The following is a 55,736-nucleotide window of genomic DNA, read 5'->3' as shown; positions in this document are numbered from 1 at the left end:
TTTTTGAATTTGTGTTTTAAGAACTAATTAAACAACCACAGCCGGGTGGGGCGGCGCGCGGGGCCCCCCCCCCCCCGGGGGCCCCGCCTTTTCGTCGTCGGGGGCACTGATCCGCTAGGTGCCGGACGACAGGCAGGCATCTCTGTGTCGCAGGCTTTGCTCTGCTTCAGCGGACGCAACACCATGTGTCCGTTATCCGGACACCGAGTGTTGCGTGGGTTGAAGCAGAGCAAAGGTGACGGGAGCACCCCTGCGAACCGGCGGCCGGTTCGCAGGGGTGTCAGGCGTTCAGGTCGGCGGTTGGTGCGGACGGGCCATCGCCGGCGAGCCGGAACGAGTCGGTGCCGACCGGTTCCACCAGCCCGTCCTGTACGAGGCCGGCCAACGCCCGGGCGCGCTGCACGTCGTCGGTCCAGACCTGGTCGAGGCGCTGGTGCGGGACCGGCCCGGTGGTCTCCCGGAGCACCCCGAGCAGCAGTCCGCGTACCTGCCGGTCGGTGCCCGCGTACCGCTGGGGACGGCGGGTCGGGCCGGTTGCCGGCTCCTGCCCGGAGGCCCGCCAGGCGCAGACCGACTCGACCGGGCAGGCCGTGCAGCGTGGTGACCGGGCCGTGCAGAGCACCGCGCCCAGCTCCATGAACGCGGCGCTGGCCAGTGCCGCGGCGGCGGGCTCGGCCGGCAGCAGCTCCTCGGTGGCGACCAGGTCGGCGGGCCGGGTGACCGGTCCGGCGTCCGGTTCACCGGCCACGGCGCGGCAGACCACCCGCCGTACGTTGGTGTCGACCACCGGATGCCGCTGCCCGTACGCGAAGGCGGCCACCGCACGCGCCGTGTAGGTGCCCACGCCGGGCAGCGCCAGCAACTGCTCCAGCCGGTCCGGCACCTGACCGCCGTGCCGGTCCACGATCGCGACCGCGCACTCCCGCAGTCGGACCGCCCGGCGGGGATAGCCGAGACGCCCCCACATCCGAATCGCCTCGGCCGGGGTGTCGGCCGCCAGCGCGGCCGGGTCGGGCCAGCGGGCCAGCCAGGCGTGCCAGGCCGGCACCACCCGGACGACCGGGGTCTGCTGGAGCATGACCTCGCTGACCAGGATGGCCCACGGGCTGACCCCGGGTTCCCGCCACGGCAGGTCACGGGCGTGCTGCTGGAACCACCGGCTGACCAGGGTGGCGAAATCGGGTTGAGTCATGGCGACGTCGATGATGTCACGCGCTCCGGTCCCGCTGGATGGGCGGCTCGGGCGGGGTGTCGCGGTGGCGGTGGGCGGATCGGGCAGAATGCGCGGATGAACGAGCTCGCGATCACCGTCATCGGTCGGGACCGGCCGGGCATCGTGGCCGACGTCGCCGAGGTGCTGGCCCGACTGGGCGCGAACCTCACCGACAGCACGATGACCCGGCTGCGGGGGCATTTCGCGATGACCCTCATCTGCACCGGCCCGGATGCCGCCGGGGTGGAGGCGGCGTTGGCGCCGCTGGCCGCCGAGGGTCAACTGCTGGCGACCGTACGCGCGGTCACGCCCGACGGTGAGGTGGCCCCGGCCGGCGAGCCGTACGTGCTGGCGGTGCACGGGTCGGACCGGATGGGCATCGTCGCGGCGATGACCCGGGTGCTGGTGGACGCCGGCGGAAACGTGACCGACCTGAGCACGCGGTTGGCGGGTTCGCTCTACGTGGTGTTGGCCGAGGTCGAGTTGCCGGCGGGGGTCGCCGAGGCGGTGACCGCACGGCTGCACCGGACGGCCGCCGAGTTGGGGGTCGAGGTCACCCTCCGGCCGGCAGACCCGGATCTGCTGTGAGCGACGGGCGGGGCGGGCCGGACGCCGGCCGGGACGTCGAGGCGTACGCCGGTCTGGGGGACTGGATGCCGGAGTCGCTGGCGGTGGCGGGCGAGGTGCGGGCCGTCGTCTCGGCCCCGCATCCGGTGTTGAGCCGGGCCGGGGACGATGTCGATCCGACGGCCGAGGAGACAGTCCGGCTGGCCGCCGACCTGGTCGCCACGATGCGGGTCTCGCCGGGCTGCGTGGGGTTGGCGGCGCCGCAGGTCGGTGTGGCTGCCCGGGTCTTCGCCGTCGACGTGACCGGGCATCCGAAGGCGGTCACCGTGCACGGCACCTTCGTGCTCTGCAACGCCCGGGTGGTCGAGGCGACCCGCTGGAAGCCGGGCCGGGAGGGGTGCATGTCGGTGCCGGACCTGACCGGGGATGTGAAGCGGGCCAGTCGGCTGGTGGTGGAGGGTGACCTGCCGGGCACCGGCGCGGCGGTCCGGTTGGTGACGGACGGCTTCGAGGCGCGGGCGTTGCAGCACGAGATCGACCACTGCGCGGGGCTGCTCTTCCTGGATCGGGTGGCCGGCGCGCACGCCGTCTACCAGCGCAAGGTCTACCTCTGAGCGGGTGGCGGAAGGTCGGCGCGTCCGTCCTCAGTGGAGTTTCGCCGCGCTGCGCCGGTGGCGCTCCGGCGCGTCGTGACGTGCGGGTGGGCGCCGCGCGGCTACGGTGGGGGGCATCATGCGTCTGACGGTCGGCCCCCTGCCACCCGCCGTGTACTGGCGGCGTCGCGCCGTCGTACTCGGAGCGGGGCTTCTCTTCCTGATTGTCCTGCTCTACTCCTGCACCGCCTCGGGCCGCTCCGGCGCTCGACCGAATGCGGGGGCGAGCCCGACGTCGACTCCGACGTCCACGGCGAGTCCAGGGCCGGGTGGTCCGGTGTTGAGCCCGCAGACCGGGGTGCCGTCGGCGTCCGGGTCCGCCGATCCGAATGCGGACCGGTCGGCCGGTCCGAACGCCACGGACCCGAGCCCCGAGACCACCAGCAACGACCCGTCGCTGGGCTCGGCCGGGTCGGTCGACGACGGCACCTGCACCGACGCGGAGATCAGCGTGACCTCGGTGGCGCGGCCCACCTCGGTACAGCGCGGCGCGGTGGTCGACCTGCAACTGAAGATCAAGAACACCTCGGAGCGGACGTGCAGCCGCAACGTCGGCGCCGACCTGCAGGAGATCTTCATCAAGGCCGGTGCCGAGAAGGTGTGGTCCTCGGACACCTGCGGCAAGGTCCAGGGCTCGGATGTGCAGTCCTTCACGCCCGGGTTCGAGCGCTCCTACCAGGTGGGCTGGAACGGGCGGGACACCACCCGCTGCGATGGCGCCGGGCTGGCCGCCGGCCCCTTCCCGCCGGCCGGGACGTACCAGGTGTTCGCGCGGGTCGGCACCAAGTACAGCGCACCCGTGAAGATCACCATCACCGGCTGAGCCGGGTCAGACGTACCGCTCCAGGATGGACGCCTCGGCGAGCCGGGACAGGCCCTCCCGGACGCCCCGGGCCCGGGCGTCGCCCACGCCCTCGACGGCCTGCAGGTCCTCCACCGTCGCGCCCAGCAGCCGCTGGAGGCTGCCGAAGTGCAGCACCAGGCGGTCGACCACGGCCACCGGCAGGCGCGGCACCTTGGCCAGCAGTCGGAAGCCACGCGGGCTGACGGCGGCGTCCAGCGCGTCCGATGCGGCCGGGTAGCCGATGGCCTTGGCGACCGACACCAGGTCGATCAGCTCGGTGGCGCCGAGCAGGTCCAGCTCGACAAGCGCCTCGTCCAGCGTGCGGGACTTGCGGCCGACCGGGAGGTAGTCCCGGATGACCAGGGTGCGGTCGGCGTCGACGCCGGCCATCAGCTCGTCGAGCTGGAGGGCGAGCAGTCGCCCGTCGGTGCCCAGTTCGACGACGTAACCGGCGATCTCGTCGGCGATCCGGCGGACCATCTCCAGCCGCTGCACCACGGCCACCGCGTCCCGCACGGTGACCAGATCCTCGATCTCGAGCGCGGAGAGCGTGCCGGAAACCTCGTCCAGCCGCAGCTTGTACCGCTCCAGGGTGGCCAGCGCCTGGTTGGCCCGGGACAGGATCGCCGCCGAGTCGTCCAGCACGTGCCGCTGGCCGTTGACGTAGAGGCTGATGATCCGCATGGACTGGCTGACCGAGATCACCGGGTAACCGGTCTGCCGGGCGACCCGCTCGGCGGTGCGGTGCCGGGTGCCCGACTCCTCCGTCGGGATCGACGGGTCGGGCATCAGGTGCACGGCCGCCCGGACGATGCGGGTGCCGTCGCTAGAGAGCACCACGGCCCCGTCCATCTTGCACAGCTCCCGGACCCGGGTCGCGGAGAACTCGACGTCCAGCGGGAAGCCGCCGGTGCAGAGACCCTCGACGACCTTGTCGTAGCCGAGCACGATGAGCGCGCCGGTGCGCCCCCGCAGGATGCGCTCCAACCCGTCCCGCAGCGCGGTGCCGGGTGCCATCAGGGCGAGGTTCGCCCGCAGCGGATCGCCGGCGCTCCCGGCAGCGGTGGTCACGCTCACGCTGATCGGGCGGGCTGGCGAGCCCACGGCGCCGGTGCGGGCCTGGGGCGGCGCGCCGGCAGGCTTGGTGGTATCGCGGTCGATCGGCACGGGCACAGTCTACGGACTGCCGTGCGGTGGGTGCTGTCGTGGTTACTGTGATGTGTCACGATGCCGCCCTTCCAACCGTTTCCACTTGCGCCGATGCTGTCCGGTATCGCCGCCCGCGTCGGCACGCTGGGTCACTCGGCGGACGCGCGGGCCGCATGGTGCAGCGCCGAGCGGACGTCAGTGACCTCGGTCACCCGCATCCCGTCGGGCCCGGCGCCAGTGCTGGCCGGGCCACAGCCCGGCGGGACCAGCGCCACCTTGAACCCCAGGCGGGCCGCCTCGGCCAGCCGGCGCGGCACCGCTCCGACCCGGCGCACCTCGCCGGTCAACCCCACCTCACCGATCGCCACGAGGTGCGGCGCGATCGCCAGGTTGAGCCCGCCGGAGGCGACCGCCAGCGCCACGGCCAGGTCGGCCGCCGGCTCCACCACCCGGATGCCGCCGACGGTGGCCGCGAAGACCTCGCGATCGTGCAGGGTCAACCGCTCGGTGCGCCGTTGCAGGACCGCGAGCACCATCGCCAGGCGCGCGGAGTCGAGGCCGGAGACCGTACGACGGGGTGAGCCGGCAACCGTCGCGCCGATCAGGGCCTGCACCTCGGTGACGAGGGCCCGCCGCCCCTCCATGGCCACGGTCACGCAGGTGCCGGGCACGGGTTCCGAGTAGCGGGTGAGGAACAGCCCGGACGGATCGGCCAGGCTGCTGATGCCGCCCTCGTGCATCTCGAAGCAGCCGACCTCGTCGGCCGCGCCGAACCGGTTCTTGACGCCGCGCACCAGCCGCAGCGAGGAGTGCTTGTCGCCCTCGAAGTGCAGCACCACGTCGACCAGGTGCTCCAGCACCCGGGGCCCGGCCACCTGGCCGTCCTTGGTGACGTGGCCGACCAGCACGGTGGCGATGCCCCGCTCCTTGGCGACCGAGACCAGCGCGGCGGTGACCGCGCGTACCTGCGTCACGCCACCGGGCACGCCCTCGGTGCCGGTGGTCGAGATGGTCTGCACCGAGTCGAGCACCAGCAGGCCGGGCTTGACCGCGTCGAGGTGCCCGAGCACCGAGGCCAGGTCGCTCTCGGCCGCCAGGTAGAGCTGGTCGTGCAGGGTGCCCATCCGCTCGGCACGCAGCCGGACCTGGCTGACCGACTCTTCCCCGCTGACCACCAGGGAAGGGCTGCCGGCGCCCACCGCCCACTGCTGCGCCACATCGAGCAGCAGGGTCGACTTGCCCACGCCGGGCTCGCCGGCGAGCAGCACCACCGCCCCGGGCACCAGCCCACCGCCGAGCACCCGGTCGAGCTCACTCACGCCGGTGGGCCGGGCGCGGGCCGGAGCGGCGCTGATGGTGGCGATCGGCCGGGCCGGCTCGGCCGGCAGCCGTGAGCTCACCACCCGACCGGAGACGGTCGGGCCGGTCACCGTGGACTCGACCACCGAGCCCCACTCGCCGCACTCCGGGCAGCGACCCACCCACTTGGGCGGCTGGTGCCCGCAGGCGTCGCACTCGTACGCCGGACGCGGCTCGCGGGTGGCGGACCGGCCGCGGGCGGCACCGGCCGTGCCGGCACGGCCAGAGGTCGATCGGGAGGTGGTCACATCAGGACGCTAGCCCTCTCGTACGACGAAAACACCCCGGCGTGGTGGTTCCCACGCCGGGGTGTTCGTCGATGTCGGGGTCGGGTCAGCCGTGGGTGGCGCCGCCCTCGTCGCCCTCGTAGCCGCCCTCACGCTCGATGATCGGCGAGGGGGGCGCGGCCGGGGTGAGCGGGACGGCGATCGGTGCCTGGCCGGTGACGGTGTTGCCGTTGCCGAAGTCGAAGGTAACGACGACGTTCTGGCCGGAGCGCAGCGCCTCGGTCAGGCCGATCAGCCGCAGCTGCGTGGTGGCCTCCGAGTTGAGCTGGAGGTAGCTCAGCGGAGCCAGCTCGATCCGGGCGGGCTGGCCCGGCGCGGCCGCGCTCGCCGAACCCGACGCGCGCGCCGACTCCGGGGCGGACGGCGTCGCCGACGACGAACCGGTCTCGGACGGGGTCGCCGACGGGCTGCCCGAACCCGACGGGGTGGCGGACTCCGACTCGGAGGCCGACGGCGTCGGGCTCGCCGAGCCACCCGAGATCAACACCTCGCGCGCGCTCTGGGTGGTGACGGTGACCGTCACGGTGCTCTTCGAGTCGTTGTAGATCACGGCGTTGAGCGGGGCGTCCTGGCCGGCCCGGTAACCCTCGGTGCCCGGGTAGGTGACCAGCAGACCACGCACCGAGTAGGCGCCGTTGGGGGTCGTGAGGTTGACGCCCTGGACCGACGGCTCCTTCAAAGCCGTCTCGGCGACCTGACCGGCGCCGCATCCGGACGCGAGCAGGCTGGTAGCCGCCGCCATCCCGGACAGCAGCAGGGCCGCCCGCCGGGATCCCCTGATCGAGCGCGTCACGTCGGTCCTCCTCGTTACGATCCCCACCCGGCCGCACGCCGGGCACGGTGGCCATACCCGCGCAGACCGCGCTCCAGGGTAGTTGGAGCTGATCGAGGCCCGCACGGGGACCCGGCAATGCCACCGTCCCGGGTGCCCCTCACACCACCCGACCGCTCGCCACCAGCAGAACGACGTCGATGAGGGCCACCAGCATGACCGCCCGGAAGGCGGACACCGGCCGCCGGCCGGCCCGGGCCGCCGAGCGCCCGGCGTACCAGCTCAGTGGCGGCACGACGGCGGCCGTGCCGACCGCCGCCAGCCCGAGGGCCGACGGCGGCCCGGGCGGCCCCAGGACCAGGATGGCGGTCGCGGCGAGGAGCAGCCCCGCCGCGGCCGCCCGGCTGCCCGCCGCGCCGAGGCGGTGCGGCAGGCCGCGTACCCCCGTCCGGGCGTCGTCGGCCAGGTCGGGCAGCACGTTGGCGAAGTGCGCGCCGGCCCCCAGGCAGGCCGCCGCCGCCAGCAGCCAGGCCGGCGGGGTCGGCTCGCCGGGCAGCGCCAGCACCACGAAGGCGGGCAGCGCGCCGAAGGACGCCGCGTACGGCAGCACCGAGAAGACGGTGGCCTTGAGCGGCCAGTCGTAGAGCAGCGCGGAGACCAGGGCGACCGTGAGCCAGAACGCCGCCGGAGGGTTCGTGGTCAGCGCCAGCAGCGGGCAGGCCAACGCGGCCGCCGCCGCGGCCCAGGCCGTGACGCGCCGGCCCACCGCGCCGGCGGCGACCGGCTTGTCGGTACGCCCCACAGTGGCGTCCCGCTCGGCGTCCAACGCATCGTTGGTCCAGCCGACGGCGAGCTGGCTGGCGAGTACGGCGAGCACCACCGAGACGATTCCCCACGGCCGGTGCCCCACCCCCCAGGCCAGCAGACCGGACACCGTGGTCACTGCGGCGGCCGGTTCCGGATGGCTCGCTCTGACCAGCCCTAACACCCTGGACGACATAAGGGAAGTCTGGTCGTTACCGAGCAGTCGTGCCACGCTCGGTGCCATGCGAGACGTGGCTGCGGCCGCGGCGTCCACCGGTCCCCGGGTGCTGCCGCGCAACGACCCGCGCCAGTACGACGACCTGGCCGGCGAGTGGTGGCGGCCCGATGGCGCGTTCGCGATGCTGCACTGGCTGGCCGAGGCCCGCGCGGCGCTCGTGCCGCCGGCGACCCGCCCGGATGCGGTCCTGGTCGATCTGGGCTGCGGCGCCGGACTGCTCGCGCCGCACCTCGCCGGTAAGGGATACCGGCACGTCGGTGTCGACCTGACCCGCTCGGCGCTGGTCCAGGCCGCCGGGCACGGGGTGCGCGTGGTCCAGGGTGACGTCACCGCGGTGCCGCTGCCGGACGGGTGTGCCGACGTCGTCTCGGCCGGTGAGCTGCTGGAACATGTGCCGGATTGGCCGCGCGCGGTGGCGGAGGCGTGCCGGCTGCTGCGTCCGGGCGGCCTGCTGGTGCTGGACACCCTCAACGACACCGCGCTGGCCCGGCTGGTCGCGGTACGGATCGCCGAGCGGCTGCCGACGGTGCCGCGTGGCATCCACGATCCACGGTTGTTCGTGGACGCTCGCGCACTGGTGGCCGAGTGTGCCCGGCACGGTGTCGAGCTGCGCCTGCGCGGCATCCGTCCGCAGGTCGGCGGTCTGGTCGCCTGGCTGGTGCGCCGGGCGCGCGCGACGCGGACGCCGGGCGCGACGTCGACGGGCCGTGCCCCGCGCATCGTGCCGACCCGGTCCACCGCCGTGCTGTACCAGGGCCAGGGGGTCCGCAGAGGATAGTCGGCTCGTGGCGGGGTATGGGACGCCGAGAAGGGAGCGATATGACGGTGCATGCGCTTGAGGCGGCCCGCCGGTTGGCGCCGCGGTTCGCCGCGCGGGCGGCGGAGCACGACCGGGACGGCTCCTTTCCGGTCGACGACTTCCGTGACCTGCGGGAGGCCGGCCTGTTCGGGCTGATGGTGCCCCGCGCGCTGGGTGGCCTGGGCGCCAGCTTCGCCGAGTACGCCGCGGTGGCCACCGAACTTGCTCGGGGCAACGGCGCGACCGCGCTGGTGTTCAACATGCACGCCTCGGTGACCGGCGCGCTGGGCGCGGTCACCGAGGAGTTGGCCGAGGCCCTGGGTGTGCCGGACGAGGCACTGGCCGCCCGGGACCGCCTGCTCACCGCCGCCGCGCAGGGCTCCTGGTACGCCGTCGCGATGAGCGAGCGCGGCGCCGGTGCCCGACTCTCCCAGTTGAGCACGGTCTACGAGCCGACCGACGAGGGGTGGCACCTCAAGGGCAGCAAGACCTTCTGCTCCGGGGCGGGGCACGCCGACGGCTACCTGGTGGCCGCGCGCAGCTCCGCCGACCAGTCGGTGGTGTCGCAGTTCCTGGTGCCGGCCGGTGACGGTCTGAGCGTCGAGCCGACCTGGGACGCCCTCGGCATGCGCGCCACCTCGTCGCACGACCTGCACCTGGACGCCACCGTCCCGGCCGACCGGCTGCTCGGCGGGGTGGAGGGGCTGGCGCTGGTGGTCGCCCAGCTGATGCCGCACTGGCTGGTGGCCAGTTACGCGGCCGTCTACGTGGGGGTGGCCCGGGCGGCGATCGACGCGGCGGCCGAGCATCTCAACGCCCGCAACCTGGCCGGCCTGCCGGCGGTGCGGGCGCGGCTGGGCCGGGCGGACGCGGCGACCGCGGCGGCCGAGCTGGTGGTGGCCGAGGCGGCCCGGCGGGTCGACGACGCCCCGGGGGACGCGGAGACCAACCGCTGGGTGTGGCGGGCGAAGCTGCTGGCCGGCACCACGGCCGCCGAGGTGGCGGCGTCGATGCTGGAGGCGGCGGGGACGTCGGCGACCCGGCGTGGTCATCCGTTGGAGCGGCTCTACCGGGACGCCCGCTGCGGCTCACTGCACCCGGCCACCTCGGACGTCTGCGCCGACTGGCTGGGGATCGCCGCTCTGGGCGGGGACCCGGACCGCGACGGATCGGCACCGCGTTGGTGAGCCCGCGCGGCGGCACACGTACGGGGGAGGGGCCGGCCGAGGTGGCTGGTGGGACGGCCAGGGGGAGGACAGCGTCTGACGAGAGGTGGGGATCGTGTCCGTACCAGTGATCGCGGGGCTCGGGACAGCGCAGCCGCCGTCCGCTTCGCAGGACGAGTTGTGGGAGGGCTTCTTCTCAAAGCACTTCTCCGGCACCACCCGGTCGTTGGCCCAGCGGATCTTCGCGAACTCGGGGGTGACCCGCCGCCAGGCCGCGGTCAACCCGCTGCTCGAGGACGTCTCGGACTGGCCGACCGAGCGCCGGATGCGTCGCTACCAGGTGGAGGCGCTGCCGCTCGGCAAGGAGGCGGTGGGGCGTGCGCTGACGGCGGCCGGTCTGGACGCCAGCGACATCGGGCTGTTCATCGTCTGCTCCTGCACCGGGTACGCCACCCCGGGGCTGGACATCCTGCTCGCCCGCGACCTGGGCATGGCACCGGACACGCAGCGGATGTTCGTCGGCCACATGGGCTGCTACGCGGCGCTTCCGGGGTTGGGGGCGGCGAGTGACTTCGTGACCGCCCGGGGCCGGCCGGCGCTGCTGCTCTGCGCGGAGCTGACCAGCCTGCACATCCAGCCGTCCACCGCCCGGGTGGACACCCAGCAGATCGTGTCGCACGCGCTCTTCTCGGACGCCGCGGTCGCCGCCGTGGTGGTGCCCGACGGCCGGGGGTACGCGTTGCGCGAGGTCACGTCGGTCACCGACACCTCGACCGCCGACCACATGACCTGGGACGTCACCGACGCGGGGTTCCGGATGGGGCTGTCGCCGAAGGTGCCGCAGGTCCTCTCCCGGCACGTTCGCGGGTTGGTGGACGACCTGTTGGCCCGGCACGGCGGCGTCAGCTCCGACGTGGACGGCTGGGCGGTGCATCCGGGTGGGCCGCGCATTCTCAACGTGGTCGAGCGGGAGTTGGCCCTGCCGCCGGAGGCGTTGGCCGCGTCCCGGGCGACGCTCGACGAGCACGGCAACTGCTCGTCGCCGACCGTCCTGTTGATCCTGGACCGGTTGAGTCGTTCGACGCCGGCGCCCCGACGGGTCGTCATGCTGGCGTTCGGTCCGGGCCTCACCCTGTACGCCGCCCTGCTCGATCGACAGGACTGAGCGCCTCTCGACCCGACCGGTACGCTCACCACATGGATGCGGCGGACGACCGGCTGCGGTCGGCGGTGCTGGCCGGGGTGACCCTGGCCGCGCTGGCGGTCGGCGGTTGGTGGTGGCGTGCCGCCGCGCCAACCCCGGCGGCCGGGCCGGTGGGCGTACCGAGCGCCGAGCCGAGCGTCAGCACCGAGCTGGAGCGTGTCCTGGCCCGTGGCGTGCCCGAGGGACGGGTGACGCTGCGGGTGGATCCCGAAACGGGCGAGGCCGTCCGGGTGGAGGGCCGCCCCCCGCTGGTCGACCCGGAGACGGGCACGGTCATCGACCTCGGCGACGATCAGGGCGTGCTCTCTCCTGGGAGTGACCTGCCCTCGTTCCGGGCCACGATCTGGCGGGAGCAGCGGGAGTTGACCCCCGGCCAGGGGCTGACGCGTCAGTCGTCCGGCGACGGCTCCCGCTATCTGCTGCAGTACCGGTGCACCCGGCCGGGCACGCTGGCGGTGACGAGCACCGGGGCCGAGCTCGCCGGCCCGCCGCGCATCGATTGCGACGGCACGCTCGCCTCCGCTGAGGTGGTGCCCACCGACGGGCCGTTCCGGGTGTCCCTGTCGGCCGTCGGTGACAAGCCCGTTGACGTCCAGGCGCAGCTCGTCGCGCTGCCCCCGTCGTAGGACGACCGCTCAGCCGGCCAGGGCGCTCAGGTCGTCCTGGTACGCCTCGACCGGTCCCGGGTCCGGCAGCACCCGGGTCACCACGCCGGTGCGGTCGACAAGCAGCGCGTTCGCGGCGCCGGGCCCGAGAAACGAGCGCAGCCCGCCAGCGGGATCGGCCAGCGCCCGGACGCCGTTGACCGGCGGTGAGGTGGCGACAGCCCGTTGTTCGGTCACCGTGACGACGGTGACGCCGGCGGGCGCCGCCGCCACGGCCTCCGTGACGACGTCCGGGCAGCCGCAGTCGTCCACCATGATGATCATGGCGGGCAGCAGGCCGCGCAGCGGCACCGGCGCCTGTCCGGCATCGACCAGGTCCAGCGCGGGCAGCGCCTGACCGGCGAGCGCCACGGGTGGCGTGGAGGGCGCCGGGGTGGGTCGGTCGGTGCCCCGGCCGGCGCGGGGCCAGGTCACGGCGACCAGGCCGGTCAGGGTGGTGAGCACCGCCACCAACAGGACCAGCAGCGGCAGGGTGAGGGCGCGGTGCCCGGTGTGGTGGCCGGCCGCCCGGCGCAGCTCGCGGCGCACCTCGGCGGCCTCACTCGCCAGGTCAGAGGCGTCGTCGGGGACGACGATGCGGCCCCACTCGGGTGGCAGGTCGGGCAGGCCGTCGGGCGGCCCGTGGCCCTCTGCGTCCGGCTTGCCCATCGGACCCCCAGGAAGCGTCTCGAGAGCGGCGTGTGACTCGGACTCCAGCGTCCCGCACTGGGGGCAGCTCCCGCTACACCTGGGCGCGTTTCCGCTGGGCGGGATACCATGGGGGAGCGCATAGCCCTTGATCTCGACGTTCTGTTCACCCGCATCGGGAAGTAATCCGTGCGTTACGGAGCGTGTTCAAACCATCGGTTTGACCGCCTGTCAAGCTGAAGAAAGACCTCTCACAGGGCCCCTGAGCTGCGCCAACGGTCAGGACATCGGTGAGACATCGTTGCCTGAGCGTGTTACCCTAGACACAGCGAAAGGGGTTTCGAACCTATGGTTTTCAGTGTCGGCGAGACCGTTGTTTACCCCCACCACGGGGCCGCACTCATCGAGGCAATCGAGACTCGGATCATCAAGGGCGAGCCTAAGAAATACCTCGTCCTGAGGGTTGCGCAGGGTGACCTGACGGTCCGGGTGCCGGCCGAGAACGCCGAGATCGTGGGCGTCCGTGAGGTGGTCGGCGAAGAGGGCCTCGGTAAGGTCTTCGACGTTCTCCGGGCTCCGCACACCGAGGAGCCGACCAACTGGTCGCGGCGTTACAAGGCCAACCTGGAAAAGCTGGCCTCCGGCAACCCGCTGAAGGTCGCCGAGGTCGTGCGTGACCTGTGGCGCCGGGAGCGGGAGCGGGGCCTCTCCGCAGGCGAGAAGCGGATGCTGGCCAAGGCCCGCGACATTCTCGTCGGCGAGGTCGCGCTGGCTGAGAAGAGCACCAAGGACGAGGCGGAGACGCTGCTCGACAAGGTCCTCACCGAGGCCTAGTCCGCACAGCATCGTCGTACCCACTTCGTAGCGAAGAAACCACCGAGGACCGCGACGTGACCGCGCAGCTCAACCCGCGCGGTGACGTCGCGGTCCTTGTGCCTGCGGCGGGTGCCGGCGTACGGCTCGGTCCCGGCCGACCCAAGGCGCTGCGCCTGCTCGCGGGCGAGCCGCTGCTGGTGCACGCCGTACGCCGGCTCGCCGCCGCCGCGTCGGTGCACACGATCGTGGTGGCCGCGCCCGCGGCCGAGGTGGCGGGTGTCCGTGAGCTGCTGGCTCCGGTGGCGCCGGTGATCGTGGTGCCCGGTGGCGCCGAGCGGCAGGCTTCGGTCGCCGCCGCGCTGGCAGCGGTGCCGGCCGGCCCGACGATCATCCTGGTGCACGATGCCGCCCGTGCGTTGACCCCGCCCGAGTTGGTCGAATCGGTCGCCGCCGCGGTCCGGGGTGGCCGGGCCGCGGTGATTCCCGTCCTGCCGGTCGTCGACACGATCAAGGAGGTCGGCGCCGACGAGGTGGTGCTGGGCACCGTCGACCGAGCTGCCCTCCGGGCGGTGCAGACCCCGCAGGGCTTCCGCCGGTCCGTCCTGACCGCCGCGCATGCCGCGGCCGGCGACCCGCTCACCGACGACGCCGGCCTGGTCGAGAAGCAGGGCATCGCCGTGAGCTGCGTGCCCGGCTCGGAGTACGCCCTGAAGATCACCCGTCCGTTCGACCTGGCGTTGGCGGAGCACCTGCTCGCCGCCGGCGGCTGACGCGTAACCTCTGTTCATGATCGTTCCTCGGGTCGCCATCGGCACCGATGTGCACGCGTTCGAGCCGGGTCGGCCCTGCTGGGTCGCCGGGCTGCTCTGGCCCGACCAGGACGGTCTGGCCGGGCACTCGGACGCCGACGTCGCCGCCCACGCCGCCTGCAACGCGCTGCTCTCCGCCGCCGGCCTCGGTGATCTCGGCGCCGCCTTCGGGGTGGACCAGCCGGAGTGGTCCGGGGCGTCCGGCGTGGCGCTGCTGACCGAGACGGCCCGCCGGGTGCGGGCGGCCGGCCTGGAGATCGGCAACGTCTCCGTGCAGATCGTCGGCAACCGTCCCAAGATCGGCCGCCGTCGGGACGAGGCCCAGCAGGTGCTCTCCGACGCCGCCGGCGCCCCGGTCACCGTCTCCGCCGCGACCACCGACGGGCTCGGTTTCACCGGCCGGGAGGAAGGTCTGGCGGGCATCGCGGTGGCCCTGGTGTACGACGCGCCGGCCGCCTAGGCTCGCCGCGATGTCCACCGAACCCGCCCCCGACCAGTTCGCCGGCGACGGCTATCTCGAACGCGCTCAGCTCCTCGCCGAGCTGGGACGCCACGACGAGGCGGCCGGTGAGCTGACCGAAGGGCTCGCGCTGAAGCCCGCGGATTCGCAAGCCCTCACCATGCTGGCCCGGGTGCATCTCGTCGCCGACCGGCCGGTCGATGCGCTCGCCGCCGCCGACGCGGCCGTGGCCGCCGCGCCGGAGGCACTGCCGGCGCTCGTCGTCCGGGCCATGGCACTGGTCGACCTGGGGCGCTACGCCGATGCGGCGACCACCGCCGACCGGCTGCTGGCGCTCGGGCCGACCGACGCGTACGCCCAGCGCAGCGCGGCGGCGATCCTGGCCGACTCGCGCAACGGGCAGCCGGCGCTGAACGCGGCCTGGCGTGGGGTTGAGCTGGCCCCGCAGGAGGCGCAGGCGCACCTGGTGCTCAGCCTGGTCGCGGCCCGACTGGAGCTGTTCGACCTGGCCGAGCGGGCCTACCGGGAGGCGCTACGGCTCGGTCCGCGCCTCACCGAGGTCGGGCACGACGTCGGTGTCCTGCACCTGGAGCAGCGCCGCTGGTCCGAGGCGTTGGAGCATGTGGCGGAAGCGGTGGCGATCGGCCCGAGCCGGATCGACTCCCCGCGGACCCTCGCGTACGGCCTGCACCGCCTGGTGCTCTACGGCGCGGGCTGGTCACTGGTCGCCGCGGTGGTGGTGGCGTTCGCGGCCTCGACGAGCGACGGGTTCTCCCGTGTCCTGGCGGTGCTCGCGGCCCTCACCGGCGGCGTCGTGGTCTGGCAGCTCGCGGCGCGGCTGCCGGGGCTCACCCGGACCGTCCTGCCCGCCATGCTGCACGCGGACCGCACGATGGCCCTGGCGATCTACGCGGTGGCCGCCGCGCCGGCGCTGCTGCTCGTGTACGCGGTGGTCGGCTCGCCGTGGCCGCTGGTGCTGGCGATCGTCGCCACCGCGATAGCCGAGTTCGCCATCTTCACCAGAACAGCTTTCCGCTGACCCAACCAACCCGACCCACGGCGTAACCCGAAAAGATCACCAGCGTCGCCTAGCTCGCCCAGGTCGGGTTTTCGCCGGAGCCCGCCCGCGTCGGGATCAAGCCTGACCGCCCAGAGCGGGCGGGCTCCGGCGAAAACCCCCAACAGCGACTAAACAGAACGCGCCCAAGTCCAGGCGTACCCCTCGTCCTCGCAGGCGCGCGCCCCGTCGCACAGGTCGAGGGGCCGGAAGGTGTCCACCATGACGGCCAACTCGTCGAAGTAGTCCGCGCCGATGGAGCGTTCGGCGGCGCCCGGCTGGGGGCCGTGGGTGAAGCCGGACGGGTGCAGTGAGATGGAGCCCTGCTCGATGCCGGAGCCGCGTCGGGCCTCGTAGTTCCCGCCGGTGTAGAAGAGCATCTCGTCGGAGTCGACGTTGTGGTGGTTGTACGGCACCGGGATCGAGTCCGGGTGGTAGTCGACCTTGCGGGGCACGAACGAGCAGATGACGAAGTTGGGGCCCTGGAAGGTCTGGTGCACGGGCGGGGGCTGGTGGATGCGGCCGGTGATCGGCTCGAAGTCGTGGATGGAGAACGCCCACGGGTAGAGGTGCCCGTCCCAGCCGACCACGTCGAACGGGTGGTTGGCGTACACGTAGCGGGTCCAGCCACGACGGTGGCGGACCAGCACCTCGACCTCCTCGCCGTCGACGAGCAGCGGGGCGTCCGGGCCGCGGACGTCGCGCTCGCAGTACGGCGAGTGCTCCAGGAACTGGCCGCGGACGGAGAGGTAGCGCTTGGGCGGGCCGATGTGCCCGGCCGCCTCGACGGTGAGCAGCCGCACGGGCTGGTCGCCGGTGGGCACCAGCCGGTGGATGGTCGAGGTGGGGATGATGACGTAGTCGCCGGCGACCGCGTCCAGCGCCCCGAAGGGCGACTCGACCCGCAGGGTGCCCGTCTCGACGTAGAGGCAGTGGTCACCGGTGGCGTCGCGGAACAGCGGGGAGGGCCGGTCGGCGAGGACGTACCCGATGCGGACGTCGTCGTTGGCGAGCAGGTACTGCCGGCCGAGGATCGGGTCGGCGCCGCCCGCGTCGAGCTTGTGGGTGCGCAGGTGGCGCGGCTTGAGCGGCAGGTTCGGCGCCCGGGTGAACGTCGGCGGGGTGAACTCGTCGGCGGCCAGGATCGCCGTGGGGGCGTGCCGGTGGTAGAGCAGGGACGAGTCGGAGGAGAAGCCCTCCTGACCCATCAGCTCCTCGGCGTAGAGGCTGCCGTCGGGCTGGCGGAACTGGGTGTGGCGCTTGCGCGGCACCTCGCCGACGCTGCGGTAGTACGGCATCTCGCCTCCCGATATATCCCGTTCACCGGCCGAAGGCGTCCGATAATCGGACGCTGTTGTCCGTTCCTTGTAGCGTCCCGTACATTCTTGTTCCGTGTCAACGCAGGTGCCCGCGCTCCTCGACGGCCTGGTGGACGACGCCGCCGTCTTCCCTCCGGGCAGCGCCGCGCTGCCCGACGCCCTGACCGCCCACCGCCGGCACCGCGCCGCCTGGTACGCCGACCTGGTGGGCCCGCTGCTCGTTCCCGCCTCGACCGTCGCGGCCGGCGAGCTGAACGGTCTCGTCGACCCGGCCGAGGGCCTGGTGATCGGGCTGATCGGTGACACCGGGATCGGTCCTCTGCCCTTCGCGCTGTCGTTCCTGGCACCCGACGGCGTGACCGCACGCCAGGTCGAGGTGGCCGTCGCCAAGCGGGGCGAGAACCCGCTGCCCGGCATCGCCGAGCTGCTGCGGCTGACCGAGGACCTGCCGGACGTCGAGGCCGTGTACGCCGAGCTTCCGTTGACCTTCGGGCTGATGGGCGCGCTGGACGCGATCGCCGCCTCCCGCGCCGACGGTGTCCCGATCGCCGCGAAGTTCCGCACCGGCGGGTTGGCCGCCGAGCTGTTCCCCACCCCGGCTGAGCTGGCCGCCGTGATCTGCGCGTGCCGGGACCGGGACCTGCCGTTCAAGCTCACCGCAGGGCTGCACCAGGCCGTGCGTCACCTCGACCCGGAGACCGGGTTCACCCACCACGGGTACGCCAACGTGCTGGCCGCGACGCTCGCCGCCGCCGACGGCGCGAGCGCGCGGGTGGTCGCCGAGCTGCTGACCGCGCTCGACCCGCGCCCGCTGCTCGAACGCGCCAACGAACGGCTGGACGCGCCGCGCCCACTGTGGGTCGGCTTCGGCTCGTGCAGCATCCTGGAACCACTTACCGATCTGATCCGGCTGGGGCTGGTGAACGGGGGGCACGACGCATGACCTGGGTGACCGGCGTTGACGGTTCACCGTACGGGGTGACGAACCTGCCGTACGGGGTGTTCTCCTCGGGTGGGGGCCGGCCACGGATCGGCGTACGGATCGGGTCGTGGGTGTTCGACCTGGCCGGTGCCGAGACCGCCGAGCTGGTGCTGGCAGCTGGCGCGCTGTGCCGGCCGACCCTCAACGACTTCATGGCGCTGGGCCGTCCGCAGTGGACGGCGGTGCGTCAGCGGATCGTCGAGCTGCTGACCGACCCGACGCACCGGCCGGCGGTCGAACCGCTGCTGGTGCCCCTGGCCGACGTGGAGCTGCTGCTTCCGTTCGAGGTGGCCGACTACGTCGACTTCTACTCCTCGGAGCACCACGCCTCGAACGTCGGGCAGATCTTCCGCCCCGGTCAGCCGCCGCTGCTGCCCAACTGGAAGCACCTGCCGATCGGCTACCACGGACGGGCCGGCACCGTCGTCGTCTCCGGCACGCCGGTGACCCGGCCCACCGGCCAGCGGGCGTCCGCCGAGGGTCCGGTCACCGGCCCGTCGGTACGCCTCGACATCGAGGCCGAGGTCGGCTTCGTGGTCGGTGTGCCCAGCCCGCTGGGCGCCCGGGTGTCCGTCGACGACTTCGCCGACCACGTCTTCGGGGTGGTGCTGGTCAACGACTGGTCGGCCCGCGACATCCAGGCGTGGGAGTACCAGCCGCTCGGTCCGTTCCTCGGCAAGTCCTTCGCCACCTCGGTCTCGGCCTGGGTGACGCCGTTGGACGCGCTGGCCGACGCCTTCGTGCCGGCTCCGGAGCAGGACCCGCCGGTCGTCGACTACCTGCGCGACGTGCCGCACCTGGGGCTCGATCTGCGGCTGGCGGTCGAGTGGAACGGCGAACGGGTCAGCGAACCGCCGTTCGCGAGCATGTACTGGACCCCGGCCCAGCAGTTGGCGCACCTCACCGTCAACGGCGCGTCCCTGCGGACCGGCGACCTGTACGCCTCGGGCACCGTCTCCGGCCCGGACCGTTCCCAGGTCGGCTCCTTCCTGGAGCTGACGTGGGGCGGGGCCGAGCCCGCGAAGGTCGGCACCGAGAGTCGTACCTTCCTCGCCGACGGCGACACCGTCACCATCACCGCCACCGCGCCCGGCCCGGACGGCACCACCATCGCCCTCGGTGAGGTCACCGGAACGGTCCGCCCGGCCCGCTGAGCCGGCCCGCTGAGCCGGCCCGCTGAGCCGGCCCGTCCCGCGGGCCCGCGCCCGGCGCGCCTGCCACCTGGCTCGCCCTCGGCTTCCTTTGCTCTGCTTCACTCCACGCAACACCTGGGGCCGCTCGCTGTTGCGTCCGTTGAAGCAGAGCAAAGGGTCCGCTGGTTCACCTCGGCCCGCTTCGGAGCCGTCTGAGCGCCTGCCCGTCGGGCCATCATCGATGAGACTCGTGATCGCACCGTCTGTGCGATCACCAAGCCTGGTTACCCCGTTGGTCACGCGGATCATGTCGCCCCGCCACCCGTACGGCCGGATCTCGCCCGGCCGCGGGTGGTGGGGCATCCCGACGCACACGGAGGTAACGACGATGCACGATCTCACCGGAGCGCTCTGGCGCACCAGCAGCCGCTCCAACGACCAAGGGCTCTGCGTGGAGGTGGCGGACAACCTGGTCGACGTCCTCGGTCTGGTCGCTCTCCGCGACTCCAAGGACCAGGCCGGCCCCACGCTGGCCATCAGCCCGCCGGGGTGGACAGCGTTCATCGGCGCGATCAGGGGTGGTCGCTTCGACCGCTGACCGGTACGCCGGGCGCCGGTCGACGATCGGTGCCAGGCGACCGCCGAAACGGACAGCGGGGCCTCCGGTTGGTGAAAATTCCGTCCGGGGGCCTCGTCCGGCCCTCACCGCGCGTACCGTCGACGACACGGGAGGGCGGCATGTCGACGGTGGCGGTTACCGGTTTCATCGAGGCGCACGCTGTCGATGTCTGGCGTCTGCTGACCGACCTGCCCGGCCGTGCCACCCGGCTGACCGCGGCCGGCCCGGTCGAGGTGCTGACCCCGGGCCCGTTCGGGCCGGGCACCGCCTGGCGTGAGGCGCGCGCCCAGCCGGGCGGCGGCACACTCACCGAGGAGTTCCTGGTGGTGGAGGCGTTCGCGCCGCAGCGGCTGGTGCTCTGTTCCTCCGGTGCCGGCGCGGACTACCGGATCACCTGGAGCCTGCGGCCGGTCCGGCGTCGCCGCCGCGCCCGCACGGCGATAACGGTCACCCAGGAAGCAGTGCCCACCGATCCGTACGGCCGGGTGGTGGCCCTGCTGCTCGGTGGCCTCGCCGCTCGGGCGGTCGAGGTGGCGCTCCGGCGTGATCTCGCCGACCTGGCCGTCGCGGCCGGCACCCTCGGCTCGGTCGAGGCGGCCTGACCCGCTCACCCGCGCACCGCGGCCCGTCCAACCTGGCCGGGGTCCGGTCGGTTGCGCTGGGTAGGGTGCCGGGCGGAGGTGCGGCATGGGGTTCCCGAGGGGCCGGCGACGGCTCGTGCTGGCGGTGGCGGTGGTGCTGCTCGCCGTGGCAGCCGTCGCGGTCGTCGTCCACCGGGTGCTCGCGCCGGCCGAGGTGAGCACACCGGCGCGCGGCGCATATCCGGCCGCGCCCCGACCGGCCGCCGGCGTGGTCGGTCGGCTGCCGGTCGCCCCGTTGATCGTAAACGGAAGGCTGCGGGTGTACGCCGCCCACCGCCAGGTCTACGCCGACCGACCGGTCGACGGGCGGCACCGGACCACGCCCTACTGGTCGTACCGGCGCTGGCCGGCGGAGCTGACCGGGGTGGTGGCGAGCGGCAGCACCGTGATCAGTCGCTGGTCCGACGGCCGGCTCGTCGCGCTCGACGCGTCCACCGGGCGGGTGCGGTGGCGGGCCGACGGCCCGGTGCCCGCCGCGAGCGCGGCGGTGATCCGGCGGACCGGGGCCGCCACGGTCTGGGACGCGCGCGGGCTCCTCCTCACCGACCTCGCGGACGGCCGGACGGTGCTGACGGTCACCGGGGACACGCAGGCCCGCGGGGTGGAGGTGGCCGGCGGCCGGGAACTGTGGCGAGCCGATCTGCCCGGCGCCTGCCGCAGCGACCTCGGCACCACTGCGACCGGGCAGTTGATCGGCCTGGACACCTGCGCCGGGCCGGCCACGATCGAGTTCCGGGATGCCGCGACGGGTGCGGTGGGTGAGCGTTGGCGACCGCCGGGCGGCCCGGATCGGCTGGTGGTCACCCCGCTCGGTTGTCGTACCGGCCGTTCGGGCTGCCTGGGCCTGCGGACGGCCGGCCCCGGGGACGCCGGTGGCCGCGGCTGGCTGCTGGGCGACGGCGGGCCGCTGGCCGCGCCCGCGCTGGACCCGGCCGGGGCCACACTGGCCGGTGACCAGGCCGTCGCCGTCGTCGACGGGGCGGCGGTGGGCCGATCGGCGCGAACGGGCGCCGAGCTGTGGCGTTTCGCCGGCCTGGGACCGGCGCGGGTGCTCGCGGTGCAGCCCGGCCGGGCGCATCTGCTGACCGAGGCCAACGAGCTGGTGACACTCGACCCGGTGACCGGTGTGCTGCTCTCCCGCTACACGCTCAACGTGGGCTCGGACGGCACGGGCTGGGCGCCCGGGGCGGTCTGGGCCGAGGACGGCTACGTCGCGGTGGAACGGCTGCGCGAGCCGGTCGACCCGAACGGCGACGACCAGCGCTACTACCTGACCTCCGAAGCGGTGATCCTGGCCGCCACCTGATCGGGGCACCGACTGACCAACCTTGTGTCACTGGTTGGTCACATCGCGCCGCTCAGGTAAGCGCCGCCTCCGCGGCGGCCAGGAACGCGTCGTTCTCGGCCGGAGTGCCGATGGTGACCCGTACGCCGTCCCCGGCGAACGGTCGGACGATCACCCCGCGCGCCTCGCACGCCTTGCCGAAGGCCACGGCCCGGTCGCCCAGCGGCAGCCAGACGAAGTTGGCCTGGCTGGTCGGCACGTCGGGCACGAACTTGCGCAGCGCCTCGGTGACCCGGTCCCGCTCGGCGACGACCAGCGCGCAGCGTCGCTCCATCTCGCCGGCCTGGGTCAGCGCCGCGAGCGCGCCCGCCTGGGCGGCCGTGCTCGTGGAGAACGGCGTGACCACCTTGCGGATGGCCGCCGCCACCACCGGCTGGGCGACCAGCCAGCCGATCCGCAGCCCGGCCAGACCCCACGCCTTGGACAGGGTGCGCAGCACCGCCACGTTCGGCCGGTCCAGGTAGTCGAGACCGTCCGGCACCTCGGCGTCGGTGACGAACTCCCGGTACGCCTCGTCGATGACCACCAGCACGTCGTCCGGCACCGCGTCGAGGAACCGGTCCAGCTCGGCCCGGCGTACGGCAGTGCCGGTGGGGTTGTTCGGGTTGCAGACCAGGATCATCCGGGTCCGGTCGGTCACCGCCGCCGCCATGGCCGCCAGGTCGTGCCCGTGCCCGGCGTCGTTGGGCACCCGCACGCTGGTCGCGCCGCTGGTCGCCGCGATGATCGGGTACGCCTCGAACGACCGCCACGAGTAGAGCACCTCGTCACCCGGCAGGCAGGTGGCCCGGACGAGGTGCTCGGCGAGCGCCACCGACCCGCAGCCGGTGGCGATCCGGTCCGCGTCCACGCCGTACCGCTGGGCCAACGCGTCGCGCAGCGCGACCACGCCCATGTCCGGGTAGCGGTGCGAGGCCATGACCGCCTCGGTGACCGCCTCGACCACACCCGGCAGCGGCCCGTACGGCACCTCGTTGCTGGCCAGCTTGATGGCCTCCGGCAGACCCAGCTCGCGCGCCAGGTCGGCAGGGCTGCGCCCCGGCACGTAGTTCGGCAGCGCGTCCAGGTCGGCGCGGGTCAGGCGCAGCGCGGGCTCGTGACGTCCGGAGTCGGTCATGGGGTGTCTCCCGAGGGCTGGGGGTGGTCGTCTGGGGCGGGGGAAGCGGCGGTGTGGGGGACCTCGACGACCACCGTCTGCGCGCGCTTGTCGTGCAGCGCCCGGCGCAGCGGGTGGTCGAAGAGCGGGGACAGGGAGTCGACCAGTTGCAGCAGCAGGCCGAGCCCGGCGCAGTACCAGAGCAGGGTGGGCAGGCCCAGTGTCGTCCACCGGGTCAGCGCCCGGCCGAAGCCCAACGGCTGGTCGGCGGCGATCGGGACCGCCTTGATCCGCATCACCCGTTTGCCGATGGTCTGCCCGTTGGCCGCCATGGCGGGCACCTCGTACGCCAGCCACAGCGCGGTGGCGATCACCACGATCACCACCTGGAGGAGCCCGGTCTGCTCGCTGATGGGTGGCATCCCCTCGGTGGAGGTGTTCCCCTCCATGCCGCGCCGGAACGCCTCCCGCCAGTATGGCATCAGCTCGTCCAGCCACCGCCAGACGAACCAGCCGTTGACCAGCACGTTCAGCGCGAACACGAGACCGAAGTCGATCAGCCGGGCGACGAGCCGGCGGCCGTAACCGGCCAATCTGAGCCCGTGCGGCCGAGGCTCGGGCGGTCGGCCGAGCCAGCCGGGGGGACCGCCGGGCGGGGCCCACCCGGGCGGCACGCCCTGCGGCGTCCAGCCGGGAGGACCGCCCTGCGGCGTCCAGCCGGGCGGCGTGCCCGGTGGCGCCCAGCCGGGCGGGCCGGCCTGCGGGCCCCACCCCGGGGCGGCCTGCGGACCGTGCCCGGGTTGCGGGGCCGGCCCGGAGTGCGGGGGCCAGCCCGGCGCGGTGCTCACCGGGTGGGCAGCGGCAGGTGCGGTCGGGGTGACCGGTGCGGGCGGCGGCTCGGCCGGCGGCGGTCCGTCCGGCGGGGTGGCGTCGACGGGAATGGGCGCGCCGAGCCAACCCTCGCCGTCCCAGTACCGCCGGGTCTCGGTGTCGGCGGGGTCGACATACCAGCCGGGTTGCACGCTCACGCCGACGCTCCGCTTCGCTGCGCGTCGGCGTGCGGCGCCACGCTGCTGGGCCTGCTGGTTTGCTCGCTCACGAGGCCACCTTAACGACGATCGTTTCGGCTGCCTTGTCGTGGAGGCACTGCTGCCAGGGCTTGTCCCAGAGCTGCCAGAACCCGTCGAGGTAACTGCCCCCGGGCACCAGGCCGGCGAGTTGCTGCACCAGGTACCGCTTGGCGGCGGTCCAGCGGTCGAGGGTGCGGGTCGGATCGAGCGGCACGACCCGCAACTTCATGATCTTCTTGCCGAGGGTCTGGCCGGTCCGGAACATCATCTCGACGTAGTACACGTACGAGAGCACGAGCGAAGCGGCGATGATCGCGAGGTCCAGCCACAGCAGGGGCAGCACGAGGTCGTGGTAGAAATCCGGCTCCGCCATGGTGCCGTCCGACGCGACCTGGAAGAGGTCCGGCGCGATGACGACGAAGAAGTAGATCATCGCGGGCACGGTGAACACCAGGCCGACCACCATGAAGACCGCGCAGTCGATCAGGCCGGCCAGCAGCCGGTCGCTGAAACTGGCGAGCGGCTGCCCACCCGGGCTCAGCGTCGGCGGCGGGGCCATCGGCCGGGGAGGGCCGGGATACCACGGCGGTGGGCCGTAGCCGAGCGGCGCGTACTGCGGCGGCACGGCGTACCCGGGTGGGGCGTGGTGCGGTGGCACGGCGTACCCCTGGGGGATCTGTCCGGGCGGCGGCGCGACGCCGCCGGCGGCGGGCGGAGGCCCACCGACCGGCGGCGTCGGGTACGGCGGAGGCTGCGTCACGCTCGACAGTGTTACAGGTTGCCGCGGGCTTCCTGCTCCCGCTCGATGGCCTGGAAGAGGGCCTTGAAGTTGCCCTTGCCGAAGCCCAGCGAGCCGTGTCGCTCGATCAGCTCGAAGAAGACGGTCGGGCGGTCCTGCACCGGCTTGGTGAAGATCTGGAGCAGGTAGCCGTCCTCGTCCCGGTCGACGAGGATCTTGCGGGCCTTGAGCTCCTCGATCGGCACCCGCACGTTGCCGATCCGGGCGCGCAGCTCCGGGTCCTCGTAGTACGAGTCCGGGGTGTCCAGGAACTCCATGCCGGCGGCGCGCATCGCGTCGACACTGGCCACGATGTCGTTGGTGGCGACGGCGATGTGCTGGGCGCCGGGGCCCTGGTAGAACTCCAGGTACTCGTCGATCTGCGACTTCTTGCGGGCGATGGCCGGCTCGTTGAGCGGGAACTTCACCTTGCGGGTGCCGTTCGCCACGACCTTGCTCATCAGCGCCGAGTAGTCGGTGGCGATGTCGTCGCCGATGAACTCCGCCATGTTGGAGAAGCCCATCACCCGCTTGTAGAACTCGACCCACTCGTCCATCCGGCCCAGCTCCACGTTGCCGACCACGTGGTCGACGGCCTGGAAGAACCGCTTCGGCTGGAGGCCGGCGTCGATCATCGGCTGCCGGTCCACGATCGGGCCGCGGGCCACGAAGCCGGGCAGGAACGGGCCGCGGTAGCGGGAGCGGTCGACCAGGGTGTGCCGGGTGTCGCCGTACGCCGCGATGGCGGCCATCCGGACGGTGCCGTTCTCGTCGCTCACCTCGTGGGGCTCGACGACGCCGGTGGCGCCCTGGGCGACGGCGTGCGCGTACGCGGCGTCGACGTCCGGCACCTCCAGCGCGATGTCGCTGATCCCGTCGCTGTGCTTCGCCACGTGCTCGGCGCCGTCGGCGTCCGGGCGGACCGCGCCGGTCAGCACGAACCGGGCCGAGCCGCTGGTCAGCACGTACTGAGCGTGGTCGCGGTAGCCCTGCTCCGGGCCCCGGTACGCCACGCAGGTCATGCCGAAGGCGGTGGAGTAGTAGTGGGCGGCCTGCTTGGCGTTGCCGACCAGGAAGTGCACGTGGTCGAGCCCACGGACGGGGAACGGGTCGTGGCTGATGTCGTGGTCGACAGCGCCGACGAGCCGGTCGACGTCGACGTCCTCGGTCGACTGGGGTCGGTCGATCGCCTGGGTCATGGTGGCCTCCCTCGCGTACCGGCCGGCCTCGTGGGCCGGTTCTTGACCGAAGGATCGCGGTGCGGGCGTCGAGTGGGCAACTGTCGGTGTAAATGCTGGTCAGGTTGTGCATTCGGTATGGTCTTAACCCGTGAAGGGTGAGCAAGCTGTGCAGCTCGACGTGCTCGACGTGCGATTGGTCGAACTGCTCGCCGAGGAGCCGCGGATCGGGGTGCTGGAGTGCTCCCGGCGGCTCGGCGTGGCCCGGGGCACCGTGCAGGCCCGGCTGGACAAGCTGGTCGACCGGGGTGTCATCGGTGGCTTCGGCCCGGAGATCTCGCCGGCCGCGATCGGGTTCGGGGTGACCAGCTTCGTCACGCTGGAGATCAGTCAACGGCAGGGCCACGACCCGGTCACCGCTCACCTCGCGGCGATCCCCGAGGTGCTGGAGGCGCACACCATCACCGGCTCCAGCGACCTGCTCTGCCGGATCGTGGCCCGCTCCAACACCGACCTGCAACGGGTCATCGACCAGATCGTCTCGTCCGCCGGCATCACCCGCGCGTCGACGATCATCGCGCTGGCGGAGCAGATTCCCTACCGCACGCTGCCTCTGGTCCGCAGCGCCGTCCGGGCCGAGGGACGAACACCCACGTAACACCTCCGAGCCCAGAAAGCGCGGCGACACGGCGGCGCGGGGCGTACGGAAGATCCGCGATCGTGGCTACGGTGTGCGGGTGGCGAAGGGGAGCGTGCGCGGTGGGCTGCTGCTCGGCCTCGCCGTGGTCGTCGCCCTCGCCGCCACCGGCGTGTGGAACCCGTTCCCCGGCCTGTGGGAGTGGGTGGACCGCAGCAAACCCATCTCCGAGCCGGACGTGGTCTGGCAGCAGCGGGTCGGCGGCACCCCGCGCAGCGTGACCATCGCCGGCGACGCCGTCGTCGTCGAGCAGCGCACCCGGGTGGAGGCCCGCAGCCTGGCCACCGGCGCCCAGCTCTGGGAACGCAAGGCGGACTGGTCGGCGGTCGCGGGCGGCGACCGCGACCCGGTCGTCGCCGTGGGCAAGCTCCTGGTCAAGGGGTACGAACTGCTCGACCCGACCACCGGGGCGACCCGGCGACGCGACGACGACGCCGTGGCCGTGTGGACGTACCGCAACCTGCTGCTGGACGCCCGCTGCACGGATGCCACCGACTGCACCCTGAGCGCGTGGGACCCCCGGGGCACCGCCCCACTGTGGACGGCCTTCCTGCCCGGCGTGCACAGCGGCCTGCTCGCCGACAACCCGGGCCTGCGCGGCACCCGTCGGCTCACCGCCACCCGCGTCGACGACGGGGTGGCCGGGCCGGAGCCGGTGCCTCCGCTGCTCGGCTTCCCGGTCGACGGCCGGGTGCACGTCGTGGACACCGCCACCGGCCGGGTGCTGCAGAACGTCGAGCCGGGCCGGGACGAGCGGCTCTCCGTGGTGGGCGGCCGGATGCTGCGGATCGCCGCCCGCTCCCAGGACGGCACCTGCTACTTCGCCATCTCGGCGCGGGACCCGGCGACGGGGCAGGAGGCGTGGCAGCGGGCCGGGGTCAACCTGCGCACCGCCGACACCGCCGGCTGCGTCCAGCGCGAGGACCCGCAGGGAGCGCGCAACGTCCTGATCGGCGTGGGTTCGGACGGCCGCGAGGCGGTCATCGACGGGTACGACGGGCGGCTGCTCTGGGTCGGCGAGGCGAGCACCAAGCTCGTCGCGGTCGACGACCGTTACGCGGTGTTCCGCTCCGCGGACAAGCGCTCGGTGGTGTCCCGTGAACTCGGCGCCGACCGGGTGCGGTGGACCCGTCCGGCCAGTGGCAAGGCCGGCGCCGCGCTCACCCCGTACGCGGCGGTGCTCGCCGACGAGAAGCCGTCGAGGTTGGTCGCCCTCGACCCGCGCAGCGGCCGGGAACTGGCCGTGCTGCGGACCTCCGCGAACGCCCTCGCCGTCGGTTCGCAGGGAATGATCATCGGTGAGGGGCGGGAGATCGGGTACGTCCGCTTCGGCGCCACCGGGGGCACCCCCGTCCCGCCTCCCGGCGATGGTGGCAACCCCGGCCCCGGCGGCACCGGCCCCGGGCGGGGCAACGACGGCGACGGTGACTGCGGGCCCAAGGGTGAGCTGTGTCCCGATCCCGACGGCGGCAAGGACGGCTGAGCGGGCGGGACGTCGGTGCGCGGAGCGCGGCGGACCTCGGAGGATGAGAGCGGCGTCCCAGACCCAGCCCGGCGGGTGGGAATGATCGACCGGTCTGCCCTAGGCTTGCCGCTCATGAGCAGTGCCGCCGCATTCTCGTACGCCCCTCTGCTGCCGACCGGTCCCGACCAGACGGACTATCGCCTGGTCACCGACGAGGGCGTGGACGTCGTACACGGCCCGGGGGGCCGTCGTTTCCTCACCGTGGAGCCGGCCGCGCTCACCGCGCTGACCGCCGAGGCGATGCACGACATCGCGCACTTCCTGCGCCCGGCGCACCTGGCCCAGCTCCGGGCGATCATCGACGACCCGGCCGCGTCGCCGAACGACCGGTTCGTCGCGCTGGACCTGCTGCGCAACGCCAACATCGCCGCCGGCGGGGTGCTGCCGATGTGCCAGGACACCGGCACAGCGATCGTGATGGGCAAGCGTGGCCGGCACGTGCTGACCGACGGCGCCGACGCCGAGGCCATCTCCCGGGGCGTCTACCAGGCGTACACGAGGCTCAACCTGCGCTACTCCCAGCTCGCCCCGCTGACCATGTGGGACGAGCGGAACACCGGCAGCAACCTGCCGGCCCAGGTCGACCTGTACGCCGAGGACCCGGACGGGCACCCCGACGCGTACAAGTTCCTGTTCATGGCCAAGGGTGGCGGCTCGGCCAACAAGTCGTACCTCTACCAGGAGACCAAGGCGCTACTCAACCCGACGCGGATGATGCAGTTCCTGGAGGAGAAGCTGCGGCTGATCGGCACGGCCGCCTGCCCGCCGTACCACCTGGCCATCGTCATCGGCGGCACCTCTGCCGAGTACGCGCTGAAGACCGCGAAGTACGCCTCCGCAAAGTACCTGGACGCTCTCCCGACGCAGGGTTCGATGAGCGCCCACGGCTTCCGGGACCTGGAGCTGGAGGCGGAGGTGCTGGAGCTGACCCGTAACTTCGGCATCGGCGCGCAGTTCGGCGGCCGGTACTTCTGCCACGACGTGCGGGTGGTCCGGCTGCCCCGGCACGGTGCCTCGTGCCCGGTGGCGATCGCCGTCTCCTGCTCGGCCGACCGGCAGGCCGTCGCCAAGATCACCCCGTCGGGCGTCTGGCTGGAGCGACTGGAGACCGACCCGGCACGGTTCCTGCCCGACGTCACCGACGACTCGCTCGACTCCGAGATGGTCGTCCGGGTCGATCTGAACCGGCCGATGGACGAGATCCGCGCCGAGCTGTCCAAGTACCCGGTGAAGACCCGACTGTCGCTGTCCGGCCCGCTGGTGGTGGCCCGCGACATCGCCCACGCCAAGATCGCCGAGCGGTTGGACGCCGGTGAGCCGATGCCGCAGTACCTGCGCGACCACGCGGTCTACTACGCCGGCCCGGCAAAGACCCCCGAGGGGTACGCGTCCGGCTCGTTCGGCCCGACCACGGCCGGGCGGATGGACGCGTACGTGGAGAAGTTCCAGGCCGCCGGTGGCTCGCAGGTGATGCTGGCCAAGGGCAACCGGTCCGGTCAGGTGACCCGCTCCTGCCAGCAGCACGGCGGCTTCTACCTCGGCTCGATCGGCGGCCCCGCGGCGCGCCTCGCCCAGGACTGCATCAAGCACGTCGAGGTGCTCGAATATCCGGAGCTGGGCATGGAGGCGGTCTGGAAGATCGAGGTGGAGGACTTCCCGGCCTTCATCGTGGTCGACGACAAGGGCAACGACTTCTTCGCCGAGGTCACCAAGCCGGTGCTCACCGTCGGCCGCCGCTGACTGACGCGTACGCGAAGGGGTGCCGGGCGAACTCGCCCGGCACCCCTTCTGTCGTCCGTGCTCTGCCGACATCGGTGCGCCCCGCCCCTGGGGTGGGAGGGCGCACCGCCCCCGTCGGATGCCGTCACCGACAACCCGGATCGAGTCTGCGGCGCACCGCACTCGATCCGCTCTCAGATCACTATCACCGGACTGCGGCGATCTGTGATCGTCGGGCTACGCTGCTGGAAGTTGCGCCATCGACGCGGGGGAGCAGATGCGGTTCGGGATCCTGGGGCCTCTGCGCGTCGGCGGTGGCGAGTCCACCGTCACCGCCGGCCGGGACCGGATCGTGCTCGCCATGCTGTTGCTCCGTGCCGGCCGGTTGGTGCCGATCGAGGAGCTGGTCGACGCCGTCTGGGAGGAGCGCCCCCCGGCGACCGCCCGGGCCCAGTTGCAGACCTGCGTCTCCCGGTTGCGTCGCCGGTTCACTGAGCTGGGGCTCGCCCCGGAAACCATCATCACCGATCCGGTCGGGTACGGCGTTCGCACCGCCCCGAGCGACCTGGATGCCGAGGTCTTCGCCCGCAGCGTCGAGGAGGCCCGGGCGGCCGCCGCGGCCGGTCGGCTGGCCAACGCGGGTGAGCGGTACCGCTCAGCCCTGGCCCTCTGGCGCGGGCCGGCGCTCGGCGGTATCCCCAGCCGCAGTGTTCGTCGCCGCGCGCAGGCGCTCGATGAGCAGCGCCTCACCGCCCTGGAGGAGTGCGTCGACGTCGAGCTACGCCTCGGGCACGCCGCCGAGCTGATCGACGAGCTTGCCGAGAGCGTCGACCAGCACCCGCTGCGGGAGCGTCTGCGGGGCCAACTGATGGTGGCGCTGTCCTCGGTCGGCCGACAGGCGGACGCACTCGCGGTCTACCGGGAGGGCCGGCGCTCCTACGCGGAGGAACTCGGCATCGAGCCGGGCGCCGAGTTGCAGGCGCTGCATCAGCGCGTGCTCGCCGGCGACCTCGCCCTGGCCGGTCGGGAAACCCGACCGATCGCGCCGGTCCGGTCGCTGCCCCGGGCGATCGGTGACTTCACCGGCCGGCAGGAGACGGTGGCCCGCCTGGTCAAGGAGATCGAGGAGGACGGCACCCGGATCCAGGTGATCGATGGCATGGCCGGCAGCGGCAAGACGACTCTCGCCGTGCACGTCGCCACAGCCCTGGCTGACCGCTACCCGGACGCCCAGCTCTTCATCGACTTGCACGGGCACAGTGCCCGTCGTCCGCTGACACCGGCCACGGCCGTGGCCGCCCTGCTGCGACAGCTGGGCGTGCCAGCCGAGCGGATACCGGAGGACACGGACGACCGACTGGCGCTGTGGCGGACGGAGCTGGCCGACCTGCGCGCCCTGGTGGTGCTGGACAATGCGTTCGCTGCCGACCAGGTCGCGCCGCTGCTGCCCAACGGCTCGCACTGCCAGGTGTTGATCACCAGCCGTCGTCGACTGATCGGGCTCGACGAGGGCCGCCCGTCGTCGCTGCCGGTGCTCGACGCGGACGAGGCCATCGAGCTGCTCGGACGGGTGGTCGGCGCGGAGCGGGTCGCCGCCGAACCGGAGGCGGCGGCCGAGGTGGTGCGGCGCTGTGGCCACCTGCCGCTGGCGATCCGGCTGGCCGGCGCCCGACTCGCGCACCGGCCCCGCTGGCGCGTCGCCGACCTCGCCCAACGGATGCACGCCGGAGCGGGAGCGCTGGCCGAACTGACCGCCGGGCAGCGCTCGGTGGGGCAGGCGTTCGCGCTGTCGTACGAGCAGGTCTCCCCTGCGGCGCAGCGGCTGTTTCCGCTGCTCGGCCTCTACCCCGGCGGACGGCTGGACAGTCGGGTGGCCGCCGCCCTCGCCGAGCTGCCCTTGACCGACACGCAGGAGCTGCTGGACGAGTTGGTCGACGCCCATCTGGTGGAGGAGGTGCAGCCGGGCCGGTACCGGTTGCACGACCTGCTCCGCGAGTACGCCCGCCTGCTGCTTGCCGCCCCCGAGCGGCAGGCCGAGCGTCGGGCCGGCCTGGAGCGGCTGCTCGACTACCACTTGGCCGTCACGTTGGCGATCGCCCGGACCATCGAGGCGGCGGGCAGTCGGCGCAACATTCCCGTGCACACGCCCGGCCGGCCCGACCTGGTGGCCGTCCCAGCAGCGCAGGGTCGGGCGTGGTTCGAGGAAAATCTCGTCGCGCTCACCGCCCTGATCCGGCTGGCCGGCGAGGAGGACTTCCCGGCTCAGTGCTGGCAGCTGGCCCGAGCCGGCTGGCGGCTCAACTTCGACGGCGGGCACCTTGACGAGCTGATCGAGACCCACACGATTGGCCTACGGGCCGCGGAACGGCTGGGCGACGAGGCGGCGGTAGCCGCGATGCTGAACTACCTCGCCTCTGCGTATTTCCGACTGGCCCGCTTTCCGGAGGCGATCAGGGTGATGGAGGTGGCGCTCGAGTTGCGCCGCCGGCTCGGACTGCGTGGCGACGTGCTCAGCACCCTGTGGAACCTGGGCGCCTCGTACGCCGCGAACGGTGACTTCCGGCAGGGCAAGGCGAAGTTCGACGAGGCGCTCGGCATGATCAACGGCCAGGGTGACGGCAACGAACTGACCAACCTGCTGAACAACCTGTGCTTTGCGCTGATCGGGTGGGGTCGGTACGCCGAGGCGCTGCCCATCGCCCGGCAGCACCTCATTCTGGCCCGACAGACCGGAGACATGGCACAGGCCGCGCATGCGTTCGGGCACCTCGGCATGATTCGCCACCGGCTCGGCGATCTGGGCCCGGCTCGTCGAATTCTGCGGCTTGCGCTGTACCTGAGACGCAAGGCGAGCAATCGATTCGGTGAGGGCGAGGTGCTCAACGAGATCGGTGTGATGGAGCGCGACGCGGGGAGGCCGGAACGTGCCGCGGCCCTGCACCGGGACGCACTGATGGCGATGATGGAGGCCGGCGACCGGATCGGTCAGTGCGCCTCACGTAACCTGCTGGCCCTGGCGATGCTGGAGCAGGGAGATGCCGCCAGCGCGCTCGACCTGCATCGCAGGGTGCTCGTCGACGCCGGCCGGCTGGGTGCCCGCTACGAGCAGGCGAGGGCGCTCCAGGGGATCGCCCGGTGCGTACGAAACACCGATCCGGCTGCCGCCCGACTGCACCTGACCCGTGCGCTGGGCCTGTACCGGCAGATCGACCTACCGGAGCAGCACGAGGTGGAACGGCTGCTCGCCGAGCTGGGCTGACGGATCATCTGCGGGTCGGCCACGGGCGCGGCAGGATGGTACGCGTGACGACTCCAGAGACGACCGGTTACCGGATCGAACGCGACTCGATGGGCGAGGTGGAGGTGCCCGCCGAAGCGCTGTGGCGGGCGCAGACCCAGCGGGCGGTGCAGAACTTCCCGATCTCCGGGCGGGGCATCGAACCGGCCCAGATCAAGGCCCTGGCCCAGATCAAGGGTGCCGCGGCCGAGGTCAACGGCGAGCTGGGTGTGATCGACGCCAACGTGGCCGCCGCGATCGCCGCCGCCGCCGCGCACGTCGCCGACGGCGGGTACGACGACCAGTTCCCGGTCGACGTGTTCCAGACCGGTTCCGGAACGTCGTCCAACATGAACGCCAACGAGGTGATCGCGACCCTGGCGAGCCGGGAGCTGGGCTCGCCGGTGCACCCGAACGACCACGTCAACGCCTCCCAGTCGAGCAACGACGTGTTCCCGTCCTCGATCCACCTGGCGGCCACCCAGTTCATCGCGGAAGATCTGCTGCCGTCGCTGACCCACCTCGCCGAGGCGCTGGAGGGCAAGGCGGCCGAGTTCGAGACGGTGGTGAAGGCGGGGCGTACGCACCTGATGGACGCCACCCCGGTCACCCTCGGGCAGGAGTTCGGCGGGTACGCCGCCCAGGTCCGCTACGGCATCGAGCGGTTGGAGGGCTCGCTGCCCCGGCTGGCCGAGCTGCCGTTGGGCGGCACGGCCGTGGGCACCGGGATCAACACCCCGCTCGGCTTCGCCGCCGCCGTGATCGGCAAGCTGCGCGAGTCGACCGGGCTGCCGCTGTCCGAGGCGCGCAACCACTTCGAGGCGCAGGGCGCCCGCGACGCGCTGGTGGAGACCTCGGGGCAGTTGCGGACCATCGCCGTGGGTCTCTACAAGGTCGCGAACGACATTCGCTGGATGGGTTCCGGCCCCCGGGCCGGCCTGCGGGAGCTGCGCATCCCCGACCTCCAGCCCGGCTCGTCGATCATGCCGGGCAAGGTCAACCCGGTGGTGGCCGAGGCGATGCGGCAGGTCTGCGCCCAGGTGATCGGCAACGACGCGACAGTCGGTTTCGCCGGTTCACAGGGCGACTTCGAGCTGAACGTCATGCTGCCGGTGATGGGCCGCAACCTGCTGGAGTCGATCCGGCTGCTGGCCGCGGCGAGTCGGCTGTTCGCCGACCGCCTGGTGGCCGGCCTGGTCGCGGACGCCGAGGTCTGCCTGGCGTACGCCGAGGGGTCGCCGTCGATCGTCACCCCGCTGAACCGCTACCTCGGGTACGACGAGGCCGCCTCGATCGCCAAGGAGGCGCTGGCCAAGCAGGCGTCCATCCGGGAGGTCGTGATCTCCCGAGGTCACGTCGACTCGGGCACGCTCACCGAGACCCAGCTCGACGAGGTGCTCGACCTGCTCCGGATGACCCACCCCTGACCTGCGGGTGCCCTGCTCTGCGCGGGTCGCCGCGGTGTCGGTCAGCGGGGTCGCTCTGCGCGGGTCGCTGCGGTGTCGCTCAGCGGGTCGCCACGTGGTGCCGCTCTGCGCGGGTCGCTGCGGTGTCGGTCAGCGGGGTCGCCGCGGTGTCGCTCTGCGCGGGTCGCCACGCGGTGTCGCTCAGTGCGGGTCGCCACGCGGTGCCGCCCAGGCGAGGAACCGGGTGAAGAGGGCCCTCGGGTCCGGGCCGCCCTGGGGGTTGAGCCGATACAGGTCAGTGGCCGCGTCGTGCAGGACCGTGCACAGGTAGATGCTCAGGGCGATCTGGTCGTGGGCGTACTCCTGGCGGAGGGTGAGTCGGGCGACCGGGCACGGCCACGGCGCGGCGCAGACCCGGCAGAGCCAGAGTGGACGCAGCGGCAGGTGCGGTCGACGGGGCGTGGTCGCGCGGTCGTCCGGGGCGGTCCGGCACATGGTGTGGGAGTCCCTTCGAGCTGAATCGTCTCTGACGTCACCTCCCCGCGGACCGTCTCGCTTCGGCCGCGACGTCGCCGAGATCGTGGCCGATCGCGCGATGACCGCCATCCGTCTCAACCGACCTCAACAACCTCAACCCGCTTCAGATCTTGGACAGTTTCCGTTAGGCGCTAACGGAAACTGTCCAAGATCTCGAAGAATTCGCTCAGACGGCGCCCGGATGGCGCGGCGCTGCGCCAAGATCGCGCCGGATCGGGGTGCGATCGGTGTGGCCCGGCCGGTCGTGGTCGGGTCGGCGTGGTCGGGTCGGCGTGGGCCGGGTCGGTGTTGGTCGGTGTTGTGGGGTCGGGTCGGTGTGGTCGGGCCGGGTCGGTGTGGTCGGGCCGGGTCGGTGTGGTCGGGCCGGGTCCGTGTTGTCGGGCCGGGTCCGTGTTGTCGGGTCGGGCCTGGTCGGTGTGGTCGGGTCGGGGTGGCCTGGTCGGTGTGGTCGGATCGGTGTGGTCGGGTCGGTGTGGCCTCGCTGGGGTGGTCGGGTCGGGTTGGTCGGTTGGTCGGTCTGCTGGGTGGGGCGGGACCGCCCGGCACGGGGGATCGGGCGGTCCCGTGCGGCGCCGCCGGGCCCGGGGGACGGGGAGCGGTGCCGCACTTCACAGTCTGGTGATCGGGCGACTACGGTCGGAAGGGTTTGGCCGGGTCGTCACAGCCGTCCTGTTTCCGGTGGTGACGCCGCTGGCGGCCGGCTGGAGTTGATCGTCGACGGGGTGGAGAGGCGGCAGGTCATGGGCGATGGGCAGATGACGGCGGCGGCGTTCCTGGTCACCGAGCTGCGCCGGGCGCGCGTTCGCCGGGGCTGGAGTCAGGACGAGCTGGCCAAGGCGGTCAACTACTCGCCGTCCATGGTCAGCGCCGTCGAGCTGGGCCAGCAGCCGCCGACCGCCAAGTACCTGGAACTCGTCGACCGTGCCCTGGACACCGGCGGCCTCTTCGGCCGCATGTCCACCGAGCTGGTCAGCCTGGACCGGGCGCAACCGTGGCTGCGCGGCTGGCAGGCGATCTTCGCGCAGGCGCGCACGATCCGGTGGTACGAGCCCCGCTACGTGCCAGGGCTCTTCCAGACGGAGGACTACGCCCGTGCGGTCTTCGAGGCCGGCGGCCTGCTCGCGCCCGAGGAGGTCGAACGGCGGCTGGCCGAGCGGATGAACCGCCAGAATGTGCTGCGCAGCGAGAGTGCCCCGCAGATCGTTGCGGTGCTGGACGAGGCGGTGCTGCGGCGACGGGTCGGCGGGCGGAAGGTGATGCGCGATCAGGCCCTGCACCTGGCCAGCCTCGCCACCGGGCACCCGCGGGTCCGGCTGCACGTGGTGCCGCGATCCGCCGAGGAATATCCGGGGCTCGGTGGGCAGTTCGCGCTTGCCGCCCTGCCCGACGGCACCGAGGTGGCCTACCTGGACTGCCAGGTTCGCGGCCAGGAGTTGGATAAGCCGAAGGATCTGTTGCGGTTGCAGCAGGTCTGGGAGGTTACCCTGGGCGAAGCCCTGCCCCCGCAGGCGTCCATCGAGTTGATCAGCGAGGTGGCCGAGTCGTGGAGTTGACCGACGCTCGATGGCACAAGAGCAGTCGCAGCAACCAGGACGCCAACTGCGTCGAGGTGGCTACGAACCTTGGGGGCGTGGTCGGGGTGCGCGACAGTAAGGACCCGGACGGGCCCGTGCTCGTGGTCGACGCGTACTCCTGGCGGCTCTTCGTGGTCGCGCCCCCGCGCTGACGCGACCGCCCTGCCCGCGACGGTGGTCGCGGGTCGGAAAAGACGTCGACGGGGTCGTCGGGCGGGCGCGATGATCCGGTCATGGATGGCGATGACCTGGTTCCTCCGGGGACCGAGCGGCTGCGGTTGCGGCGGCTGAGCGTGGCCGATGTGGACGCGTTGGTCGAGTTGGACAGCGACCCCGAGGTGATGCGTTTCCTCACCGGCGGCGTCGCAACCCCGCGTGCCACCGTCCGGGACGAGCATCTGCCGAAGCTGCTCGCCCAGTACGACAGTCATCCCGGTCTCGGTCGGTGGGCGGCCGTCGATCGGGAGACGGGTGACTTCCTGGGCTGGTTCGCCCTCGACCCGTCCAAGGACGGCACCGAGGCCGAGCTGGGCTACCGGCTGCGCCGCTCGACGTGGGGGCGCGGCCTGGCCACCGAGGGGTCGCGGGCGCTGGTCCGGTACGCCTTCGACACCGTGGGCGTGCGTCGGGTGTGGGCTGAGACGATGGCGGTCAACGAGCGGTCCCGGCGGGTGATGGTGAAGGCGGGGCTGCGCTACGTGCGCACCTTCCACCTTCGGTTCGACGACCCGATCCCGGGGACCGAGCACGGCGAGGTGGAGTACGAACTACGGGCCGACGTCGCTCAGGGCCGACCGGCGGCCCTGCGGGCCCGGTAGGCGGTCACCGCCGCCCGGTTGCCGCAGCCGGCCTCGCAGAACCGCCGTGACCGGTTGCGGGACAGGTCGACGACGACGTTGCCGCAGTCCGGGTACTCGCAGATCCGCAACCGGCTCAGCTCGCCCATGCGGACCAGGTCGGCGATCGCCATCGCCGCCTCCACCGCCATCCGGGTGGCCAGCGGCGCGTCGCGGGGCACGGCATGCAGGTGGTACGGCTCGTCGTCGTGCTCGATGAGCTGCGGCAACGCCCGGTGCTCCAGCAGCAGGGCGTTGACCATGGCGACGACCTCCGGCGGTTCGGCGTGCCAGATCCGGCGCAGCCGGGGGCGTAGCTGCCGCACGGCGCGCAGCTCGGCGTCGGTGTGCTCGTGCCGCCCGCTGTAGGCGTGCCGGGTGAAGAACGCGTCCAGCGCGGCGACGTCGGGCAGCAGCTCGCCGTCGCGGCCCGCGGTGTTGACCAACGCGGTGGCGGCGATCAACGAACATTCGGTGTCATGAGCGAATAGCAACTTGACTCCTGTCACGATGGCCGCCTAGCGTCATGAGCACAAGGATAGTTTGCTCATGACACCGTGTCGTCCCCGAGGAGCGCGAGATGCAGTCACGACCCACCGCCGGCGCCGCGCTGGCGCTGCTCTCCGCGGTCACGTTCGCCACCTCGGGCACCTTCGCGCGGTCGCTCATCGAAGCCGGCTGGTCGGCCGAGGCCGCCGTCGTCGCCCGGGTCGGCGTGGCCGCCCTGGTGCTGGCGATCCCCGCCCTGCTGTCCCTGCGTGGCAGGTGGCACGTGCTGCGGAGCAACAGCGCGGCGGTCGTGATGTTCGGGCTGCTCGGGGTGGCGCTGGCGCAGGTGTGCTTCTTCAACGCCGTGCGGTACCTGCCGGTCGGCATCGCGCTGCTGCTGGAGTACCTGGGCATCATCCTGGTCGTCGGCTGGATGTGGCTGCGGCACGGCCAGCGCCCCCGGCGGCTCACCGTGGCCGGTTCGGCCGCCGCCCTGTGCGGGCTGGCCTTCGTCCTGGACCTCACCGGCACCGCCGGCTTCCACCCGGTCGGCGTGCTGTGGGGACTGGGTGCCGCGTTCGGCCTGGCCGGCTACTTCGTGCTCGCCGGCCGGGTCGACCCCCGACTGCCCTCGGTCGCCATGGCCAGCGGCGGGATGGCCGTCGGGGCAGCCGTGCTGCTCCTCGTCGGGCTGACCGGTCTGCTGCCGCTGCGTGCCACGTTCGGCGAGGTCACGTTCGCCGGGCACCGCACCACCTGGCTGCTGCCCATCGTCGGGCTCACGCTGGTCGCCGCCGTGATCGCGTACCTCGCCGGCATCGCCGGCACCCGGATCCTCGGCCCCCGGCTGTCGTCGTTCGTCGGGCTGACCGAGGTGCTGTTCGCGGTGCTGATCGCCTGGCTGTTCCTCGACGAACTGCCGACCGCCTGGCAGCTCTTCGGCGGTGCGCTGATCGTCGCCGGGGTCGCTCTGGTGCGCCTCGACGAACTGCGCGGTACGCCCGCGCCGGCCAACCTCGAGCCTGCGCTGGCAACCACCTCGCGGTGAGAGAGTGGTTGCCGTGCTGACCACCGTGGTGTTCGACGCCGACGAGACCCTGCTGGACCTGCGGCCGGCGGTGACCGCCGGGCTGGTGACCGTCCTCGACGAGATGCGGCGTCGTACGCCGGAAGCCGCCGACGTGACGCTCGCCGAGCTGGAGTCCGACTGGGGCGCGGTCTTCGGCGAGCTGAGCGCCGCCCCGGTGCTGGAGATTCGCCGAGCCGCGCTGGCCCGGTCGCTGGCCCGCGCCGGGCTCGACGACCACCTCGACGAGATCGCCGCCCTCTTCTTCGCCCGCCGTTTCGCCCTCACCCGACCCTTCCCGGACGTCCCGCCGACCCTGGCCGTGCTGCGCACCCGGTACACGCTGGGCTTCGCGACCAACGGCAACAGCCGCGCCGAACGCTGCGGGCTCGCCGGGGAGTTCGCCTTCGAGCTGTACGCGCACGAGAACGGCCTGCCCAAGAAGCCCGCCCCGGAGTTCTACGCGGCGGTGGTCGCGACCGCCGGGGTCCCCGCCGAGCAGATCGTGTACGTCGGTGACTCGTGGGAGCACGACGTGGTGGCACCCCGGCGGGCCGGCCTGCGGTCGGTGTGGCTGAACCGGCAAGGGCTGCCCCGCCCGGCCGGTTTCACCCCCGACGCGGAGGTGTCCACCCTGGCCGACCTGCCAGTGGTCCTGTCGGATCTGTCGGCGGGGTCGTCCGACCGGGTGGACGTGGGCATCGAGCTGGGCGGATGAAGGAGAGATTCACCGCCATAACGGACGTTCACCTGGCGTAAACCGGGCGGGTGTTGTGTGATGGCTGCCACGTCCCTCAACGAGAGGATCCGATGTGGTGAGCAAGCGCTTCACCGCCGGTGCCGTCGCGACCGCGGCAGCACTGGCACTTACGGCAGCGGGCCTGGGTGTACCGGCCAGCGCCGCGCCGAGCACCTCCCGCACCTTCACTGTCGTCGCCGAGGACGGCTTCGCCGCCGACACGGCCGTCGCCGCCATCCAGGCAGCCGGCGGCACGGTGGTGTCCCGGTCCGACGAGGTCGGCATGTTCCAGGTCACCAGTGATCGGGCCGACTTCGCGGCCAAGGCGACGGCAGCCCCGAGCCTGATCGGTGCGGCCGAGCAGAAGGCCATCGGCCGCAAGCCGAAGCTGGACCGGGTCGAGCAGGAGCACCTGATGACGGCGTCGGTCGCAGCGGGCAGCGCAGCCCGGCGCGGCGCAAAGATGGACCCGCTCGACGACAAGCTCTGGGGCCTGGAGATGATCCGGGCCGACAAGGCCCGCAAGGTCGAGCCCGGTGACCGCCGGGTGACCGTCGGCGTGCTGGACACCGGCGTCGACGCCAGCAATCCGGACATCGCGCCCAACTTCAACTGGGCGTTGTCGCGTAACTTCGCGCCCGACCGGACCGACGTGGACGGTCCGTGCGAGGTGCCGAGCTGCCTCGACGCGGTAGGCACCGACGACGGCGGGCACGGCACCCACGTGGCCGGCACCATCGGCGCGGCCGCCAACGGCTTCGGCCTCTCCGGTGTCGCCCCGAACGTCTCGCTGGTCGAGCTGAAGGGCGGCCAGGACTCCGGCTACTTCTTCCTCGACCCGGTCGTCAGCGCGCTGGTCTACGCCGGGCGCTCCGGGATCGACGTGGTCAACATGTCGTTCTACGTCGACCCGTGGCTCTACAACTGCACCGCGAACCCGGCCGACTCGCCCGAGGCGCAGGCCGAGCAGCGGGCCATCATCAAGGCCATGAAGCGGGCGCTGGTCTTCGCCCACAACAAGGGCGTCACCCTGGTCGGCGCGCTCGGCAACAACCACGAGGACCTGGGCGCGCCGCGTACCGACACGTCCAGCCCGGACTACGGCGCCGACCCGTACCCGCGCCCGATCGACAACAACAGCTGCTGGGACCTGCCCACCGAGGGCCCGCACGTCATCGGTGTGTCGTCGGTCGGCCCGTCCGGCAAGAAGTCGGACTTCTCCAACTACGGCACCGAGCAGATCTCGGTCGCCGCGCCGGGCGGCTGGTTCCGCGACGGCTTCGGCACGGACACGTTCCGCACCTACGCCAACGAGATCCTGTCGTCGTACCCGAAGCATGTGCTCCAGGAGGAGGGCTCGGTCGACGCCGACGGCAACGTCGTCGCCGGCTTCGAGGAGTCCGTCTTCAAGCAGTGCAAGCCCAACGGTGAGTGCGGCTACTACACCTACCTCCAGGGCACCTCGATGGCGTCCCCGCACGCCGCCGGCGTTGCCGCGCTGATCGTCAGCCGGTACGGCAAGCCGCAGGGCCGGGGTGGCTTCGGCCTGTCCCCGGACCAGGTGGAGCAGCACCTCTACCGCACGGCGGCCGAGCACGCCTGCCCGGAGCCGCGCCTTCAGCAGTACCGCAACGAGGGCCGTGACGAGTCCTTCGACGCGTACTGCGCCGGAGGGCTCAACTTCAACGGCTTCTACGGGTACGGGATCGTCGACGCGTACGCGGCGGTGACGACCCCGCTCAAGCCGAACGCCCGCCCGTAAGACACCACCGCGAGGCCCGGTCGACGCTGGTCGACCGGGCCTCGCTGTGTCCCGGCCACCCATGCCGGCCTCCCCGGGCTTGATCCACTCGGGTTCCTTGATGGCGGGGTGTCGCGGGCCCGGGGACAGCCCGACTTCCAGGAACCCGAGTGGATCACGTACGCCCCGGGTGGTCACCGCCGCCAGCCGCGGGCATTCAACGCGGCGCGCACCTCGTGGAGCACCGTCGGGAACTCGGCATGCATTCGTCGACTGGTCACGTGCAGCACCAACCAACCCGCGCCGACGAGCAGGTTGAGTCGTCGGCGATCGCGGTGCAGCTGATCGGCATCGGCGTGCCACTGCCCGTCGTACTCGACCGCTACCCGGTATTCCGGCCACGCCAGGTCGGGATGAAGGATCACGCCGTTGGGCAGGCGTACCGGATGTTGAACAACGGGACGTGGCAGCCCGCCCAGCACCAACCGCACCCGCAGCTGCGATTCCGGCGGGGACTGGGCCCCGCCGTCAGCCAGGTCGAAGAGCCAGCTTGCTCGGCGATTCCCCGCCCGGTTCGCGTTACGAGCAGCCGCCTCGATCAGCGCGGCACGATCGGCCAGCCCCTGCCCGAGCAACGCGTCGATGATGCTGACCGCTCGGATCGGGTCGAGCCAGACTGCCGTCTCCCAGGCGGCCTGTTCGGGGTCGGAGCGGGGGATCGAGCCGCGCGGGAACCGGAGAGGCTCGGCGGCCGTTCGGCTGTCACCCCACCTGACCCCCACCGGGCTGCCCGGTCCCGCCGCCACCGCGCGCCCCCGGGGCCGCCGCGCGTCCACGGGGCGGGTCGCGCCTGTTCGGGGCGCAGGGCCTGGGCCGGGCGGGCGTTCCGATCCGGGTGGGCGGGGCGTGCCGGTGGGGTGGGCTGTTCGTGGAGAGCCTGCGGCGGCCGGCTGCTCTGGTCCCGATCGGCGGGTCGTGCCGGTTGGGGGTCCTGCTTTCGGCGCACCGCTCGTGCCCGGGGAGGTCACCAGCCGCTCGCGCGAATCCGGGTCGAGGGGCGCAGGGTGGACGTGCACGCGGAGGCCGCGTTGCGCGCCGACCCGTAGCGATCGGGGCACGAGGACGTGCACGTCGTCGGTGAAGGCGGCGGCATGTTCGATGCCGTGCAGGAAGGCGGCCGACGGGCCCCCGACGACCACCCCGGGCGGTAGCCGAAGGAGCGCGGCGCGACAGGCCAGGGCGTGGTCCCGGTCCAGTCGGGCGTCGGCGTAGATGTCGTGGCGCAGCCGCACCCACGCGGCGCTGCGCAACTGGTGCTCGCTGAGAAGGCCGGCCCGGACAGCGTCGGAGCCACGGAAGACCTGCCAGGTGAGGGCATCGGGTCGGTACGGACGAGGTGGCATGTCGAACAGCGTGCGGACCGCGAACCACCCGCCGAAACCCCTGTGGACAACCCGCTCCGAGCCTCCGTCGGCCCCTGTGGACAACGGTGAGCCCACGCACCGATCGTGGTATGGCACCCAGCGGTGATCGACTCGCGTTCATGGAAATCGGGCTGTCGCTGGTGCTCGGATGCCGCGCTTTGCATGAACCCGAGTCGATCAAGCCCCAGGCCGCCAGGCGGTCGGCGGGGAGGTCAGCGGAGGGCGGCGGTGACGGCTGTGGCGGCGGCGAGCACCTGGGGGCCGATCAGGTCGACGTCCAGCGGGGCGAGCGCGACCACCCCGACGCTGGCCTCCAGACCTGGTACGCCGAGCACCGGCGCGGCCACCCCGTACGCCCCGGACTGCAGCTCCCCGCTGCTGCTCACCGGCTCCGCGGCGCCGCCCCGACCGGCCAGGATCGCCCGACCCGCGGCACCCCGGTCCAGGGGATGCCGCGCCCCGGTCCGGTACGCGACGTGGAACGACGTCCAGCTCGGCTCGACCACGGCCAGGGCGACGCCCTCGCCGCCCTCCACCACGGTCAGGTGTGCCGTGGCGCCGGCCTGCTCGGCGAGCCGGCGTAGCGCGGGCAGCGCCCCCTCGGCGAGCAGCGGCTGGGCGCGTCGGGCCAGGTGCAGCACCCCGGCGCCGAGGCGGAGCCGGCCGTCGCTGTCGCGGCGCAGCATGCCGTGCCCGGTCAGCGGGCCGACGAGCCGGTAGACGGCCGCCCGGCCGATGCCGAGTCGCGTCGCCACCTCGGTGACGGTCAACCCGGCCGGCGCGTCGGCGACCAGGTGCAGCAGTCGCAGACCCCGGTCGAGAGTCTGGGACGTCTCCCCGGCCCGGCCGGACCCCGCCGTCTCATCCACAGCACGCAGCGTACGACCCGGCACCGGCGGGCCCGGACAGGCACGGACGGCTACCCTTGTACGGTGACGCTACGCCTGTATGACACCGCCACCCGATCGGTGCGGGACTTCGTCCCGCGGGAAGCCGGCAAGGTGGGGGTCTACCTGTGTGGTCTCACCCTCCAGGCGCCGCCGCACATCGGCCATCTCCGCTCCGGCGTCAACTATGACGTGCTGCGCCGCTGGTTGCTGGCCGCCGGCTACGAGGTCACGTTCATCCGCAACCTGACCGACATCGACGACAAGATCCTCGTCAAGGCGGGGGAGCGGGGTCGGCCGTTCTGGTCGATCGCGTACGCCAACGAACTGGTCCTCGCCGAGTCGTACCGGGCGTTGAACGTGCTGGCGCCCACCTACGAGCCGCGCGCCACCGGGCACATCCCGGAGATGCACCAGCTGATCACGAAGTTGGTCGCGGACGGGCACGCGTACCCGGCCACCGACGGCTCCGGTGACGTCTACTTCGACGTGGCGTCCTGGCCGGCGTACGGGTCGCTGTCGGGTCAGTCGCCGGACGCGATGCAGTCGGCGGGGGACGCCCCCGACCGGGGCAAGCGTGACCCGCGCGACTTCGCCCTCTGGAAGGGCGCCAAGCCGGACGAGCCGGCGGACGCGTACTGGCCGTCGCCGTGGGGGCTGGGCCGCCCGGGTTGGCACATCGAGTGCTCGGCGATGTGCTGGCGCTACCTCGGCCCGGAGTTCGACATCCACGGCGGTGGTCTGGACCTGACGTTCCCGCACCACGAGAACGAGATCGCCCAGTCCCAGGCGGCCGGGTTGCCGTTCGCCCGCTACTGGGTGCACCACGGGCTGCTCAGCATCGGCGGGGCCAAGATGGGCAAGTCCGCCGGCAACGCGCTCGACCTGGCGTACGTGGCTTCCCTCGGCGTGCGGCCGGTGGAGCTGCGCTACTACTACGCCGCCGCCCACTACCGCTCGGTGATCGACTACTCGGAGGACTCGCTGCGCGACGCGGCCACCGCGTACCGGCGGATCGAGGGTTTCGTGCAGCGGGCCGCCGAGCGGGTGGGCACCGGGCAGCTCGGTGAGCTGCCGGCCGGCTTCGTCGCGGCCATGGACGACGACCTCAACACCTCCGCCGCGCTGGCCGTGCTGCAACAGCACCTGCGCGACGGCAACACCGCGCTGAGCACCGGCGACGATGTGACCGTCCGCACCACCCTGGCCGCGGTACGGGCGATGCTGGATATCCTCGGCATCGACCCCTTCGACGAGGCCTGGACCGGTGGCGGCAGCTCGAACGATCTGCGCGCCGTGGTGGACTCCCTGATCGCGCTGGCCCTGGAGCAGCGCGCGCAGGCCCGGGGCCGCAAGGACTGGGCCGCCGCCGACGCGGTACGCGACCAGCTCAAGCTGGCCGGCGTGGTGGTCGAGGACACCCCCCAGGGCCCCCGTTGGACTATTGGAGAGCAGGACTGATGGCCGGCAACTCGCAGCGCCGTGGCCGGCGTCTGACGCCGAAGGCAGGTGCCCCCAAGGGCACCGGCGGCAAGAACAAGGACTCCCTCGCCGGACGCGGGCGCACTCTGCCCGCCGACGAGCGGCCGTGGCACAAGGGTTACTCGGGCACCGAGAAGCTGCCGCAGCGCACCGCCTGGAAGCAGGACAAGGAGCGCCGGGCGGCGGCCGAGGAGGGGCGTGCCCCGAAGATCGGTCAGCCGGGCAGCAAGGACACCACCTGGGGCAGGGGCGGTGGCCGGGGCGTACCAGCGAGTCGGGGTGGTGCCGCGGGTCGGGGTGGTCGGCCGACCGCCGGCCGGACCGGCCCCCGGGTCGCGCCGGGGCGCAAGTCCAACCCGTCCAAGGACACCCCGGAGCTGCTGGTCGGGCGCAACCCGGTGCTGGAGGCGCTGCGCGCCCAGGTGCCGGCGACGGCGCTCTACGTCGCCCAGGGCATCGACATGGACGACCGGATCAACGAGATCATCCGGACGGCCGCCGACCGGGGCATCGCCAACCTGGAGATCAGCCGCGCCGAGCTGGACCGGATGACCGGCGGCGTGCTGCACCAGGGCGTCGGGTTGCAGGTGCCGCCCTTCGCGTACCAACCCTTCGAGGACATGGTCGCCGCGGCCCTGGAGCAGCAGGCGCCGCTCCTGGTGGCACTGGACGGGGTCACCGACCCGCGCAACCTTGGCGCGGTGATCCGTTCGGCCGCCGCGTTCGGCGCGCAGGGTGTCTTCGTACCCGAGCGGCGGGCTGCCGGGATCACCGCGACCGCCTGGCGGACCAGCGCCGGCGCGGCCGCGCGGGTGCCGGTGGCGCAGGTCACCAACCTGACCCGGTCGCTGAAGGCGTGCCGGGACGCCGGCTTCATGGTGGTCGGCCTGGACGCCGACGGCGACACCGACCTGTACGACCTGGAGGCCGCTGTCGGGCCGCTGGTGGTGGTGGTCGGCTCCGAGGGGCGCGGGTTGTCCCGGCTGGTCGGCGAGACCTGCGACCTGACCGTGAGCATCCCGATGATCTCCGAGGTGGAGTCGCTCAACGCCAGCGTGGCCGCCGCGGTCACCCTCGCCGAGGTCGCCCGCCGCCGCTCGGTCGAGCTGTAACGACGTCGACGAGGCCCCTTCCCGCCCGGTGCGGGAGGGGGCCTCGTCGTCAGATCTGGTGGGTCCAGGCGACGAAGAGCAGCGCCCCGGCCACCGCGATCAGCAGCGTGGCCGGTATCAGCCACGCCGGAGCGCGCTCCCCGTCGAGACGTCGGGTCAGTCGCTGGTGCACGGCGGCGATGCCGATCAACGCGAGCAGGGCTGCGGCGGCCATCGGCAGGCCGACGAGGAAGTGCGCCAACCACGCGCCGGCCCGGGTCGGACCACCCCAGGAGTGGTCGTACGGACCGCTGTCGACGATGCCGTACAGCACGCCGCGCAGCACCATCAGCAGCTCGACGCCGAGTGGCACGAGGGCCACGACGCCGAGCAGCAGACTGAGCAGCCCGTGGCCGAGCACCGCGACCGGGCCGGGTGGCCGGCTGGGCGCGGGCCTCGGCGGCGCTCGGAGCAGCCCGGTACGCAGCGTCCGCCACCGCGCGGCGGCGCCACCGGCCCCACCCACCGGGGCGGTCACCAGCGCGAGCAGGGCGACCGGCACCAGCGTCGCGCAGTAGGCGAGGCTGCGGCCGGCCAGGCGGGCGGTCCGGTACGGCCGGGAACGGATGGTCGGGTGAGCGGTGGCGGTGGCGGACACGGCGTCTCCTCGGGTTGGGCGTGCCGCGACGCTACGGGCGCGGCCCGCCCTGCCGAGTCACCCCGCGGAGCCACATTGGTGCTGGCACCGCGGGGTGAGAAGCCGTCCCCGGGTACGACGAAAGGGGCGGCCCGCCGAAGCGGACCGCCCCTTTGCGGTACGGCGTTACGTCAGATCCGGCTGCCGGTGGCGGCGTGGAAGACGTGGCTGCGGCCGGTGCGCGGCTTGACGAACACGGTGTCACCCATGTTCGGCATGGTGCGCCGGTCGGTGCGGACGACGAAGCGCTCCGAGTTGCCACCCAGCGCGGCGTGCCCGTAGACGTTGGCGTCCGAGCCGAGGTCCTCGACCAGCTCGACGACGACCGGCATGCCGCCCTCGGTCGGGCTGACCAGGTCGCAGTCCTCCGGGCGGAAGCCCACGGTCACGTTGCCGTCGCCACCCTCGGCGCGGGCCGCGGCGACCTGCTCGCGGGTCAGCGGGATGTGCAGCTCGGCGAACTCGGCGCCCTGCTCGTTCAGCGGAACGGTCTTGATGTTCATGGCGGGGGAGCCCATGAAGCCGGCGACGAACACGTTGGCCGGGGTGTCGTACAGCGCCCGCGGGGTGTCCACCTGCTGGAGGACACCGTCGAGCAGCACGGCGACCCGGTGGCCCATGGTCATGGCCTCGACCTGGTCGTGCGTGACGTAGACCGTGGTGACGCCCAGCTTGGCCTGCAGCGAGGCGATCTGGGTACGGGTCTGCACCCGCAGCTTGGCGTCGAGGTTCGACAGCGGCTCGTCCATGAGGAAGACCTGCGGCTCGCGGACGATCGCCCGGCCCATCGCGACACGCTGACGCTGACCGCCGGAGAGCGCCTTCGGCTTGCGGCTGAGGTACTCCTCCAGCTGGAGCAGCCCGGCCGCCTCCTTGACCCGCCGGTCGATCTCCGACTTGGAGGTCTTGCGCAGCTTGAGGGCGAACGCCATGTTCTCGTACACCGTCATGTGCGGGTAGAGGGCGTAGTTCTGGAAGACCATCGCGATGTCGCGGGCCTTCGGGGGCAGGTGGGTGACGTCGCGCTGGTCGATGTAGATCGAGCCGGCGTCCACGTCCTCCAGGCCGGCGAGCATGCGCAGGCTGGTGGACTTGCCGCAACCGGAGGGGCCGACGAGAACGAGGAACTCGCCGTCGCCGATCTCGAGGTCCAGCTCGTTGACGGCGGGACGCTCGGTGCCCGGGTAGATCCGGGACGCCTTGGAATAGGTGACCGTAGCCATGGTGGTGCGCTTCCTTTCACCGGCAGGAACGTGCCGGACGATCCGAGTGAAGGAGCGACCGGCACGTACCCGTGCCGGTCAGCGGACGGCGGGTCGGCCGCGGGGGCGGCCGTGGTGTCGTCCGTGTCACTGCACGGTAAACGGGTTTCCCCGTGCTGCCAAGGCGAGCGGCCCGCGGAGGTGATCCGTTGCCCACGCATTCCGGGCACTCGGGCACGGGCAGGCATCAATCGACGTCTCCTCGAGGCGACGGGCGTCGGGTTGTTGACGTTTCCCATGCTCGGGAGCCCTCGCGATCGGGATATTCAGACGTCAGTCGCTATGCTGACCTCGACGCACGCGCCCCTGTAGCTCAGCTGGCCAGAGCACTCGCCTTGTAAGCGAGATGTCGCCGGTTCGATCCCGGCCGGGGGCTCCGAATATTTCGGCGGTCCGGCCGTCCCCCGACGGCTCGTCGGCAGGGGCATCGATGGTTGGCCACTCCTATAGTTCGGGTGTCACCGACCGTCGAGGAGTCGCATGAGCCCGGTCGTCGCTATCGCCGGTAGTGCCCAGGCGGGCCGCTCCTACTCGCCCGCCATCCGCGACCCGGAGGGTGCGGCTGCCGCGGCGGCCGAACTGGGTGCGGCACTCGCCAACCAGGGCTGCCGCATCGTCGTGTACTCCGGCGATCCCGAGTACCTGGAACGGGACGTCGTGCGCGGCTACATCCGTACCGGCCGGGCGATGCCCGGGTCGATCCTGGTCCGTGGTCGGTACCAGCAGGACGTGGACTTCGAGGAGGCCCAGCGTCATCCGGAGTTGTTCGCCGTCGTGCCCGAGTCGACCGACGACTGGGAGGTCAGCTTCTACCGCTCCCTGCTGATGGCCGACGCGTTGCTGCTGGTGGGCGGCGGACGCTCCACGTTCATCGCCGGGCTCATCGGACTGTCCCGGCGCATCCCGGTCGCCGCGGTCGCGGCGTTCGGCGGTGGCGCGGAGAAGACGTGGCAACGACTCAACAACGAGCGTGGCGTCGCCACCGAGGAGGAGGTGGCGTTGCTGGCCCGACCCTGGCAGTCGGGAGCAGCCGGCCCGATCGTCACCGCGCTCTGCGCCCAGGTGCGGCGCCGCGCAGACGAGGAGCGCGCTGAGGGCGCCGCTGGCCGGCGTACGGTGGCGGGCCTGGTCACCGCGCTGGTCCTCCTGCTGCTCGCCCTCGCCACGATCCCGCTGGCGTACGCCGCTCCGACCGGCGGATGGCAGAACGTCGCGGTTCTCGTGGCCGCCCCGCTGTTCGCCTCGGTGTGGGGTGCGATCGTGCGCAACGCGTACGACGGCAGTGGCAACTGGCTGCGGGCGGCGGCGTTGGGCTCGGCCGCCGGTGTGATCGCCTTCCTGCTGTTCGTCGCGGCGCAGCTCTCCACCAACCCGGGCCTGCTCGACGGTGATGCGGCGCGGCAGTTGGTCTTCTTCGTCCTGGCCATCGGGTTCATCGGCGGGTTCACGTCCGAGGTCGTCTACGCCAAGCTGCGCGACCAGGACGTGGCGCAGACGTCGGTTCTTCCGCCGGGCGGCCCGCGGTGAGCCGGGCTGTGGAGGAGTCCAACCGGGCGATGCTGCGTGCCCGCGACGCGATGGACCGGGCGTACGCCGAGCCGCTGGACATCCCAGCGTTGGCCCGGATCGCGTACGTCTCCGAGGCGCACTTCATCCGGACGTTCCGGGCCACCTTCGGCGAGACGCCACACCGCTACCTGCAACGCCGCCGTGTGGAGCGGGCCATGGCGCTGCTGGTGGAGACGGACCGGGACGTGACAGACATCTGCTACGCGGTCGGCTTCGGCAGCCTGGGCACGTTCAGCCGGACGTTCCGGCAGATCGTGGGGGAGTCCCCCTCGGATTTCCGGCGTCGCCGCGCGGCGCCGGGCAACGTGCCGTCCTGCTTCACCAAGGCCTGGACGCGTCCCAGCAGTTTTGGATAAGCAGCAGGTCAGGGCCACCCTCTACGGTCGTGGCATGACGATGAACGCGATCAGCCGCTCCCAGATCTACGTCCTCGACCAGGACCAGGCGCTTGACTTTTACGTCAACAAGCTCGGCATGGAGGTCAACACCGATCAGGACCTCGGCTTCATGCGCTGGTTGACGGTGAACCTGCCCGGTGACCCGGAGCGCGAGATCCTGCTGGAGAAGCCGGGCCCGCCGGCCATGGACCCGGCGACGGCCGAGCAGGTGCGGGAGCTGCTCACCAAGGGTGCCCTGGGTGGGTACCTGTTCATGACCACCGACGACGCCCACAAGACCCACGAGGAGCTCGTGGCGAAGGGCGTCGAGATCACCGACGAGCCGACCGAGCGCCCGTACGGGATCGACTTCGGCATCCGCGACCCGTTCGGCAACAAGATCCGCATCGGCCAGATGTTCCCCCGGGCGTAGCGCCAAGATCAAGAAACCGGAAGGCGCGGGCCAGTCCCGCGCCTTCCGGTGTGTTTGGGTGTACGGCATGCGAACGCGGCTGTTGTACCTGACCCGACATGGCGAGCAGGACCTGACCGGGCACGCCGACACGGACTCGACCGAGCCGGATTCCGGCCTGTCCGAGCGCGGCCGGCGGCAGGCCACGCTGCTCGGTGAGCGCCTGCGGGGCCGGTCGTTCGCCGCCGTGCACCACGGGCCGTTGCGCAGGGCCGCGCAGACCGCCGAGGTGGTCGCCGCGGCACTGCCCGGCGTTCCGGTGTACGCCACGGAGTTGGCCGGTGACCACCTCCCCCACGACACGGACCCGGCCGGCCTGCCGTCGGCGTACGCCGATTTCCTGGCCGGATTCTCGACGGCCGAGCGGGCCGACGGGCCGCGGGTGACGGCGGCGGCGGTGCGGCGCTTCACGGGTCCGGTGGTCGCCGACGAGGGAGCAGCCGAGGGCGAGCCGGTTCGTGAGCTGGTGGTGACGCACACCTTCCTGATCGCCTGGCTGGTCCGGCATGCCCTCGACGCGCCGGAGCGGCGGTGGCTGGGTTTGAACCACCACAACGCGGGGTTGACCGTCATCCGGTACGGCCCGGCCGGGCCGCCGAACCTGATCACCGTCAACGACGTGGCGCACCTGCCGGCGGAGCTGCGCGGCACCGGCCTGCCCCCGGACTACCTGGTCTGAGCTGCCGGTCGGTCAGCCGGTGACCCGCAGCAGCAACTCGACGAGCGCACGGGTGGCCGGCGGCGGCGCGGGATCGGCGGGGCAGTCGACGTACCCGGTCTCGACGACGCCGACGGTCAGGCGGTAGCTGAACGCGTCCGCGCAGCTCGTCGCGGTGGCCGTGCGGCGGGCCTCGGTGGTCAGTCGGGGGTCGGCCGCCAGGCCGCGGAACCGGCCGAGGTCGGCGGCGGCGAGTTTTCCGTTACGACGGCTGCCGGCCCGGTCCACGGCCGTCCACCGGCCGTCCGGTTCGACTGTCACGGTGTCGCCGCGTCCGGCGAAACCGCCCGAGCGGAACAGCGTCACCCGCCCGGCCGCGGCGTCGGTGGCACCCGGTCCAGGCGGCACGGGCCCGGTCGGCGCGGTGCCGGTCGGCGCGGTGCCGTTCGGAGCGGTAGGTGTCGCGGTCGCTGGCGGCGGGGTGCCGGTGGCCGCTGGTTGGTCGGCGGGGCTGGCGGCCCGGTCGGTGCCGGTGCAGTCGGCCAGGAGGGCGGCCAGGAGCGCGATCGTGACGCCGGTCGTCGAGGCGGGTCTCATGTCCGTCGGACGTGCCGTTGCCAGCGTTGGTTCCCCTGTCAAGGCCCTCATCCGTTCGGCCAGTCTCAATGTCTGCGAGCGGTCCAAGCCTTCTCTTTTCTTGAACACATCGCTATATCTACATGCGTGACCACCCCCGTCACACCCTTTCTCCTTTCAGGAGGGCACGTGAAACGACCCCTCGCGGCCGTCAGCGCAGCGCTGCTCACCAGCGGCCTGTTGACCTGCGTCGCCACCGCGGCGCACGCCGCCCCACCCACCGCTCCCGCGCCGGACGCCTCCGCCGCGGCCCGAGCGGCGACCGTCCTGCAGACGAACCCCGGCGCCGTCCAGGGTTCGAGCGCCGAGTCCTACCAGGTGCTGAGCACCAGGGTGGACGCCACCGGCGCGGCGCACACCCGCTACGCCCGGACCTACCAGGGACTCCGGGTGTACGGCGGTGACTTCGTCATCCACACCGCGCCGAACGGCACCTACGCCGGCAGTTCGGTCGGACTCGCCGCACCGCTGACCCTCCCCACCACGGCCCGGGTCACCGCCGCCGCGGCGAAGAAGACGGCCCGCGCCGGGTTCAGCGGCAAGGCCGAGACCGTGGGCGCTCCGGAACTGTTCGTCGACGCCAGCTCCGGCAAGGGCCGGCTGGCCTGGGAGACGGTGGTCAGCGGCTGGCAGCCGGACGGGCAGACGCCGTCGCGGCTGCATGTGATCACCGACGCCACCTCAGGCGCGACCATCGGGTCGTTCGACGAGATCGAGTCGGTGGTCGGCAGCGGCCAGGGCATCTACACCGGCGCGGTCAGCATCGATACGACGCTCTCCGGCAGCACGTATCAGATGATCGACCCGTCGCACGGCAACGGCCGCACCTGCGACATGAACAACGGCACCTCCACCTGCACCACCTTCACTGACGCCGACAACGCGTGGGGCACCGGCGCCAACTCCAACCGGCAGTCGGCCGGCGTGGACGCCCACTTCGGTGCGGCGAAGACCTTCGACTACTTCAAGAACGTCCACGGCCGCAACGGCATCTTCGGCAACGGCAGCGGCGTGCCCAGCCGAGTGCACTACGGCAACAACTACGTCAACGCGTTCTGGGACGGCGCCCAGATGACCTACGGTGACGGCTCCAGCAACTCCCGCCCGCTGGTCTCGCTGGACGTGGCCGGGCACGAGATGAGCCACGGCGTCACCGAGGCGCTGGCTGGCCTGGTCTACTCCGGTGAGTCCGGTGGCCTCAACGAGTCCACAAGCGACATCTTCGGCAACATGATGGAGTTCTACGCCGCCGCGCCGAGCGACCCGGGCGACTACCAGGTCGGCGAGAAGATCAACATCAACGGCAACGGCACGCCGCTGCGCTACATGTACAACCCGTCCCTGGACGGCTCGTCCGACAGCTGCTGGTCCACCAGCACCAAGAACAAGGACGTGCACTACTCCTCCGGCGTCGGCAACCACTTCTACTTCAACCTCGCCGAGGGCACCGGCGCCACCTCGTACGGCACCTCGCCGGTCTGCGGCTCCGCCCCGGCGGTGACCGGCATCGGCCGCGCCAAGGCGGAGAAGATCTGGTACCGGGCCCTGGACGTCTACTTCACCTCCAACACGACGTACGTCAACACCAGCAACCCGGCGAACACCGCCCGCGCCTACAGCCTGCGGGCCGCGACCGACCTGTACGGCAGCTGCTCGACCGAGTACAAGGCCGTGCAGGCCGCCTGGACGGCCGTGAACGTGGCCGGCAACGACGCACCCTGCTCCACCGGCAACGACTTCTCCGTGTCGCTGTCGCCGACCGCCGGCTCGGTGAACCCGGGCAGCGCGGCCTCCACCACCGTGTCGACCGCCACCACCAGCGGTACGGCGCAGACCGTGACGTTCTCCGCGTCCGGCCTGCCCAGCGGGGCGAGCGCCGCGTTCAGCCCCGCCTCGGTGACCTCGGGCGGCTCGTCCACCCTCACCATCAGCACCTCGGCGAGCACCCCGCCCGGCACCTACTCGGTCACCGTGAACGGCGCGGGGTCGGTCACCCGCAGCGCCACCTACACGCTGACCGTGAACGGCACCGGGGGCGGCTGCACCGCGCCGGGGCAGAAGCTGGCCAACCCGGGCTTCGAGTCCGGCGCGACCGGCTGGACGGCCAGCTCCGGCGTGATCACCACCGACAGCGGCCAGGCGGCCCACGGCGGGTCGTACAAGGCGTGGCTGAACGGGTACGGCACCAGCCACACCGACACGCTCGCCCAGTCGGTGGCCCTCCCGTCGGGCTGCTCGTCGTACACGGTCAGCTTCTGGCTGCACATCGACTCGGCCGAGACCACCACCACCGTCGCGTACGACAAGCTCACGGTGCAGGTGCTCAACTCGGGCGGGACGGTGCTGGCCACGCTGGCGACCTACTCCAACCTGAACAAGGCCACCGGCTACAGCCAGAAGTCCTTCTCCCTGGCCGCGTACGCCGGCCAGACCGTCAGCCTGAAGTTCACAGGCGTCGAGGACTCCTCGTTGCAGACGTCCTTCGTGGTCGACGACACCGCTCTCAACGTCTCCTGATCTGACCTGACCTGACCTGACCGACAGCCGGGCCCGGCGGCCATCCTCAACGGTGGCCGCCGGGTCCGCGCCGTCAGGTTTCTGGCAATCTTGGACAGTTGCCGTCAGCTCCTGACGGAAACTGTCCAAGATTCGCTTCAGCGTGGAATTCGGGGTGAACGTGTCGGACGCGGAACTGACCGTCGCGGTGACCGGACCGGTGGCGACCGTGGTGATCCACAACCCGGCCCGCCGCAACGCGATGACGGCTGCCATGTGGCGGCAGCTCCCCGAACTGCTCGACCGGCTGGAGCCCGACCCCGACGTACGGGCCCTGGTGCTCACCGGCGCGGGCGACGCCTTCTGCGCCGGCGCCGACCTCGGCGACCTGGCCGAGCTGCTGGACGCCGGCGACACCAGCATCGCGGTGGCCGCCGAGGAGCGGCTGGCCGGCTTCGCCAAGCCGACGATCGCGGCGATCCGGGGCGCCTGCGTCGGGGGTGGCGCTCAGCTCGCGGTCGCCTGTGACCTGCGGATCGCCTCGGATGACGCCCGCTTCGGCGTACCCCCGGCCCAGCTCGGGCTGGTCTACCCCGCGCTGACGACGCGGCGGCTGGCCCGGCTGGTCGGCCCGTCGGCGGCGAAGCACCTGCTGTTCACCGCCGATCTGATCGACGCCGACCGCGCCCTGCGGATCGGCCTCGTCGACGAGGTGCTGCCGGGCGACCGGCTCGCCGCACGGGTGGACGACCTCACCGCCACGATCGCCCAGCGGTCGCCGCTGAGCGTCGCCGCCGCCAAGGAGATCGTCGACGACCGGGCCGGACCGGCACGGATCGCCTGGTGGCACCGGAAGGTGGCGGACAGCGGCGAGGCCCGGGAGGGCGTGGCGGCAATGGCGGAGCGCCGGGCACCCCGCTTCGCCTGGCGAGCGCCGACCGAGCGCTGAAGCTCGTCGCCTACGCCTCGTCGTCGCCGTACGCCGACGAGCCGAGACTCCTCACGCTCGACATGGCCTCGTGCCTGTTCGAGGCGAGCGTCGATCTGGCCCACCTCCTGCCGGACCCGCCCGACCCCGTCGAGTTGTACAACCGCTTCATGGGCTTCGCCCGCCAATTCGTCATCGGTACGCCCCGCCGGCCAGGTCGCCGCAAGTGGTTCGAGCCCTAGACGAGTAATTCCTAGCCTTTGGGGCGGTGGGCGCAGCGGGCGGCCGGCGGTGACCCTTGGTCACCTCGGTGGGGGCGGATGCGGTGGTAAGCGGTATACCTCAGAGTCATATTCATACCTCTGAGGTATACCGCTCAACAGCACATCGACACGGCGGGCAGCCAAAGTGGATGGCCAGAGCCCTTTGCCGCAGCCACCGCGGACCCATCCATTGCGAAGCCTCGATCCCGGGTGGTGTCCGCTGCGGGCCGTACGGCAG

Annotated in this window: 54 protein-coding genes and 1 tRNA gene; 37 read left to right on the top strand and 18 right to left on the bottom strand. The window is 72.4% G+C overall.

Annotation, left to right across the window (positions count from 1 at the left end):
- Positions 1-280: 280 nt before the first annotated feature.
- Positions 281-1,192, bottom strand: coding sequence for an A/G-specific adenine glycosylase (locus ABZU46_RS14065; RefSeq protein ID WP_354857475.1), 912 nt, complete (start codon positions 1,190-1,192; stop codon positions 281-283).
- A 96-nt stretch (positions 1,193-1,288) separates the two neighbouring features.
- On the opposite strand from ABZU46_RS14065, the gene ABZU46_RS14060 reads away from it, so the two are divergent.
- From ABZU46_RS14060 to ABZU46_RS14050, 3 genes are all read left to right on the top strand, one after another.
- Entirely contained in the window at positions 1,289-1,801 is a 513-nt protein-coding gene (locus tag ABZU46_RS14060; RefSeq protein WP_354857473.1) for an ACT domain-containing protein, read from the top strand.
- A 65-nt stretch (positions 1,802-1,866) separates the two neighbouring features.
- Positions 1,867-2,394, top strand: coding sequence for a peptide deformylase (locus tag ABZU46_RS14055; RefSeq protein WP_354857483.1), 528 nt, complete (start codon positions 1,867-1,869; stop codon positions 2,392-2,394).
- Positions 2,395-2,512: 118 nt separating this feature from the next.
- Positions 2,513-3,256, top strand: coding sequence for a hypothetical protein (locus ABZU46_RS14050; RefSeq protein ID WP_354857471.1), 744 nt, complete (start codon positions 2,513-2,515; stop codon positions 3,254-3,256).
- A 6-nt stretch (positions 3,257-3,262) separates the two neighbouring features.
- Here ABZU46_RS14050 and disA read toward each other — a convergent pair whose 3' ends face one another.
- From disA to ABZU46_RS14030, 4 genes are all read right to left on the bottom strand, one after another.
- Positions 3,263-4,444, bottom strand: a complete 1,182-nt coding sequence (disA, locus tag ABZU46_RS14045; RefSeq protein ID WP_354857469.1) for a DNA integrity scanning diadenylate cyclase DisA — start codon at positions 4,442-4,444, stop codon at positions 3,263-3,265.
- Positions 4,445-4,575: 131 nt separating this feature from the next.
- Positions 4,576-6,033 carry a DNA repair protein RadA gene (gene radA, locus ABZU46_RS14040; protein ID WP_354857467.1) on the bottom strand — a complete coding sequence of 486 codons (1,458 nt, stop codon included), beginning with the start codon at positions 6,031-6,033 and terminating at the stop codon, positions 4,576-4,578.
- Between the two features lie 85 nt (positions 6,034-6,118).
- On the bottom strand, positions 6,119-6,865 hold the full coding sequence (locus ABZU46_RS14035) for a hypothetical protein (RefSeq protein ID WP_354857465.1): 747 nt from the start codon (positions 6,863-6,865) through the stop codon (positions 6,119-6,121).
- 139 nt (positions 6,866-7,004) lie between these two features.
- A complete protein-coding gene (locus ABZU46_RS14030) occupies positions 7,005-7,844 on the bottom strand; it encodes a UbiA family prenyltransferase (protein WP_354857463.1) in 840 nt (279 codons plus the stop codon).
- Positions 7,845-7,890: 46 nt separating this feature from the next.
- On the opposite strand from ABZU46_RS14030, the gene ABZU46_RS14025 reads away from it, so the two are divergent.
- The 4 genes from ABZU46_RS14025 (at position 7,891) to ABZU46_RS14010 (ending at position 11,681) form a co-directional block, all read left to right on the top strand.
- Positions 7,891-8,664, top strand: a complete 774-nt coding sequence (locus ABZU46_RS14025) for a methyltransferase domain-containing protein (protein ID WP_354857461.1) — start codon at positions 7,891-7,893, stop codon at positions 8,662-8,664.
- Positions 8,665-8,705: 41 nt separating this feature from the next.
- On the top strand, positions 8,706-9,872 hold the full coding sequence (locus ABZU46_RS14020; RefSeq protein WP_354857458.1) for an acyl-CoA dehydrogenase family protein: 1,167 nt from the start codon (positions 8,706-8,708) through the stop codon (positions 9,870-9,872).
- 85 nt (positions 9,873-9,957) lie between these two features.
- On the top strand, positions 9,958-11,016 hold the full coding sequence (locus ABZU46_RS14015) for a type III polyketide synthase (protein ID WP_354857456.1): 1,059 nt from the start codon (positions 9,958-9,960) through the stop codon (positions 11,014-11,016).
- 32 nt (positions 11,017-11,048) lie between these two features.
- Positions 11,049-11,681, top strand: coding sequence for a hypothetical protein (locus ABZU46_RS14010; protein ID WP_354857454.1), 633 nt, complete (start codon positions 11,049-11,051; stop codon positions 11,679-11,681).
- Between the two features lie 9 nt (positions 11,682-11,690).
- On the opposite strand, the gene ABZU46_RS14005 is transcribed toward ABZU46_RS14010, so the two are convergent.
- The gene (locus tag ABZU46_RS14005) at positions 11,691-12,368 is read right to left on the bottom strand and encodes a hypothetical protein (RefSeq protein ID WP_354857452.1); all 678 of its coding nucleotides are present in this window, start codon (positions 12,366-12,368) and stop codon (positions 11,691-11,693) included.
- Between the two features lie 327 nt (positions 12,369-12,695).
- Here ABZU46_RS14005 and ABZU46_RS14000 point away from each other — a divergent pair, with 327 nt between their 5' ends.
- From ABZU46_RS14000 to ABZU46_RS13985, 4 genes are read left to right on the top strand one after another with little or no spacing between them, the layout of a single operon-like run.
- Positions 12,696-13,181: a CarD family transcriptional regulator gene (locus ABZU46_RS14000; RefSeq protein WP_088950500.1), complete on the top strand. Its 486-nt coding sequence runs from the start codon at positions 12,696-12,698 to the stop codon at positions 13,179-13,181.
- A gap of 56 nt (positions 13,182-13,237) precedes the next feature.
- Positions 13,238-13,933, top strand: coding sequence for a 2-C-methyl-D-erythritol 4-phosphate cytidylyltransferase (ispD, locus tag ABZU46_RS13995; protein ID WP_354857449.1), 696 nt, complete (start codon positions 13,238-13,240; stop codon positions 13,931-13,933).
- Between the two features lie 16 nt (positions 13,934-13,949).
- Positions 13,950-14,432: a 2-C-methyl-D-erythritol 2,4-cyclodiphosphate synthase gene (ispF, locus tag ABZU46_RS13990; RefSeq protein WP_354857446.1), complete on the top strand. Its 483-nt coding sequence runs from the start codon at positions 13,950-13,952 to the stop codon at positions 14,430-14,432.
- 10 nt (positions 14,433-14,442) lie between these two features.
- On the top strand, positions 14,443-15,471 hold the full coding sequence (locus tag ABZU46_RS13985) for a tetratricopeptide repeat protein (protein ID WP_354857444.1): 1,029 nt from the start codon (positions 14,443-14,445) through the stop codon (positions 15,469-15,471).
- 149 nt (positions 15,472-15,620) lie between these two features.
- On the opposite strand, the gene ABZU46_RS13980 is transcribed toward ABZU46_RS13985, so the two are convergent.
- Positions 15,621-16,787: a homogentisate 1,2-dioxygenase domain-containing protein gene (locus ABZU46_RS13980; protein WP_354857442.1), complete on the bottom strand. Its 1,167-nt coding sequence runs from the start codon at positions 16,785-16,787 to the stop codon at positions 15,621-15,623.
- Between the two features lie 94 nt (positions 16,788-16,881).
- On the opposite strand from ABZU46_RS13980, the gene ABZU46_RS13975 reads away from it, so the two are divergent.
- The 5 genes from ABZU46_RS13975 to ABZU46_RS13955 all read left to right on the top strand — a co-directional run bounded on the left by ABZU46_RS13975 (position 16,882) and on the right by ABZU46_RS13955 (position 21,489).
- Positions 16,882-17,751 (top strand): hypothetical protein, encoded by an 870-nt coding sequence (locus tag ABZU46_RS13975; protein ID WP_354857439.1) that lies wholly within the window; start codon positions 16,882-16,884, stop codon positions 17,749-17,751.
- Complete coding sequence (gene fahA, locus ABZU46_RS13970; protein WP_354857436.1) at positions 17,748-18,944, top strand: fumarylacetoacetase; 1,197 nt, start codon at positions 17,748-17,750, stop codon at positions 18,942-18,944. The genes ABZU46_RS13975 and fahA overlap by 4 nt, the downstream gene beginning before the upstream one ends.
- A 367-nt stretch (positions 18,945-19,311) precedes the next feature.
- Positions 19,312-19,521 carry a DUF397 domain-containing protein gene (locus tag ABZU46_RS13965; protein ID WP_354857433.1) on the top strand — a complete coding sequence of 70 codons (210 nt, stop codon included), beginning with the start codon at positions 19,312-19,314 and terminating at the stop codon, positions 19,519-19,521.
- Between the two features lie 140 nt (positions 19,522-19,661).
- Complete coding sequence (locus tag ABZU46_RS13960) at positions 19,662-20,144, top strand: SRPBCC family protein (RefSeq protein ID WP_354857430.1); 483 nt, start codon at positions 19,662-19,664, stop codon at positions 20,142-20,144.
- A gap of 85 nt (positions 20,145-20,229) precedes the next feature.
- Positions 20,230-21,489, top strand: a complete 1,260-nt coding sequence (locus tag ABZU46_RS13955; protein WP_354857428.1) for a PQQ-binding-like beta-propeller repeat protein — start codon at positions 20,230-20,232, stop codon at positions 21,487-21,489.
- Positions 21,490-21,541: 52 nt separating this feature from the next.
- Here ABZU46_RS13955 and hisC read toward each other — a convergent pair whose 3' ends face one another.
- From hisC to hppD, 4 genes are all read right to left on the bottom strand, one after another.
- The gene (gene hisC / locus ABZU46_RS13950; RefSeq protein WP_354857425.1) at positions 21,542-22,645 is read right to left on the bottom strand and encodes a histidinol-phosphate transaminase; all 1,104 of its coding nucleotides are present in this window, start codon (positions 22,643-22,645) and stop codon (positions 21,542-21,544) included.
- On the bottom strand, positions 22,642-23,652 hold the full coding sequence (locus ABZU46_RS13945; protein ID WP_354857423.1) for an RDD family protein: 1,011 nt from the start codon (positions 23,650-23,652) through the stop codon (positions 22,642-22,644). The genes hisC and ABZU46_RS13945 overlap by 4 nt, the downstream gene beginning before the upstream one ends.
- 67 nt (positions 23,653-23,719) lie before the next feature.
- The gene (locus ABZU46_RS13940) at positions 23,720-24,454 is read right to left on the bottom strand and encodes an RDD family protein (protein ID WP_354857420.1); all 735 of its coding nucleotides are present in this window, start codon (positions 24,452-24,454) and stop codon (positions 23,720-23,722) included.
- A gap of 11 nt (positions 24,455-24,465) precedes the next feature.
- Positions 24,466-25,671, bottom strand: a complete 1,206-nt coding sequence (hppD, locus tag ABZU46_RS13935) for a 4-hydroxyphenylpyruvate dioxygenase (protein ID WP_354857418.1) — start codon at positions 25,669-25,671, stop codon at positions 24,466-24,468.
- 130 nt (positions 25,672-25,801) lie between these two features.
- Between hppD and ABZU46_RS13930 the strand changes: the two genes are divergently transcribed.
- The 5 genes from ABZU46_RS13930 to ABZU46_RS13910 all read left to right on the top strand — a co-directional run bounded on the left by ABZU46_RS13930 (position 25,802) and on the right by ABZU46_RS13910 (position 34,295).
- Positions 25,802-26,308, top strand: coding sequence for an Lrp/AsnC family transcriptional regulator (locus tag ABZU46_RS13930; RefSeq protein WP_354857416.1), 507 nt, complete (start codon positions 25,802-25,804; stop codon positions 26,306-26,308).
- 106 nt (positions 26,309-26,414) lie between these two features.
- Entirely contained in the window at positions 26,415-27,830 is a 1,416-nt protein-coding gene (locus tag ABZU46_RS13925) for a PQQ-binding-like beta-propeller repeat protein (protein ID WP_354857481.1), read from the top strand.
- Between the two features lie 114 nt (positions 27,831-27,944).
- Complete coding sequence (locus ABZU46_RS13920) at positions 27,945-29,612, top strand: fumarate hydratase (RefSeq protein WP_354857413.1); 1,668 nt, start codon at positions 27,945-27,947, stop codon at positions 29,610-29,612.
- 256 nt (positions 29,613-29,868) lie between these two features.
- The gene (locus tag ABZU46_RS13915) at positions 29,869-32,850 is read left to right on the top strand and encodes a BTAD domain-containing putative transcriptional regulator (protein WP_354857411.1); all 2,982 of its coding nucleotides are present in this window, start codon (positions 29,869-29,871) and stop codon (positions 32,848-32,850) included.
- Positions 32,851-32,885: 35 nt separating this feature from the next.
- Entirely contained in the window at positions 32,886-34,295 is a 1,410-nt protein-coding gene (locus ABZU46_RS13910) for a class II fumarate hydratase (protein WP_354857410.1), read from the top strand.
- A gap of 180 nt (positions 34,296-34,475) precedes the next feature.
- Here the strand turns inward: ABZU46_RS13910 and ABZU46_RS13905 are convergent, their stop codons facing one another.
- Positions 34,476-34,769 carry a hypothetical protein gene (locus ABZU46_RS13905; RefSeq protein WP_354857409.1) on the bottom strand — a complete coding sequence of 98 codons (294 nt, stop codon included), beginning with the start codon at positions 34,767-34,769 and terminating at the stop codon, positions 34,476-34,478.
- A gap of 782 nt (positions 34,770-35,551) precedes the next feature.
- Between ABZU46_RS13905 and ABZU46_RS13900 the strand changes: the two genes are divergently transcribed.
- The 3 genes from ABZU46_RS13900 to ABZU46_RS13890 all read left to right on the top strand — a co-directional run bounded on the left by ABZU46_RS13900 (position 35,552) and on the right by ABZU46_RS13890 (position 37,203).
- Entirely contained in the window at positions 35,552-36,364 is an 813-nt protein-coding gene (locus tag ABZU46_RS13900; RefSeq protein WP_354857479.1) for a helix-turn-helix transcriptional regulator, read from the top strand.
- The gene (locus ABZU46_RS13895; RefSeq protein WP_354857408.1) at positions 36,355-36,537 is read left to right on the top strand and encodes a DUF397 domain-containing protein; all 183 of its coding nucleotides are present in this window, start codon (positions 36,355-36,357) and stop codon (positions 36,535-36,537) included. Before ABZU46_RS13900 ends, ABZU46_RS13895 begins: the two co-directional genes overlap by 10 nt.
- Before the next feature lie 81 nt (positions 36,538-36,618).
- Complete coding sequence (locus ABZU46_RS13890) at positions 36,619-37,203, top strand: GNAT family N-acetyltransferase (RefSeq protein WP_354857405.1); 585 nt, start codon at positions 36,619-36,621, stop codon at positions 37,201-37,203.
- Here ABZU46_RS13890 and ABZU46_RS13885 read toward each other — a convergent pair.
- The gene (locus ABZU46_RS13885) at positions 37,170-37,715 is read right to left on the bottom strand and encodes a CGNR zinc finger domain-containing protein (protein WP_354857403.1); all 546 of its coding nucleotides are present in this window, start codon (positions 37,713-37,715) and stop codon (positions 37,170-37,172) included. The two genes, ABZU46_RS13890 and ABZU46_RS13885, sit on opposite strands and share 34 nt — an antisense overlap.
- A gap of 86 nt (positions 37,716-37,801) precedes the next feature.
- On the opposite strand from ABZU46_RS13885, the gene ABZU46_RS13880 reads away from it, so the two are divergent.
- The 3 genes from ABZU46_RS13880 to ABZU46_RS13870 all read left to right on the top strand — a co-directional run bounded on the left by ABZU46_RS13880 (position 37,802) and on the right by ABZU46_RS13870 (position 41,277).
- Positions 37,802-38,758, top strand: coding sequence for a DMT family transporter (locus ABZU46_RS13880; protein WP_354857402.1), 957 nt, complete (start codon positions 37,802-37,804; stop codon positions 38,756-38,758).
- A 13-nt stretch (positions 38,759-38,771) separates the two neighbouring features.
- Positions 38,772-39,494 (top strand): HAD family hydrolase, encoded by a 723-nt coding sequence (locus ABZU46_RS13875; protein WP_354857399.1) that lies wholly within the window; start codon positions 38,772-38,774, stop codon positions 39,492-39,494.
- A 97-nt stretch (positions 39,495-39,591) separates the two neighbouring features.
- The gene (locus ABZU46_RS13870) at positions 39,592-41,277 is read left to right on the top strand and encodes a S8 family serine peptidase (protein ID WP_354857398.1); all 1,686 of its coding nucleotides are present in this window, start codon (positions 39,592-39,594) and stop codon (positions 41,275-41,277) included.
- Positions 41,278-41,450: 173 nt separating this feature from the next.
- On the opposite strand, the gene ABZU46_RS13865 is transcribed toward ABZU46_RS13870, so the two are convergent.
- Together ABZU46_RS13865 and ABZU46_RS13860 are read right to left on the bottom strand one after the other, a co-directional pair.
- On the bottom strand, positions 41,451-42,659 hold the full coding sequence (locus ABZU46_RS13865) for a DUF559 domain-containing protein (protein WP_354857396.1): 1,209 nt from the start codon (positions 42,657-42,659) through the stop codon (positions 41,451-41,453).
- Positions 42,660-42,892: 233 nt separating this feature from the next.
- Positions 42,893-43,549: a helix-turn-helix domain-containing protein gene (locus ABZU46_RS13860; protein WP_354857394.1), complete on the bottom strand. Its 657-nt coding sequence runs from the start codon at positions 43,547-43,549 to the stop codon at positions 42,893-42,895.
- A 63-nt stretch (positions 43,550-43,612) separates the two neighbouring features.
- Between ABZU46_RS13860 and cysS the strand changes: the two genes are divergently transcribed.
- Together cysS and rlmB are read left to right on the top strand one after the other, a co-directional pair.
- Positions 43,613-45,028 (top strand): cysteine--tRNA ligase, encoded by a 1,416-nt coding sequence (cysS, locus tag ABZU46_RS13855; RefSeq protein ID WP_354857392.1) that lies wholly within the window; start codon positions 43,613-43,615, stop codon positions 45,026-45,028.
- Positions 45,028-46,161 (top strand): 23S rRNA (guanosine(2251)-2'-O)-methyltransferase RlmB, encoded by a 1,134-nt coding sequence (gene rlmB / locus ABZU46_RS13850; protein ID WP_354857391.1) that lies wholly within the window; start codon positions 45,028-45,030, stop codon positions 46,159-46,161. The genes cysS and rlmB overlap by 1 nt, the downstream gene beginning before the upstream one ends.
- 49 nt (positions 46,162-46,210) lie before the next feature.
- Here rlmB and ABZU46_RS13845 read toward each other — a convergent pair whose 3' ends face one another.
- Positions 46,211-46,798, bottom strand: coding sequence for a hypothetical protein (locus ABZU46_RS13845; protein WP_354857388.1), 588 nt, complete (start codon positions 46,796-46,798; stop codon positions 46,211-46,213).
- Positions 46,799-46,968: 170 nt separating this feature from the next.
- Entirely contained in the window at positions 46,969-48,060 is a 1,092-nt protein-coding gene (ugpC, locus tag ABZU46_RS13840; RefSeq protein ID WP_354857386.1) for a sn-glycerol-3-phosphate ABC transporter ATP-binding protein UgpC, read from the bottom strand.
- Positions 48,061-48,401: 341 nt separating this feature from the next.
- On the opposite strand from ugpC, the gene ABZU46_RS13835 reads away from it, so the two are divergent.
- The 5 genes from ABZU46_RS13835 to ABZU46_RS13815 all read left to right on the top strand — a co-directional run bounded on the left by ABZU46_RS13835 (position 48,402) and on the right by ABZU46_RS13815 (position 51,196).
- Positions 48,402-48,475 (top strand) — tRNA-Thr (locus tag ABZU46_RS13835).
- A gap of 104 nt (positions 48,476-48,579) precedes the next feature.
- Positions 48,580-49,626, top strand: a complete 1,047-nt coding sequence (locus ABZU46_RS13830) for a hypothetical protein (RefSeq protein ID WP_354857384.1) — start codon at positions 48,580-48,582, stop codon at positions 49,624-49,626.
- Entirely contained in the window at positions 49,623-50,024 is a 402-nt protein-coding gene (locus tag ABZU46_RS13825; protein WP_354857382.1) for an AraC family transcriptional regulator, read from the top strand. The genes ABZU46_RS13830 and ABZU46_RS13825 overlap by 4 nt, the downstream gene beginning before the upstream one ends.
- A 34-nt stretch (positions 50,025-50,058) precedes the next feature.
- Positions 50,059-50,478 carry a VOC family protein gene (locus ABZU46_RS13820; protein WP_354857380.1) on the top strand — a complete coding sequence of 140 codons (420 nt, stop codon included), beginning with the start codon at positions 50,059-50,061 and terminating at the stop codon, positions 50,476-50,478.
- A 67-nt stretch (positions 50,479-50,545) separates the two neighbouring features.
- The gene (locus ABZU46_RS13815) at positions 50,546-51,196 is read left to right on the top strand and encodes a histidine phosphatase family protein (protein WP_354857378.1); all 651 of its coding nucleotides are present in this window, start codon (positions 50,546-50,548) and stop codon (positions 51,194-51,196) included.
- A 12-nt stretch (positions 51,197-51,208) separates the two neighbouring features.
- Here ABZU46_RS13815 and ABZU46_RS13810 read toward each other — a convergent pair whose 3' ends face one another.
- Entirely contained in the window at positions 51,209-51,772 is a 564-nt protein-coding gene (locus ABZU46_RS13810; protein WP_354857375.1) for a hypothetical protein, read from the bottom strand.
- Positions 51,773-51,940: 168 nt separating this feature from the next.
- Here ABZU46_RS13810 and ABZU46_RS13805 point away from each other — a divergent pair, with 168 nt between their 5' ends.
- From ABZU46_RS13805 to ABZU46_RS13795, 3 genes are all read left to right on the top strand, one after another.
- Positions 51,941-54,328: a M4 family metallopeptidase gene (locus ABZU46_RS13805; RefSeq protein WP_354857374.1), complete on the top strand. Its 2,388-nt coding sequence runs from the start codon at positions 51,941-51,943 to the stop codon at positions 54,326-54,328.
- 154 nt (positions 54,329-54,482) lie between these two features.
- The gene (locus ABZU46_RS13800) at positions 54,483-55,256 is read left to right on the top strand and encodes an enoyl-CoA hydratase/isomerase family protein (protein WP_354857477.1); all 774 of its coding nucleotides are present in this window, start codon (positions 54,483-54,485) and stop codon (positions 55,254-55,256) included.
- Positions 55,257-55,318: 62 nt separating this feature from the next.
- A complete protein-coding gene (locus tag ABZU46_RS13795) occupies positions 55,319-55,477 on the top strand; it encodes a hypothetical protein (protein WP_354857371.1) in 159 nt (52 codons plus the stop codon).
- Positions 55,478-55,736 lie beyond the last annotated feature (259 nt).

The organism is Micromonospora sp. NPDC005197 (assembly GCF_040608295.1).
Classification (GTDB): Bacteria; Actinomycetota; Actinomycetes; order Mycobacteriales; family Micromonosporaceae; genus Micromonospora.
Note: the sequence above shows the minus strand (reverse complement) of the source record. Positions and strands in the feature narration are given on the sequence as shown.

What these genes read in the sequence shown, in the direction of transcription:
- ABZU46_RS14060 (WP_354857473.1), top strand. Translation starts at nt 1,289, where the DNA reads ATGAACGAGCTCGCGATCACCGTCATCGGTCGGGACCGGCCGGGCATC.
- ABZU46_RS14055 (WP_354857483.1), top strand. Translation starts at nt 1,867, where the DNA reads ATGCCGGAGTCGCTGGCGGTGGCGGGCGAGGTGCGGGCCGTCGTCTCG.
- ABZU46_RS13815 (WP_354857378.1), top strand. Translation starts at nt 50,546, where the DNA reads ATGCGAACGCGGCTGTTGTACCTGACCCGACATGGCGAGCAGGACCTG.
- ABZU46_RS13955 (WP_354857428.1), top strand. Translation starts at nt 20,230, where the DNA reads ATGGGGTTCCCGAGGGGCCGGCGACGGCTCGTGCTGGCGGTGGCGGTG.
- ABZU46_RS14025 (WP_354857461.1), top strand. Translation starts at nt 7,891, where the DNA reads ATGCGAGACGTGGCTGCGGCCGCGGCGTCCACCGGTCCCCGGGTGCTG.
- hppD (WP_354857418.1), bottom strand. Translation starts at nt 25,671, where the DNA reads ATGACCCAGGCGATCGACCGACCCCAGTCGACCGAGGACGTCGACGTC.
- ugpC (WP_354857386.1), bottom strand. Translation starts at nt 48,060, where the DNA reads ATGGCTACGGTCACCTATTCCAAGGCGTCCCGGATCTACCCGGGCACC.
- ABZU46_RS14010 (WP_354857454.1), top strand. Translation starts at nt 11,049, where the DNA reads ATGGATGCGGCGGACGACCGGCTGCGGTCGGCGGTGCTGGCCGGGGTG.
- ABZU46_RS14065 (WP_354857475.1), bottom strand. Translation starts at nt 1,192, where the DNA reads ATGACTCAACCCGATTTCGCCACCCTGGTCAGCCGGTGGTTCCAGCAG.
- ispF (WP_354857446.1), top strand. Translation starts at nt 13,950, where the DNA reads ATGATCGTTCCTCGGGTCGCCATCGGCACCGATGTGCACGCGTTCGAG.
- ABZU46_RS13915 (WP_354857411.1), top strand. Translation starts at nt 29,869, where the DNA reads ATGCGGTTCGGGATCCTGGGGCCTCTGCGCGTCGGCGGTGGCGAGTCC.
- ABZU46_RS14000 (WP_088950500.1), top strand. Translation starts at nt 12,696, where the DNA reads ATGGTTTTCAGTGTCGGCGAGACCGTTGTTTACCCCCACCACGGGGCC.
- ABZU46_RS14020 (WP_354857458.1), top strand. Translation starts at nt 8,706, where the DNA reads ATGACGGTGCATGCGCTTGAGGCGGCCCGCCGGTTGGCGCCGCGGTTC.
- rlmB (WP_354857391.1), top strand. Translation starts at nt 45,028, where the DNA reads ATGGCCGGCAACTCGCAGCGCCGTGGCCGGCGTCTGACGCCGAAGGCA.
- ABZU46_RS13980 (WP_354857442.1), bottom strand. Translation starts at nt 16,787, where the DNA reads ATGCCGTACTACCGCAGCGTCGGCGAGGTGCCGCGCAAGCGCCACACC.
- ABZU46_RS14050 (WP_354857471.1), top strand. Translation starts at nt 2,513, where the DNA reads ATGCGTCTGACGGTCGGCCCCCTGCCACCCGCCGTGTACTGGCGGCGT.
- ABZU46_RS13830 (WP_354857384.1), top strand. Translation starts at nt 48,580, where the DNA reads ATGAGCCCGGTCGTCGCTATCGCCGGTAGTGCCCAGGCGGGCCGCTCC.
- ABZU46_RS13865 (WP_354857396.1), bottom strand. Translation starts at nt 42,659, where the DNA reads ATGCCACCTCGTCCGTACCGACCCGATGCCCTCACCTGGCAGGTCTTC.
- hisC (WP_354857425.1), bottom strand. Translation starts at nt 22,645, where the DNA reads ATGACCGACTCCGGACGTCACGAGCCCGCGCTGCGCCTGACCCGCGCC.
- ABZU46_RS13880 (WP_354857402.1), top strand. Translation starts at nt 37,802, where the DNA reads ATGCAGTCACGACCCACCGCCGGCGCCGCGCTGGCGCTGCTCTCCGCG.
- ABZU46_RS13900 (WP_354857479.1), top strand. Translation starts at nt 35,552, where the DNA reads ATGGGCGATGGGCAGATGACGGCGGCGGCGTTCCTGGTCACCGAGCTG.
- ABZU46_RS13795 (WP_354857371.1), top strand. Translation starts at nt 55,319, where the DNA reads ATGGCCTCGTGCCTGTTCGAGGCGAGCGTCGATCTGGCCCACCTCCTG.
- ABZU46_RS13965 (WP_354857433.1), top strand. Translation starts at nt 19,312, where the DNA reads ATGCACGATCTCACCGGAGCGCTCTGGCGCACCAGCAGCCGCTCCAAC.
- ABZU46_RS13890 (WP_354857405.1), top strand. Translation starts at nt 36,619, where the DNA reads ATGGATGGCGATGACCTGGTTCCTCCGGGGACCGAGCGGCTGCGGTTG.
- ABZU46_RS13960 (WP_354857430.1), top strand. Translation starts at nt 19,662, where the DNA reads ATGTCGACGGTGGCGGTTACCGGTTTCATCGAGGCGCACGCTGTCGAT.
- ABZU46_RS14005 (WP_354857452.1), bottom strand. Translation starts at nt 12,368, where the DNA reads ATGGGCAAGCCGGACGCAGAGGGCCACGGGCCGCCCGACGGCCTGCCC.
- ABZU46_RS13905 (WP_354857409.1), bottom strand. Translation starts at nt 34,769, where the DNA reads ATGTGCCGGACCGCCCCGGACGACCGCGCGACCACGCCCCGTCGACCG.
- ABZU46_RS13910 (WP_354857410.1), top strand. Translation starts at nt 32,886, where the DNA reads ATGGTACGCGTGACGACTCCAGAGACGACCGGTTACCGGATCGAACGC.
- fahA (WP_354857436.1), top strand. Translation starts at nt 17,748, where the DNA reads ATGACCTGGGTGACCGGCGTTGACGGTTCACCGTACGGGGTGACGAAC.
- ABZU46_RS13920 (WP_354857413.1), top strand. Translation starts at nt 27,945, where the DNA reads ATGAGCAGTGCCGCCGCATTCTCGTACGCCCCTCTGCTGCCGACCGGT.
- ABZU46_RS13820 (WP_354857380.1), top strand. Translation starts at nt 50,059, where the DNA reads ATGACGATGAACGCGATCAGCCGCTCCCAGATCTACGTCCTCGACCAG.
- ABZU46_RS13985 (WP_354857444.1), top strand. Translation starts at nt 14,443, where the DNA reads ATGTCCACCGAACCCGCCCCCGACCAGTTCGCCGGCGACGGCTATCTC.
- ABZU46_RS14030 (WP_354857463.1), bottom strand. Translation starts at nt 7,844, where the DNA reads ATGTCGTCCAGGGTGTTAGGGCTGGTCAGAGCGAGCCATCCGGAACCG.
- ABZU46_RS13810 (WP_354857375.1), bottom strand. Translation starts at nt 51,772, where the DNA reads ATGAGACCCGCCTCGACGACCGGCGTCACGATCGCGCTCCTGGCCGCC.